Raw genomic sequence first — 57,671 nt, forward strand, 5'->3', positions numbered from 1 at the left:
AGGGCGGGAGTCTTCTCTCACAAAGCGTGTATCGGGGAGCGACTGAGAGAAGACTCCCGCCCTCGCCCCGCAACGGTGCGGTGAGCCGCCCTCTCGGAGTGACGGCTCCAGAAACGGCCGTGGTGAGCATCAAACAGCCCCGGGCGCTGCCGTCAGCCCGGGTTGTCGGGTAAGATAGCGACTCTTTCGAGGGAGGTGATACAGCGGGTGACGGCAAGCGGCGAAAAGAAGTACAAGCGGATACTCCTGAAGCTCAGCGGTGAGGCCCTCTCGGGGCGGGAGAAGTTCGGCATCGACCCCAAGGTGCTGGACCTCATGGCGCTGGAGATCGGCCAGCTGGTCGGCATCGGTGTCCAGGTGGGCCTGGTGGTGGGCGGCGGCAACCTGTTCCGCGGCGCGGCCCTGCAGGCGGCCGGGCTGGACCGGGTGACCGGGGATCACATGGGCATGCTGGCCACGGTCATGAACGCCCTGGCCCTGCGCGATGCCCTGGAGCGCTCCAACATCGCCACCCAGGTGCTCTCCTCCATTCCCATGTCCGGGGTGGTGGACCACTACGACCGGCGCAAGGCGATCCGGGCCCTGTCCAACGGCGACGTGGTCATCTTCTGCGCCGGCACGGGCAACCCGCTTTTCACGACGGACTCCTCCGCCTGCCTGCGCGGCATCGAGGTGGAGGCGGACCTGGTGCTCAAGGCCACGAAGGTCGACGGTGTCTATTCCGCCGACCCCATGAAGGAGCCGGAGGCTATCCGTTACCAGCGCCTCAGCTACGACGAGGTGCTCGACAAGAAACTCGAGGTCATGGACCTGACCGCCATCTGCCTCTGCCGGGACCACCGCATGCCCGTGCGCGTCTTCATGATGGAGAAGCAAGGGGCGCTTCTGAATATCGTCCGCGGCGGCGACGATGGTACGCTCATCGAGTGACAGACAGGGAGTAACAGCGTGATCGACGATATCAAGACCGAGGCCGAGCAGCGTATGAAGAACAGCCTCGATGCCCTCGGCACCCACTTCAACAAGATTCGCACCGGGCGCGCGCACCCGAGCATCCTCGACGGTCTGAAGGTGCCCTATTACGGCGCCGACACGCCCCTGAACCAGGTAGCCAACGTCAATGTCGAGGACGCGCGCACCCTGAGTCTCACGGTCTGGGACAAGTCCATGATCCCGGAGGTGGAGCGCGCGATCATGAAGTCCGACCTCGGTCTCAATCCGGCGACGGCGGGCGAGGTCATCCGCATACCGATGCCCCCGCTGACGGAGGAAACCCGCAAGGGCTACATCAAGCAGGCCCGGGGCGAGGCGGAGGCGGCACGGGTGTCCATCCGCAACGCCCGCCGGGACGCCATGGGCATGCTCAAGGACCTGGTCAAGGAAAAGGAGATCAGCGAGGACGACGAGCGCCGCGGCCAGGACGCGGTGCAGAAACTCACGGACGGCTACATTGCCCGGGTTGACTCGATGCTCGCGGACAAGGAAGCCGACCTGATGGAAATCTGACGGCTGGCGATGACCGCACCGAGTGCCAAACCTCCGGCGGTCGTACCGCGCCATGTGGCCATCATCATGGACGGTAACAACCGCTGGGCCAAGCGCCGGGGCCTGCCGGGTCCCGCCGGGCACCGCGCCGGGGTCGAGGCCGTGCGCAGCGTCATGCAGGCCTGCCGGGACCACGGCGTGGAGGTGCTCACCCTGTTCGCGTTCAGCAGCGAGAACTGGGGCCGGCCCCGGCACGAGGTCCGCGCGCTGCTCGCGCTGCTGTCGCGCTACCTGCGCACGGAGGTCAAGCAGCTGCGCGAGGATGGCGTGCGCCTGCGCTTCATCGGTGAGCGCACCCGTTTCAGCGCGCGGCTGCAGCGGCTCATGGAGCATGCGGAGCGAACCACGGCCGACAACCGCGAGGCGACAGTAGTGATCGCCGTCGACTACGGTGGCCAGTGGGACATCGCCCGCGCGGCCCGGCGCCTGGCCGAGCGTGCCGCCAGCGGCGAGCTGGACCCTGCCGATATCGACAAGTCGGCCCTCGCCGCGGAACTCAGCCTCGCGGAATTGCCGCTCCCGGACCTGTGTATCCGCACGGGGGGCGATGCCCGTATCAGCAACTTCCTGCTCTGGCACTTCGCCTACAGCGAGCTCTATTTCACGTCCACGCTCTGGCCGGACTTCGGCGAACTGGAGTTTGCCCGCGCCCTGGCCGACTATTCCCGGCGCGAACGCCGCTTCGGCCAGCGTGAACCCGACGGGCTCGTCGCCGGCGGCGACCTGGATGCTTAGGCAGCGCGTCATCACGGCCCTTGCCATGGCGGGGCTGTTCCTCGCAGGCATCTTTTTCCTGCCCCTGGCGGCCCTCGCCGCCGCTTTTGCGCTGGTGGTGGCCGCCGGTGCCTGGGAGTGGGCGCCGCTGGCCGGGCTGCGCGGCGCGGCGCTGCAGGCACTCTATGCGCTGCTGGTTCTGGGCGGCTGCGCCGGGGCCTGGTTCCTGCTGCCGCTGGGCGAGGCGCCGCGGCGCGCGGACGTGCAGCCGGTGCTGGGCCTCGCCTGCCTCTGGTGGTGTTTCGCGCTGCTCTGGGTCCGCGCCTTTCCCGGCAGTGCGATGATCTGGAACAACCGTCCCATGCGCATGGTCATGGGGCTGCTTGTCCTCGTGCCGGCCTGGGTGGCGGCCGTGTACCTGCTTACGCTCCCGCTGGGGGGCGCGCTGATGGTCGTGCTGGTGGTGCTGGTGGCCGCTTCGGACATCGGCGCCTACTTCACCGGCAAGCGCTTCGGCCGGCATCACCTGGCACCGGCCGTGAGCCCGGCGAAGACCTGGGAGGGTTTCTGGGGCGGCGTTGCCTGCAGCGTGGCCGTCGCGACGCTGCTCTGGACATCGCTGCCGGCGCGCCTCGATCATCTCGGCCTCGCGGCGGTGGTGGCGGTGGCGCTGGCCACGGCGCTGACCTCCGTCCTCGGTGACCTGACCGTGAGCATGGTCAAGCGGGAGAGCGGGGTGAAGGACTCCAGCTCCCTGCTGCCGGGCCACGGCGGCCTCCTCGACCGCCTCGACAGCCTCTGCGGTGCGGCGCCCACTTTCACCCTTGGTCTTCTGCTCGCGGGGTACTGACCATGAAACAACAGGTCACGGTCCTCGGTTCCACGGGCTCCATCGGCGTCAACACGCTGGACGTGATGGCCCGGCACCCGGACCGCTTTGCCGTCCACGCCCTCACGGCGCGCCGCTCGGTCGCCGCGCTCCGGGACCAGTGCCTGCTTCATGAGCCCCGCTACGCGGTGATGACCGACGAGGCCGCGGCGGAGGAGCTGCAGCGGGAGCTGGCGGCGGCAGGCTCGGCGACCACCGTCCTCGCCGGCAGCGCCGGGCTCGACGAGGTCGCCGCCGACCCGGCCGTGGACGTGGTGATGGCGGCCATCGTCGGCGCCGCCGGCCTGCCGGCCACCCTGGCGGCGGCCCGGGCGGGAAAACGGGTCCTGCTGGCCAACAAGGAGGCACTGGTCATGGCCGGGGCCCTGTTCATGTCCGCCGTGCGCGACGCGGGCGCGCTGCTGCTGCCCATCGACAGCGAGCACAATGCCATATTCCAGTGTCTTCCCGTGGATGATTGTGCCCGCCCGGGCCTCGCCGGTGTCGACCGCATCCTGCTCACGGCTTCCGGCGGCCCGTTCCGCGCCTGGGACACCGCCCGCATCGCCGCGGCCACGCCGGACCAGGCCTGCGCGCACCCGAACTGGTCCATGGGGCGGAAGATCTCCGTCGACTCGGCCACCCTGATGAACAAGGGCCTCGAGCTCGCCGAGGCATGCTGGCTCTTCGGCGTCGGGCCGGCGCAGGTGACCATCGTGGTCCACCCGCAGAGCGTGATCCATTCCCTGGTGCAGTACCGCGATGGCTCGGTGCTGGCCCAGCTGGGCAACCCGGACATGCGCACCCCCATTGCCTACGGCCTCGGCTGGCCCGAGCGCCTCGCCGCCGGCGTCACACCCCTTGACCTGTTCGAAACCGCCCGGCTGGACTTCGAGGCCCCGGACGAGGAGCGCTTTCCCTGCCTGCGCATCGCCCGGGAGGCCATCGCCGCGGGGGGCACCACGATGGCGGCCTGCAATGCCGCCAATGAGATCGCCGTGGCCGGTTTCCTCGAGGGCGCCATCGGCTTCATGGACATCCCGGCGGTCATCGAGGAAACCCTGGCCCGCGTACGGCGTGTTGAACCCGAGAGCCTCGCTGTTGTCGAAGCTGCGGATAGCGAGGCCCGGCAGGTGGCCGGCGAGTTCATGCGCGCCCGCGGCCGGGCTGCGCTGGCATAATCGGAGCGCTGATGGACCTGTTGCAAACCATTCTCATCACCCTCGCGACGCTTGCGATCCTTGTCGCCGTGCACGAGTTCGGGCACTTCTGGGTCGCGCGCCGCTGCGGCGTGAAGGTGCTTCGCTTCTCCATCGGTTTCGGCAAGCCGCTGGCCCGCTGGCACGACCGCCAGGGCACGGAGTACACCCTCGCCGCCGTTCCCCTCGGCGGCTACGTGAAGATGCTCGACGAACGCGAGGGCGAGGTGCCTGCCAGCGAGCTCGACCGCGCCTTCAACCGCAAGCCGGTACTGCAGCGCATCGCAGTTGTTGCCGCGGGGCCGGTCGCGAACTTCCTGCTCGCCATCGTGGCCTACTGGGGGCTGTTTCTCGCGGGCGAGAGCGGTTATGCGCCGGTCATCGGCGAGGTGGAGGCCGGCTCCGTGGCCGACCTCGCGGGGCTGGAGGCCGGCCAGGAGATCGTCGCGGTCGACGGCCGGGAGACGCCGACCTGGCAGGCGCTCAGCTTCCGCCTTCTGGAGCGTATCGGCGATACCGGCGAGATCCGCTTCACGGCCCGCTACCCCGATTCCGACATCCGCTATGAGTCCAACGCCCGCCTCGATGCGTGGCTCGCCGGCGAGGAAGAGCCGGACCTGCTCGGCGGCATCGGTATCGAGCTCTATACCCCGCCCATCGAGCCGAGGGCCGACGAGATCGTCCCCGGGGGCGCGGCCGAGCGGGCCGGTCTTGCGGTGGGTGACCTCGTGCTCAGCGCGGACGGTCAGTCCATGCCGCTCTGGGAGGACTGGGTCGCCTACGTGCGCGAGCGCCCCGGGGAGACGATCAACCTGCGCGTGCGCCGGCAGGACGGCAGCGAATTCGAGACCCGCATCGTCCCCGAGCCGGCGACCACGGACACGGGGGAGACCATCGGCCGCATCGGCATGGCCGTGGCGGTCCCGCCCATGCCCGACGAACTGCGCCGCGAGTTCGAGCGCGGGCCGCTTGCGGCCCTGGGCGCGGGCGTGAAGCGCACCGGGGAACTGGTGGCCTTCACGCTGGAGTCCGTGCGCAAGATGCTGCAGGGGCTGATATCGCCGAAGAACTTGAGCGGCCCGATCACCATTGCTAAAGTGGCGACCACTTCAGCCAAGTCCGGTCTCGAATCCTACGTCGGTTTCCTCGCCCTGCTCAGTGTGAGCCTCGGCGTGCTCAATCTTTTGCCGATTCCGGTGCTCGATGGCGGTCATCTGCTGTATTACACGGTAGAATTGGTGGCTGGACGGCCGGTGCCGGAGCGCATCCAGGTGGTGGGTTACCAGGTCGGCCTCTTCCTGGTGATCAGCCTGATGGCGCTGGCACTGTATAACGATTTTGCGCGTCTCTAGCGGGAGGGCGCCGGCGCCGCGGGCGGCCGGTGCAGCTGGCGCGCTGTGCTGATTGTTGGAAACGCATTGAAAACGCGACAACTGTTTTGCCGCAACTGGATCCTTGCCCTGTGGCTGCTGGCCCCGCTGGCGTGGGCCCAGGGGTTCGTGGTCTCCGACATCCGTGTCGAGGGCCTGCAGCGTATCTCCGCCGGCAGCGTGTTCGCCGCCATGCCGATCGGTGTGGGCGATGTCGCCGATACGGCGAGCATCCGGGCCACGGCACGCAACCTCTTCGCCACCGGTAATTTCGACGACATCCGTATCGGCCGTGACGGCAACGTCCTCGTGGTGGTCGTGGCGGAGCGCCCGAGCATCAGCGAGATCAATATCGAGGGCAACAAGGCCATCGAGACCGAGGCGCTCCTCGGCGGCCTGAAGAGCGCCGGCCTGGCAGTCGGCCAGGTCTTCCAGCGTTCCACCCTCGAGGGCATGCAGCTCGAGCTGCAGCGCCAGTACGTGCAGCAGGGCCGCTACGACGCAAACATCGAGACCGAGGTGCTGCCAGAGCCGCGCAACCGGGTGTCGGTGAATATCGACGTCGACGAGGGTACCGTCGCATCCATCAAGCACGTGAACATTGTCGGCAACACCGTGTTCAGCGACGAGGAACTGCAGGACGTGTTCGAGCTGAAGGAGACCGGCTGGCTGTCCTTCTTCACCAATGACGACAAGTACTCGAAGGAGAAACTCACCGGCGACCTCGAGGCGCTCACCTCCTATTACATGGACCGCGGCTACCTGCAGTTCAGCATCGATTCGACGCAGGTCTCCGTGTCGCCCAACAAGGAAGAGGTGTTCATCACCGCCAATGTGACCGAGGGAGGCAAGTTTTCCGTCGACTCCGTGGGCCTCTCCGGGGACCTCGTGCTCGACGAGAGCGATCTCCGGCGCTTCATCCTGATCACCGAGGGCCAGACCTACTCGCAGCAGCTGGTCACCGCCACGGAGGACTACATCACCCGCCGCCTCGGTAACGAGGGCTACAACTTCGCCAAGGTCACCGGCATCCCGGAGATCAACGAGGAAGAGAGCACTGTCGGCATCAAGTTCTTCATCGACCCCGGCAAGCGGACCTATGTGCGCCGCATCAGCTTCAGGGGCAACATGCGTACCGCCGACGATGTACTGCGCCGTGAGATGCGCCAGATGGAGAGCGCGCCGGCCTCCGCCGCCGCTATCGAGCAGTCCCGCATCCGCCTGCAGCGCCTCGGTTTCTTCAGCAACGCGACGGTGGAGACCCCGGAGGTTCCCGGCCACGATGACCTCATCGACGTGGAGTTCGAGGTCGAGGAACAGTCCTCCGGCAGCATCGGCGCCAGCCTCGGCTATGCCCAGGATGCCGGCGTCATCCTCGGGGTGAACCTGCAGCAGAACAACTTCCTGGGCAGCGGCAAGCGCGTGGGCATCGGCGTCAATTCCTCGCGCTTCCAGGACCAGGTCAACTTCAGCTACACCAATCCGTACTTCACCGAGGACGGTGTGAGTCGTGGCTTCAACGTCTATTACCGGTCGACGGACCTCAATGAGGTGAACGTGGCCAGCTACACGACGGACACCTATGGCGCCGGCCTCAACTTCGGTTACCCGATCAAGGAGACGGAGCGGCTCGGCTTCAGCTTCGGCGTGGAGAACACGGAGATCACCGCGGGCCGCTTCGCCGTGCAGGAGATCCGTTCCAGCCCCCGGCTCATCGAGGGCATCGACAACTTCTACGAGAGCACCCGCCAGCAAGACGGCAGCTTCCTCGCACCGGAGGTGGTCCGCCCGGTCACGGAGCTGCCGGACAGCGCGCTGACCATCCCCGACGAGCCCGGCTTCCTCGATGAGAATGGCGATGCGTTCCTGAACTGGACCGTCACCACGAGCTGGACCCAGTCCACGCTCAACCGCGGCCAGCTGGCCACCCGGGGCGCCTCCCAGTCCGTCGCCCTCGAAGTGTCCATGCCGCTGTCGGACCTCGAGTTCTACAAGGTGACCTACCGCGGGGAGATCTATTTCCCCGTCTACAACGAGTGGGTGCTGCACTTCCGTACCGAGCTGGGCTACGGCGACGGCTACGGGGACACCACGGACCTGCCGTTCTACGAGCATTTCTTCGCCGGCGGTTTCGGCTCCGTGCGCGGCTACGAGGTGAATACGCTCGGGCCGCGGAGTACCCCGCCGGTCATCTACGACGTCAGCCAGCCGACGACGGGCATCGATGCCGATGGCAACCCCACGGAGGTCGGTGGCCCCAACGGCGACCAGTTCGGCTATGTCCTGGACCCGGCAACGGACAAGCTCAGCTTCCAGGAAGTACAGAATTTCCGGCGTCCGCCGCCCTTCGGCGGCAACGCACTCATCGAGGGCTCCGCGGAACTGTTGTTCCCGCTGCCCTTCATCAAGGACCGCAGCCGCCTGCGCTCGGCGTTCTTCTTCGATATCGGCAACGTCTTCGACACCAAGTGCGGGGGCGATCAGCTCAACTGCTTCGATATCGATCCGGATGAACTCCGTTACTCGGCAGGGATCGGCGTGACCTGGATTTCCGGCTTCGGCCCCATGACCTTCAGCCTCGCCAAGCCGCTGAACGCCTCGGATATCGATCGCGAGGAAGTGTTCCAGTTCACGCTCGGCCGCGGCTTCTGACCACCCTACGCAACCCACGGGAGAGCATCGTGACCAGACTCGCCAAACTGACCCTAGCGCTCGCAGCGCTGACCCTGCCGGCCCTCGCCGCCGCCCAGGGCAAGATCGCCGTCGTCAACCTGCAGCAGGCCATCCTGCAATCCGACCGCGCCCAGCAGGAGCTCGAGGAGGTGCGCAGCCAGGAGGACTACCAGGCCGACAAGAAAGAGTTCGACCAGCTGAAGAAGGAGCTCGACGAGCTGGTGCAGGACTTCCAGAAAGACGCGGCCGTCATGAGCCAGGAGCAGCAGCTCGCCGCCCGCAAGAAACTCGCCTCCAAGCAGTCGGACCTCGAGCACGTGGCCGGCAAGCTGCAGGCGGCGGAGCAGCAGACCGGCCAGGCCCTGCTGCAGGAGATGTCGCCCATGGTGCAGGAAGTGCTCCGCGACCTGATCCAGACCGAGGGCATCGGTCTGCTGCTCCAGCGGGAGTCGGTGATCCACGCGGACCCCGGCTACAGCATCACCGCCAAAGTGACCGACAAGCTGAACCAGATGAGCGCCCAGTAAGGGCTTCCGACGGTGCGCCGGCCGCGACGGGTCACCCGGGGCGGCGGCGCAGGGAAGACTGGTTCAAAAACGGTTCATAGAAGAAGAAAGGAGCAACGACATGCTGATGGACATCGACGGAATCCGCGAGCATCTACCGCACCGCTATCCTTTCCTGCTGGTGGACCGGGTTGTCGAGCTGGTACCCGGCGAGTCCATCGTTGCCTACAAGAACCTCAGCATCAACGAGGAATTCTTCCAGGGCCACTTTCCGGGCAAGCCGGTCTTCCCCGGTGTGCTGATCCTCGAGGCCATGGCCCAGGCGGCGGGCATCCTGGGCTTCAAGTCCCAGGACAAGACGCCGGCGGATGGTTCCATCTACTACTTTGTCGGCGCCGACGACCTGCGCTTCAAGCGCCCCTGCGTCCCCGGTGACCAGGTCTACCTGCACGCGAAAGTCCTCGGTGACCGCCGCGGTATCTGGAAGTTCGCGGTGCGCGCGGAAGTGGACGGCGAGCTCTGCGCCTCCGCCACGATCCTCTGCGCTGACCGCAAGGCCTGAGCTGCTGCGCACGCCCGGTGCCTGACCTCCTCGCCAGCCAGCTGGCGGCGCTGCGCGAGCGCGGCGCGCCGGTGGCCGGGGTGGATGAGGTCGGCCGCGGTCCCCTGGCCGGGGATGTCGTAGCGGCTGCCGTGATCCTCCACCCCGCGCGGCCTATTGCCGGGCTGGCCGATTCCAAGCGTCTCACCGCCACGCGCCGCGAGACGCTCGCCGCGGCCGTCCGCGCGCATGCCCTCGCCTGGTCGCTCGGCCGCGCCGGCGTCGAGGAGATCGACCGGCTGAACATTCTCGAGGCCTCCCTGCTCGCGATGCGCCGGGCCGTCGAAGGGCTGGCGACTGTGCCCGAGTACGTGCTCGTGGACGGCAACCGGCTGCCGCGCTGGCCCTACCGCGCGGAGGCGGTGGTCGGGGGGGATGGCCTGCACGGCGAGATCGCCGCGGCGTCCATCCTGGCCAAGGTGACCCGCGACGGCGAACTCGCGGCGCTCGCCGAGCGTTATCCGGGCTACGGCTTCGACCGCCACAAGGGGTATCCTACCCGGGAACACCTTGAGGCCCTGGCGCGGCTGGGTCCGTCGCCGGCGCATCGGCGCAGCTTCGGTCCGGTGCGGCGCCTCCTGGGGCCGGCCTGCTGAGTTCATACACCTGGTGCCTGGAGGAGGCCAACGCGAGCGATGACCGATTTCGTCCACCTGCGGCTGCACAGCGAATACTCCCTGGTCGATGGCCTGGTCCGGGTGGGGCCGCTGGTAAGGCGGGTGGCGGAACTCGGCATGGGCGCCGTAGCGCTCACCGACCTCTGCAATTTCTACGGCCTGGTAAAGTTCAGCAAGGCGGCTTTCGCCGCCGGCATCAAGCCCCTCTTCGGCGCGGACCTGCTGGTCGTGGACCGGGAGGACCAGGACGAATGCTCCGCGCTCTCGTTGCTGGTCATGGACAGCGCCGGCTACCGCAACCTGACCGAGCTCATCTCCCTCGCCTACACGAAGGGCCAGCGCCTCGGCGTGCCGCGGGTGACCCGGGCCTGGCTCGACGAGCACGCCGAGGGACTGATCGCCCTGTCCGCGGGCGCCAGCGGCGACGTGGGCCGGGCCCTGGTCGGCGGGCGCCGGCAACAGGCGGCGGCGCGCCTCGCCGAGTGGATGGCGCGCTACCCGGGCCGGTTCTATCTCGAGGTGCACCGGGCTGGGCGTGAGGGCGACGAAGACCACCTGCACGGCGCAGTGGCGCTCGCAGCGGAGGCCGGTTGCCCGGTCGTTGCCACCAACGATGTCCGCTTTCTCACCGCCGACGAGTTCGAGGCCCACGAGGCCCGCGTCTGCATCGGCGAGGGCCGCACCCTGGACGACAAGCGCCGGGTCCGCCGCTACCGGCCGCAGCAGTACCTGCGCTCGCCGGCAGAGATGGCCGAGCTCTTCTCCGACCTGCCCGAGGCCCTCGAAAACACGGTGGCCATCGCCCGGCGCTGCAACTTTGTCATCGACCTGGGCAAGCCCTGTCTGCCGGACTACCCGGTACCCGAAGGCCTGACCATGGATGCCTTCTTCCGGCAGCTGTCCTTCGAGGGGCTGGACCAGCGCCTGGCCAAGCTGGGCCTCGCCGGCGACGGCGAAGCGGAGGCGCGCTACCGGCAGCGCCTCGAGCACGAGCTCGACACGATCATCCAGATGGGCTTTCCGGGCTACTTCCTCATCGTCATGGACTTCATCCGCTGGGCCAAGGAGCAGGGCATCCCCGTGGGCCCGGGGCGCGGCTCCGGGGCCGGTTCCCTGGTCGCCTACGCGTTGGAGATCACGGACCTGGACCCGCTGGCCTACGACCTGCTCTTCGAGCGCTTCCTCAACCCGGAGCGGGTGTCCATGCCCGACTTCGACGTGGACTTCTGCATGGAGCGCCGCGACGAGGTGATCGACTACGTGGCGCGCAAGTACGGTCGCGAGGCGGTCTCGCAGATCATCACCTTCGGCACCATGGCCGCCAAGGCCGTGGTGCGCGACGTGGCGCGGGTGCAGGGCAAGTCCTACGGGCTCGCCGACAAGCTCTCCAAGATGATTCCCTTCGAGGTGGGCATGACCCTGGAGAAGGCGCTTGAGCAGGAAGAGAGCCTGCGTGAGTTCCTCGCCGAGGACGGCGAGGCGCAGGAAATCTGGGACATGGCCGAGCAGCTCGAAGGCGTCACCCGCAACGTCGGCAAGCATGCGGGCGGCGTGGTGATAGCGCCCTCCAGGATCACCGACTTCTCGCCGCTCTACTGCGACGAGGACGGCGGCAGCCTGGTGACCCAGTATGACAAGGGCGACGTGGAGGACGCCGGCCTGGTCAAGTTCGACTTCCTCGGCCTGCGCACGCTGACCATCATCGACTGGGCCGTGCAGATCATCAACGGCGAGCGGGAGAAGACCGGTGAGGCGCCGCTCGACATCGGCACGCTGCCCCTGGACGACCGCGCCACCTTCGAACTGCTCAAGTCGGCAGAGACCACCGCCGTCTTCCAGCTCGAGTCGCGGGGCATGAAGGAACTGATCGCCCGGCTGCAGCCGGACTGCTTCGAGGACATCATCGCGCTGGTGGCACTGTTCCGTCCCGGGCCCCTGCAGTCCGGGATGGTGGACAACTTCATCAACCGCAAGCACGGCCGCGAGGCCATTGCCTATCCGGATCCGCACTACCAGCATGAGCTGCTGCAGCCGATCCTCGAACCCACCTACGGCATCATCCTCTACCAGGAGCAGGTGATGCAGATCGCCCAGGCGCTGGCCGGTTACACCCTCGGCGGCGCCGACCTCCTGCGCCGCGCCATGGGCAAGAAGAAGCCCGAGGAGATGGCAAAGCAGCGCGCCGTATTCGCCGACGGCGCGGCCAGCCAGGGCGTCGACGCGGAGCTGGCCACGCACATCTTCGACCTGGTGGAGAAGTTCGCCGGCTACGGCTTCAACAAGTCTCACTCCGCCGCCTACGCCCTGGTGTCGTACCAGACCGCCTGGCTGAAGGCGCACCACCCGGCTTCCTTCATGGCGGCGGTGATGAGTTCTGAGCTCACCAACACCGACAAGATCGTGGTGCTGATCGAGGAGGCCCGGCGCATGGGCCTCACGGTCAAGCTGCCGGATGTGAACGAGGGCAGCTACGCCTTCACGGTGAACGGCGAAGGGCAGATCGTCTATGGCCTCGGGGCCATCAAGGGGCTCGGCGAGGGGCCCATCGAGTGTCTCCTCGGTGCCCGTCGCGAGGGCGGCAACTTCCGTGACCTGTTCGATTTCTGCGATCGCACGGACCCGCGGCGGGTGAACCGCCGGGCGATCGAGGCCCTGGTGCGGGCCGGCGCCTTCGACGGCCTCGGCGTCGAGCGCTGGGTCCTCATGAGCGCCATCGATGATGCCCTGCGCGCGGCGGAGCAGAATGCCGCCAACCTCGAGGCGGGCATGGGTGACCTGTTCGGCGACGCGGTGGTCACCGCCGCGGCCGCCTCCGGTGACTGTTACGCGGATCACCGCCGCGTGCGCCCCTGGACGGACCGGGAACGCCTGGCCGGCGAGAAGGAGACCCTCGGCCTCTACGTGACGGGGCATCCCATCGATGAGTACGAAAGCGAGGTGCGGCGCATGGCGCCGAGCCGCATCGCCGACCTGCGCCCGGACGGTAGCGCCACGCAGCGCGTCGCCGGCCTGGTGCTTGCCCTGCGCACCACCAAGACCTCCCGGGGTACCATGGCGATTGCCACCGTGGATGACCGCAGCGCAAGGATCGAGATGACGGTGTACGCCGAGTCCTACGCCGAGTGCCGCGACGTGCTGGTGAAGGATGCCATCGTCGTCGCCGAGGGCCGCGTGGCCCAGGACGACTACAGCGGGGGCCTGGTGCTGCGGGCCCAGGCCGTGCACAGCCTGGACCAGGAGCGCCAGCGGCTGGCCCGGCAGCTGACCATCGAGGTTGATGATGCTGCCGTGGACGAGGCCTTTACGGACTTTCTCGCCCGGGCTCTCGGCGCCGCTCCCGGGGCCTGCCCGGTGCGCCTGGTCTACTGCTCGGGCGGGGTGCGCGCCCCTGTCCGCCTCGGCGAGCGCTGGCAGGTCAACCCGACGGAAGAGCTGTTGCAGGCGTTGCGGGACCGCATCGGCGGCGCTAACGTAAAGCTGGCCTACAGCGGAGATCAATGACCATGGCAGAACAAGACGATACGGCGAGCAGCGGCGGGACCGGTACGGCGATCGAGGCCGCGGTCTTTCGGCGGCTCCTCGAGCACCTCGACAGCCGCAAGGACGTGCAGAACATCGACCTCATGAACCTCGCGGGCTTCTGCCGCAACTGCCTGGCGAAGTGGTATGTGGCGGCGGCCGGGGAGCAGGGCGTGACGCTCAGCTATGACGAGGCCCGCGAACGCGTCTACGGCATGCCCTACGAGGATTGGAAGGCCCGCTACCAGGTGCCGGCCACGGCGGAGCAGCAGGCCGCCTTCGATGCCCGTGGCGGGAACGGCTGAAACCCTGGATGCCAGGCAGTGACTCACGGGCCGGAACGCGGGCTGCCGGCAGCGGCCGGGCACTGGCAAGGCACTGGCAAGGGAATCACAACGTAAACAAACGGCAACGATAAGAAGGATAACACCATGATCAGCAGCACTCTCCGGCGTCTGGGCCTCGTGCTCGCCGCCTCCCTGGCGACCGCCGCTCACGCGGCGGAAAAGCCGAACATCCTGGTCATCTGGGGTGATGACATCGGCATTACCAACATCAGCGCCTACAGTGACGGCATCATGGGCTACGAAACGCCCAACATCGACCGCATCGCCGACGAGGGGATGCGCTTCCTCGATTATTACGGCGACCAGAGCTGCACCGCCGGGCGCTCGAGCTTCATCACCGGCCAGTCGCCGCTGCGCACGGGACTGTCGAAGGTGGGGATGCCCGGCGCGACGCTGGGCATCCAGGACCGGGACATCACCATCGCCGAGGTGCTCAAGGAGCACGGCTACGCCACGGGCCAGTTCGGCAAGAACCACCTCGGTGACCGGGACGAGTTCCTGCCGACGGCGCACGGCTTCGACGAGTTCTTCGGCAACCTCTACCACCTCAATGCCGAGGAGGAGCCGGAGGATGAGGATTACCCGCAGGACCCCCGCTTCCGCAAGATGTTCGGCCCGCGCGGTGTCATCCGCTCCTACGCCGACGGCCGGGTCGAGGATACGGGCCCGCTGACGCGCAAGCGCATGGAAACGGCCGACGAGGAGTTCGTCGTCGCTGCGAAGGACTTCATCGACCGCCAGGTGAAGGCCGACAAGCCGTTCTTCACCTGGGTCAATACCACCGGCATGCACTTCCGCACCCACCGGGCCGACAAGCACAGGGGCAAGTCCGGCCAGGGTTTCTACAATGACGTCATGGTCGCCCACGACGAGCTCGTCGGTGAGCTGCTGGACCAGCTCGATGCCCTCGGCATTGCCGATGACACCATCGTCTTCTATTCCACGGACAACGGGGTGCACTACAACACCTGGCCCGACGCCGGTATCACGCCCTTCCGCAGCGAGAAGAACTCGAACTGGGAGGGGGCCTACCGCGTGCCCGCGATGGTGCGCTGGCCCGGGAAGATTGCGCCGGGGCAGGTGTCGACGGCGATCATGTCGCACCTCGACTGGATGCCCACGCTGGTGGCCGCGGCCGGAGACCCCGCGCTCAAGGCGGAACTGCTCAAGGGCAAGACCGTCGGCAGCAAGAAGGCACGGCTGCATCTCGATGGCTACAACTTCCTTCCCTACCTCACCGGCGAGGTCGAGGACGGGCCGCGCAGGGAGTTCATCTACCTCAATGACCTCGGCGCGCCGGTGGCCGTGCGCTTCGGTGACTGGAAGGCCGTCTACGCCGAGAACCGGGCGAAGACCATGGCCCTCTGGGCCGAGCCCTTCGTGACGCTACGCCTGCCCAAGCTGTTCCACCTGCGCCGCGATCCCTTTGAGCGCGCGGACCACAATTCGAACACCTACTGGGACTGGTACGTGGACAAGGCCGCGCAGATGTACCGCGGCGGCGCGGTCATGACGCAGTTCCTCATGACCTTCCGCGAGTACCCGCCGAGCCAGAAGCCCGATTCCTGGTCCATCGACAAGATGACGGAGATGTTCCTGCCGCAATGAGTACTGCCGGGCCCGCGCCCGCGGCCCCGGCTCAGTTTGCCAGCGCTTCCCGGCCCTTGTCGCTCCCGGCACGCAGTGGCCGCAGCCGGTCCCTTGTCCGGCTCAGCACCCCCCGGCAGTCCTCGCCGACGAGGTACAGCGCCGGGACCAGCAGCAGCGTCACGAACAGCGCGAACAGCACACCGAAGGAGAGGCTGAGCACCGCCGGCTTGAGGAACTGCGCATTCGTGGAGCGCTCCGCCATGATCGGCAGCAGCCCGACGAAGGTGGTCACGGTGGTAAGAAGGATCGGCCGGAAGCGGTTCACCCCGGCGTCCAGGAGCGCTTTTGTCGGTGACAGCCCCTCCCGGCGCAGCCGGCCCACGTAGTCGATGAGCACCAGGTTGTCGTTGACCACGACACCCGTGGCGGCGCCGATGCCGAAGTAGGAGAACAGCGCCAGCGGCGTACTGAAGAGCAGGTGGCCGTAGATGGCGCCCATGAAGCCGAAGGGAATGGCCGTCATCACCAGCAGCGGCAGCCAGTAGGAGCGGAAGGCGACGGCGATGAGTGCGTACATGGCGAAGAGTGCAACCGTGTACAGGGCGGTGATCTCGCCGAGGAAGGCCTGCTCTTCCTCCTGGGAGCCGCCCTTGAGGACCACGAGCCCCGGGAAGCGTTCCTCGAAGGCGGGCAGGAAATTCTCGGCCATGTCACTGGCGATGCGGCTGGTGGCATCCTGGGCCACATCCGCGTTGATCGTGACCACCCGCTCCCCGTCGCGGTGCTGGATGCGCTGCACGCCGCTGCTGATCTCGATATCGACCACGGACAGAAGGGGTACCTCGCGGCCGTCGGCGGTGCGGACCCGGAAGTCGTCGAGGCTGGCGAGGCTCTCGCGCTCGCTGCGCGGGTAGCGGACCATGACACGCACGTCACCGGTGCTCCGCGGCAGCCGCTGCACCTCCTCGCCGTAGTAGGCCTGGCGGACCTGCCGGGAGACCTCCGCGAGGGACAGGCCGAAGCGCTCGGCGCCGGGCTTCATGTGCAGGAGAATCTCGTCCGTGCTGCCGCGCTGGCTGTCGCTCACATCGAAGACGCCCTGGTAGCTGTGCAGCTGCTCGCGCAGCGCGAGGGCGGCCGCCTGCAGCCGGGCGCCGTCGCGGTGCCGGAGCAGGTAGGTGATATCCGCGTCGGAGTCGTTCAGCGTGTAGTTGACGCTGATCTCGTCGGCGTCGGGGATCTCGCCGACTAGCTCGCGGAAGCGTTCCGCGGTTTCCCTTGCCGACAGGTCGCGCACTTCCGGCGGTGCCAGCTTGACGATGGCGATGACGCTGTCGCGTCGGGAGCGAGTGTACCAGCCCTCGACGACCCTGCCGCTGCCCTCACCGGAGGCCTGGGCCGCCGCGTCCACCTCGGCGATGAGCTCGCGCTCTGCCGCCTGCAGCTGGTCGAGGATCTCGAGGGCACGGCTGTAGGGCGTGCCCGGGGGCAGTTCCACGTTGATGTAGATCTGCTCCGCTTCCACCTGCGGCATGAAGTAGAACTTCACCCAGCCGGCGCTGAACAGGCCGATGCTCACGATAAAGGCCGTGGCAAAGACGCTGGCGGTCAGGTAGCGGTGCCGCAGCGCCCGGGCCAGCAGGGGGCGGTAGACGCGCTCGGCAAAGCGGATGATCCCCTGCTCGACGGCACGCTGGCGCCGGGCCACGGGGCCGAGCGTCTCCCGGTGGGAGAGGTCGCGCAGGTGCGAGGGCAGGATGAGGAAGGCCTCGATGAGCGAGATGGCCAGGGCGACGGTGATGACGATGGAGAGCTGGCGGGTCACCTGGGCGCTCTCACCGCTGACGAAGAGCCAGGGCGCGAAGGCGATCATCGTGGTCAGCACGGCGAAGATTACGGGCTTCGCCACCGCGCTGGCGCCGGCCACCGCCGCTTCGCGCCCGCCGCCGAGGGCATGGGCGTGGTGGTGGATGCTCTCCCCGACCACGATCGCGTCGTCCACGACGATGCCGAGGACGAGCAGGAAGGCGAAGGTGGATATGATGTTCAGGGAGACATCGTTCACCGGCAGCAGCGCGAAGGTGCCGAGGAAGGCGACCCCGATACCCGCCGTGACCCACAGGGCGACCCGCGGGCGCAGGCTGAGAATGAGCACGATGAAGACGAGGGCGAGACCCAGGTAGGCCGACTTGCCGATGAGGTCCATGCGCGCGCTGTAGATATCTGCCGTATCAAACCACAGGGTCAGGTTCACGCCCGGCGGCAGCGTGGGTCGTACCTCCTCGATCCAGGCCTTGACCGCCTCGCTGGCCTTGACCACCTGCATGTCGTCGCCGCTCAGCATCTGCAGGAGCACGGCCGGCTCGCCGTTCAGCGTGGCCAGGATCTCCTCGTCCTCGTAACCGTCCGTGACCCTGGCCACGTCGCCGACGCGCACGATGCCGCCGTCGGGCGTCTGCCGGAGCACGATACGCTCGAAATCCGTTTCCGTGTCGGCCAGGTTGCGGGCGCGCAGCTGCACATCCCCGGTGGCCGTGCGCACTTCGCCGGAGGAGAGGTTGATGGAGCTGGCGCGGATCGCATCCGCGACCTCGGCGAAGGTGAGCCCGTAGCGCCGCAGGCTGTCCTCTGCAAGGGCAATGGTGACCTCCTCGCGGCGGGTGCCGAAAAGGTCGATGGTCGAAACCCAGGGCAGGGCGGCGGCCTCCCGGCGCAGTTCTTCCGCGAGGCGCGACAACTCGCGTTCGGAGCGGTCACCGTGCACCGCCACGCGGATCATCTCGTTGCGGAACTGCATGCGCTGGATGCGCGGGTTCTCGATGTCGCGGGGCAGGGTGGGGATGCCGTCGACGGCGTTCTTGACCTCATCCAGGAAGGCGTTGATATCCACCCCCGGGTAGGTACGCACGTCGAGTTCGGCGAGGCCCTCGGTAGCCGTCGCGTAGATGCGGCTCACGCTGTCGAGGTCGTCCAGCGCGTCCTCGATGCGGGTGACGACCTGCTCCTCCACCTCCTGGGGCGCTGCGCCGGGCCAGGTGACCTGCACCTGCACCCGGTTCGGCTTCACCTGCGGGAACGCCTCCCGCTCCATCGTCAGGAAGCCGAGAAAACCCGCGAGAGCGATACCGAGCATGAGCAGGTTGGCGGCGACCGGGTTGTCCACCCACCAGGCGATAAAACGGTGCATGTCAGCGCTCCCCCGCTGCGGCAAAGGCCGGGCGCTGCTCGCCGCGCAGGGCCATGCCCTCGATCGGGTTGTCCAGGGCAGAGGTCACGACGGCTTCGCCGGCGCGGAGGCCGCCGTCGATGTAGGCATACTCCCGTCCCTGGTGCAGAACCCGGACGCTGCGCATCTCGAGACGGTCGCGGGCGTTCACCACGTACACCTCGTTGCCGGGGCGCAGTGCGGCGGCAGGGATGCGCAGGGCGTTCTCCAGTGGCCTGCCGGCTAGCTCGGCGTTCACGAACAGGCCCACGGCCAGCGGCATGCCGGCGGCCGAGCGGCCCTCGCCGTAGGGGGCGTCGACCTCCGCCATGCCGTAGATGAGGCGGGTGGCCGGATCGATCGCTGCGTCGAGACGGACGAGACGGCCGCGCCAGCTGTGCAGCCGGCCGGCGATATCCGCACTGAATAGCACGGGGCGACCCTCGCCGGCAGCGGCGCGGTAGCCGATCGGCAGGTCGAGGGCCGCGAGCTGGCGGTCCGTCAGGGGGAGGCGGACTTCCACCGTGTCCACGGCGAAAACGCTGCCGAGGGGCGTGCCGGCATTCACGTACTGGCCCACGTCCACGCTCCTGGCCTGGACGCGGCCGGCGAAGGGCAGGCTGATGCGCGTGCGGGCGAGATCCAGCCGCGCCCGTTCGAGCCCCGCCTCGGCCGCGGCCTGGCGGGCGCGTGCCTGGGCGATCTGCGGTTTCTTCAGGGCCAGGGCCGAGGGGTTGGGCGTTCCGGCAAGCTGCCGGCGGGCCACGTCCGCGTCGGCCAGGGCCTGCTGTACGGCCAGCTCCGTTTCTGCCAGTGCCGCCTCGGCCTGGCGCAGGGCCAGCTGGTAGTCGCTGTCCTCCAGCTCAATGAGCACCGCGCCGGCGTCGAAGTGGCCGCCCTCGGTGAATTCCGGTGACACGGTGGTGATGCGTCCGCCGACCTGGGCCACCACCTGGAGCGCCGTTCGCGCCCGCACCTCCCCCTGGGTCTCGACCTTGAGCTCGGTGTCCACCGCATCGACGTTTGCCGTGTACACGGTGGTCGGGCGGAGCTCCGGCTCTTCCCGGGCCGGTTCCGGCTTTGTGGCGTGGAGCAGGGTGAAAGCGCCGAGACCGAGGCCGATGACGGCGAGGGGGGCGCTGATGCGAAGCATTGTCCTGAGCATGTCGGTCGTCCGTATCCTGTTCGCTGTGCCGGGTCGGGGCGGTCCCGGTGGATGGGACCAGTATCGGCAGGCGTCCCGTGGCGGACAATTCGCTTCATCCCGCCAGCCGGGCAGCTGGTCGCAGGACAAATAAATTCAATATGAAATAAAAGGGTGCCATAATGAAATAAAATCGGCCTGCGCGCTCGCGGCCAGCGACACCGGCCAGAGGCACCGGTTGGCGAGCGGAGCCTGCGGGAGCCCGCGCCGCGCGACCGGTGAAAACCCGCAGCTGCGCGGTGATCGCCGGTTCGGCACACAGCCGCGCCCGGTCTGCGTCACCCCCGCTCCCGCCGTGCCGGGAGCGACAACGCCGGGTGGCATGCATCGTGCAAACGGGTTCCCACATCACCGACATTGCAGGGAGCAGATCATGGCAAAACCCCTCGCCGGCGTGCGCATCCTGGACCTCACCCACATGCTTTCCGGTCCCTATGGCGCCATGATCCTCGCCGACCTCGGCGCCGAGACCATCAAGGTCGAGCCGTTGAAGGGGGAGGGAACGCGCAAGCTCCTCGCCACGGACCCGGCCAACTCCCTGGAGGGCCAGGGCGCCTACTTCATCACGCTCAACCGCAACAAGCAGAGCGTCGCTGTGGACCTCAAGAGCGAGGAAGGGCTGAAGGTCTTCTACGACCTGGTGAAGGAAGCCGACGTCGTCATCGAGAACTTCAGCGCCGGTGTCGCCGACAAGCTGAAGATCAGCTACCCGTACCTGCGCGAGCACAACCGCGGCATCATCACCTGCTCCATCAGCGGCTTCGGCTCCGCCGGCCCGAACTACCAGCGTCCGGCCTTCGACCAGGTGGTGCAGGCCCTCGGTGGCGGCATGTCCATCACGGGCACCGATGCCGAGCACCCCACCCGCGCCGGCATCCCCATCGGTGATCTCGGCGGCGGCATGTTCGGCGTCATGGGCGTGCTGTCCGCCCTCTACGAGCGCGAGCGCAGCGGCGAGGGCCAGCACGTCGACATCTCCATGCTCGACTGCCAGATCTCCATGCTGAATTACATGGCGACCATGTTTTTCCTGTCGGGCCAGGAGCCGACCCCCATCGGCAACAGCCACTTCGTCCACGTGCCCTACAACAGCTACCGGACGGCGGACGGCCACATCATCATCGCCGTGATCTTCGACAGCTTCTGGGACAACCTGCTCGAAGTCGTCGACTTCGAGCCGTTCCGCGATGAAAAATACAAGACCCAGCCGGGGCGGCTGGCGGACAAGGATTTCATCGACGGCAAGCTCAATGAGCTGCTGGCGACCAATAGCTCGGACTACTGGCTCAAGCGGCTGGAGGAAAAGCGCATTCCCTGCGCCAGGGTCAACCGCTTCGGCGAGGCGCTCTCCGACGAGCAGGTCCTGTCGCGGAACATGGTGGTGGACCTGGAGCACCCGAGCGGCGCGAAGACCCGCGGCCCGGGCAACCCGATCAAGCTTTCCCGCACCAGCGAGGAAAGCTTCTCTCCGGCACCGCTGCTTGGGCAGCACACGGATGCCGTCCTCACGGGTATGCTCGGCTACAGCGCCGAGCAGGTCGCGCAGCTGCGCGAGGAGGGCAAGATTGCATGAGTAAGCCGCAGATCGTGATCAACGAGGTCGGCCTTCGGGACGGCCTGCAGAGCCAGCCAAAGCACTTGACCCTCGATGAGCGCGAGACGATGGCCGACGCGCTCCTCGCCACCGGCATCCGCCATTTCGAGGTCGGCAGCTTCGTCTCGCCGAAGGCGGTGCCGCAGATGGCCGGCACCGGCGAGCTCGTGGCGCGCCTGTCGCCGCCGCCCGGCGTGTCCTTCAGCGCCCTCGTCCCGAATATGAAGGGCTATGAGCTGGCCCGGGCCGCGGGGATCGGTACCGTCGCGGTGGTGGTTTCCGCCACGGAAACCATGAACCGCAAGAACATCAACATGGGCCTCGATGAAACGCTGGCCGTGGCCGAGGCGGTGATCCGCCGCGGCCGTGACGAAGGCGTGCGCGTGCAGGCCTACCTGGCCGTTGCCTGGGAGTGCCCCTTCGAGGGCCCGACGCCGGCGTCCATCGTGCGTGACCAGGCGCAGAAGCTCGCCGCCTTCGGCGCTGACGAGATCGTCATCGCCGATACCATCGGCGCGGCCAACCCGGCGGCCGTGCGTGCGCTCATGGACGACCTGGTGGCCGACCACGGCGGCGAGCGCCTGGCCTGCCACTTCCACGATACACGGGCCCTGGGCCTTGCCAATGTCTACGCGGCGGTGGAGAGCGGCATCCGCCGCTTCGACAGCGCCGTCGGCGGCCTCGGCGGCTGCCCCTTCGCGCCCGGCGCCAAGGGCAACGTGGCGACGGAAGACGTCGTCATGCTGTGTGAGGCCATGGGCTTCGATACGGGCGTCGATATGCCTGCGCTGCTGGCAGCAGTTGCCACGGTCAGTGAACTGATCGGTACGCCGCAGGGCGGCCGCGCCCACTACTGGCTCAGCAAGAACCCCGGCATGAACCCGGGCAAGAACGCGGCCTGACGGCCGGGAAGCGCGGGACCGGCCGGCGGGCCTGCGATGGAGAGGAGATAGCAATGGCATTCAGACTCGGCGTAGACGTCGGCGGCACCTTCACCGACTTCCTGCTCATGAACGAGGAGACGGGCGAGACCCACACCGCGAAGGTGCCGTCCACGCCGGAGGATTCCTCCATCGGCGTGCTCAACGGCGTGGCGCGGGTGTGCGAGGAGTCCGGGATCGAGCCGGGCGACATCAAGCTGGTCATGCACGGCACGACGGTGGCGACGAACGCCGTGCTGACGGGCAAGGGGGCCCGGGTGGGGCTCGTGACCACCGCAGGTTTCGAGGATACATTGCAGGTTGCGCGCTCTTACTGCCCCGGCGGCCTCGGCGGCTGGGTCAGCTATATCAAGAGCCCGCTGCTGGCGCCGCTGGAGCTGACCATCGGTGCGACTGAGCGCATGGCCGCTGACGGCTCAGTGGTCACCCCGCTGGACGAGGACCGGCTCCGGGCCGATCTCGAGGCGCTCTACGCCCGCGGTGAGGTCGAGGCGCTCACCATCTGCTTCGTCAATGCCTACATCAACCACGCCCACGAAGAGCGCGCCCGGGAGATCGCCCGGGAGATCTTCGGCGATACGCCGATCTCGATCTCCAGCGAGGTGGTGCCCGAGATGCAGGAATACGAGCGCACGGAGACCACGGTGGTGAACTCCTACGTGCGCCCGGAAGTCTCCCGCTACGTGAACAACCTGCAGAACGCCCTGGAAGAGCGGCTGGGCGCGGACACGCAGCTGTCCATCCTGCGCTCCGACGGCGGCCTGGCCTCGGCCCGGGCCGCGGCCGATTCGCCGGTGAACCTGCTCATGTCCGGCCCCGCCGGCGGCGTCGCCGGCGCCATCTACTTCTGCAGCCGTGCCGGCTACGACAATATCCTCACCTTCGACATGGGCGGCACCTCCACGGATGTGGCGCTCATCCAGAATTCGAAGGCGCGCGTTCGCCGGGAAACCTACGTCGGCGACGTGAACGTGCGCGCGCCCTCCGTGGACGTGCGCACCGTGGGCGCCGGTGGCGGCTCCATCGCCTTCGTGCCGGAGCTCACGAAAGCGCTGCGCGTGGGCCCCGAGTCCGCCGGGGCCGTGCCCGGACCTGCCTGCTACATGAAAGGCGGCACGGAACCCACGGTCTGCGACGCCAACGTGGTGCTCGGCTACCTGCCCTCGGACGTGCAGCTCGGCGGCAAGATGGAAATCAACTACGACGCTTCCGTGGCGGCGGTGCAGAAGGTGGCCGACGCGATGGGCATCGGCCTGATGGAGGCGGCCGAGGGCATCATCAAGATCGTCAACGAATCCATGTTCGGCGCCCTGCGCCTGGTGTCCGTCGAGCAGGGCTACGATCCGCGCGACTTCGCGCTGGTGGGCTTCGGGGGCGCGGGTCCGCTGCACGCCAACGCGCTCGGTATTCTCACCAACGCCTGGCCGGTGATCGTCCCGCCGGGCCCGGGCGTGCTCTGTGCCTACGGCGATGCGACCACGCAGGTGCAGGACGAGGCGGCGCGAACCTACCTGACCATGGCCGAGGACCTCACCAACGACAAGCTCCTGGCCGACCTCAAGGAGCTGCAGTCGCGGGCCGGGCAGGCGCTGGTTGCCGACGGCATTCCTGCCGAGCAGCACGAAGTCACCTTCCAGGCGGATCTGCGCTACATGGGCCAGGCCTTCCAGATCACCGTCGATTTCACCGAGGACCAGCTGCGCGATAAAGGCGTCGCGATGCTGACCGACGCCTTCGACGAGGAGCATGAGCAGCTGTTCACCTTCAAGCTCGGCGACGGCCACGAGATCCTCATGATCCGCGCCGTGGCCAAGGCCGCCACGCGCACGGTACTCACCCGCGAGGGCGGCGATACGAGTGCGTCCCTCGACGACTGCGTCATCCACGAGAGCCGCTTCTACTACGAGGGCGCCTGGCACGACATCCGCCTCTACGACCGGGGCAGGCTGCACGAGGGACTGACGGTGCCGGGGCCGGCCATCGTCACGGAAATGGACTCCACCACGGTGGTACTGCCGGGCTACGCGGCCGGCGTCGACGCCATCGGCAACCTGCTGATCAACCCGGCAGCCTGAGGAGGGTAGCGAGATGCCTGCACGAATCATCCAGGAAAACAGCGCGCCGCTGAAGACCGTGGACGTTGACGGCGTGACCGTCGACCTCATCGAAAATGCCCTCAAGAACGCGCGCGAGGAAATGGACGCGGTCCTGTTCCGCACCGCGATGTCCCCGGGGATCCGCGAGCAGGGGGACTGTTTTCCCATGATCGCCAACCGCGACGGCAAGATGGTCGTGGGCCAGTTTGGTTCCTTCATCGGCCCGTTCCTGTCGGCCTATGACGCCGATATCGAGGAAGGCGACATCATCCTCACCAACGACCCCTACATGTGTAACGCGGCGGTCTCGCACCTGCCGGACTGGGTCGTGCTCGTGCCCGTGTTCAAGGACGGCCGCCACATCGCCTGGAGCGCGATGTTCGGGCACATGTCCGACAACGGCGGCATGGTGCCGGGCTCCATCCCGATCAGGGCGACGACCATCTACCAGGAAGGGATCCGCATCCCGCCGACCAAGCTGTACAAGAGGGGCGTGCTGCAGGAAGACGTGCTCGAACTGATCCTGCACAACGTGCGCACGCCGCAGTGGAACCGCTTTGACCTCAACGCTCTCGTCGCCGCCTGCAAGACCGCGGCGCGGCGCTGTGTCGAGATCGCCGAGCGCTTCGGCGACGACGTGCTGGCCACCACCATGGACGTCATGCTCCAGCGCAACTACGACGCCATGAAGCACATCATCGAAAACTTCGTGCCCGAGGAGCCGCGGGAGTTCGAGGACTATTTGTGCGACGACGGTATGGGCATGGGCCCGTACCGGATCAAGTGCCGGCTCTGGCGCGAGGGCAGCAAGGCGATCTTCGACTTTGCGGGCACGGACCCGCAGGCGCAGAGCTCGGTGAACTTCTTCCTCAACGAAGACATGTTCAAGATGTTCTTCGGCTCCTTCACGATCAACGTGGTGGACCCGCAGATCGTCTTCAACGACGGCTTCTACGACCTCGTCGACGTGCGCATCCCCGAAGGTACGCTGCTCAAACCGAAGTACCCCGCAGCCCTCTCGGGCCGTACCCATGCCCTGGGCCGCATCTTCGACCTCCTCGGCGCGCTCCTCGGCATGGGCGCGCCGGAACAGATGCTGAACGCTGCGGGCTTTTCCGATTCCCCGCACCTGTTCTACTCCGGCTACCGCGACGACGGCGAGTGGTTCCAGCTGTTCCAGATCGGCTTCGGCGGTATCCCCGGCCGGCCCGTGGGTGACGGCCCCGACGGGCACAGCCTCTGGCCGGGCTTTACCAACGTGCCCAACGAGTTCATCGAGAGCTACTTCCCGCTGCGCATCGAGACCTACGCCACGATCCCGGATTCCGGCGGCGCCGGCCTGCATCGTGGCGGCAACGGTCTCACGGTGGCCTACCGTTTCCTCGCGGACGGTGAGATCGGTATCCACGACGACCGGTGGCTGACGTACCCGTGGGGCGTGCTCGGCGGCGAACCGGGCCTGCGCTCCACCAAGCGGCTGCTGCGCACCGATGGCAGTGAGGAATGGCTGGGCGCCAAGGCCGAGGGCATCAAGGTGAAGAAGGGCGACCTGCTCTACTTCAACACCTGGGGCGGCGGCGGCTGGGGCGACCCCTACGAGCGCGATCCGGAGCTGGTGCGCCAGGACGTCGCCCGCCGCCTCGTCACCGTCGACGGCGCGCGGCGCTACGGCGTGGTCATCGGCGAGGACGGCAGCGTCGACGCCGATGCCACGGCGGCCCTGCGCGACGAGTTGCGCGCGGCGCGTGGCGACGTCGAGCTCTTCAACCGCGGCGGCTCCATCGACGAGCTCAAGGCACGCTGCCTCGAGGAGACCCACCTCGAGCCGCCGGTGGACCCGAGCTTCCAGGGTGTGGCCTGAGGCCCGGGCCGTGGCGGATCTCGAGCGACACAGTGCGCAGCTCGGCCGACGGCCGGCCCTGGTACTCGTGGACATGATCAACGCGTTCACGGACCCGGCCAGCCCGCTGGGCAGTGAAGCGGATGAGGTGGTGGCGGCCAACGCGCGCCTGCTCGCCGCCTTCCGTGAGCGTGGGCTGCCGGTGTTCTTTACCACCGTGGTCTACCACAGCGATGACCAGGCGACGGTGTTCCGCCGGCGCCTGCCGGCGCTCGAAGTTCTGAAGCCCTGTTCGGATGCGATCCGTGTGGACGAGCGGCTGGCACCACGCCCCGGGGAGCGGCTCATCGAGAAATGCTACGCCAGCAGCTTCTTCGGCACGGACCTTGACCAGCGGCTGAAGGCCGCCGGTGTCGACAGCCTCGTGGTCACGGGCCTCACGACGAGCGGCTGTGTGCGCGCCACCGTGGTGGACGGGTTGCAGCATGACTACCCCGTCTTCGTGCCCGCGGACGCGGTGGGCGACCGTAATCCCGAAGCCCACGCGGCCAACCTCCACGACATGCATGCGAAATATGCCGACGTGTCGGACACGCAGGCCATCATCGCCGCCCTGCCCCCGCAGGAGGCCGCCGGATGATGGGCCGCGTCCGCATCCTGGTGGTCGGCTATCGCAAGTTCAGCGAGCTGATCAACGTGCTCCTCCCGGAGTTCGAGCAGGACGTGGAAGTGACCATCGTCGAGTCCATCGCGACGGAAAGCACCGACTATTCGGGCCTGGTCGACAAGCATCGGCCCGACGTCGTTATCAGTGCCGGCTCCAACGCCGCCTACCTGCGCGCCACGCTGTCGGTCCCGGTGCTGTCTCAGCCGATCACGGATACGGACCTGCTCGAGGCCCTCGGCAAGGCGCGGAAGATCTCGCGCCGGATTCACGTTTTCACCTACGCCGAAAAGGCCGGCCCCAGCGAGCGGCTCTTCGCCAGCCTGCCCGAGTTCGCCGACATCGAGCTCCTGCACCACAGCTACAGTACGGCGAGCGAGGCCAGCGAGACGCTGCTCCTCGCCATCGCCGATGAGGACCCGCAGGTGATCGTCGGGCCGAGCTACACCTGCGGCCTCGCCGAACAGCGCGGCATCCCGGCCATCCTCATGTACAGCCGGGAGTCGGCACGGGACATGCTGCGCCGGGCGATCGACACCGGACGTGCCGCGCGCACGGCCCGCGCCACCGAGCGAGGTGCGCCGGATCAGCGTTTCGTGATCCACTCCCGGCAGATGGAGCGGGTTGCGAGCCTCGCGCGGACCTATGCGAGGGGCCAGGCCGCGGTGCTGCTGCAAGGTGAGAGCGGCACCGGCAAGGAGCACATTGCCCGGGAGATCCACCGCCTGAGCGATTTTGCCGACGGTCCCCTGGTCGCCGTCAACTGCGCCAGCATCCCCAACGAGCTGTTCGAGAGCGAGCTGTTCGGTTACGTGGAGGGCGCCTTCACCAGCTCGCGCCGCGGCGGCCGGGTCGGCCTCATGGAGCAGGCGAACGGGGGTGTCCTGTTTCTCGACGAGATCGGCGAACTGCCGCTTCAGCAGCAGGTCAAGCTGCTGCGCGCGCTGCAGGAGCGACGCGTGCGCCCCGTGGGCGGCAATCGTGAGATCGAGGTCGATTTCAAGCTGATCGCTGCGACCAACCAGGACCTGCGCCGCGCCGTCAGCGCCGGCGAGTTCCGGGACGATCTCTACTTCCGTCTCAACGTGTTCACCCTGAAGCTGCCTCCGCTGCGGGAGCGGCCGGAGGACATACCGGCCATTGCCCGCTATTACCTCGGTGAATACGCCCGGCAGTACCGGGTCAGCGTCGATACGGCAGAGCTCCTCGCGCGCGTGGAGCGGGACTTCCAGTGCTATCGCTGGCCTGGAAACGTGCGCGAGCTGCAGAACTTTGCTGAGCGGCTGGTGGTGAACTGCCTCGACCGTCCGCTCGGGGAAATCGACCGGCACGCACTGCGTGAAATTCTTCCGGAACTCTTCATGGACCGGGAAGACCGCGACCAGCGGGGCCTGTTGAAGGCGCAGGAGGAGGAAACCATCCGCGAGGCCATGCAGCGCTTCTCGGGCGATAAACAGAAAGTTGCCGAGTTTCTCGGTATTAGTACCACAACGCTATGGCGGCGCCTGAAACACATGGGTCCCCGGGCAGAGGCCGACGTAGACTCGAGCGTAAGCAAAAGCCGCTAGCAAGAAAAGCAGTTGCTGATAGCAATCAGGAGGAGAGCCATGAACTACAGCAAGCGACCGATGATCGCCGCCCTGGCCCTGGCCAGTGCATCCCTGGCGGGCGGTCCCGCCGCCCTGGCGCAGGACAGCGCCCTGGCCATCGAGGAGGTGGTGGTGACCGCGCGGAAGCGCGCCGAGAACCTGCAGGAGGTGCCGATTGCCATCAGTGCCATCGACGAGAATACGATCCAGCGCGCTGGTATTGAGCGGGCAGGTGACTATGTCGGCCTGATTCCCAATGTGACCCTGGTCGACACGGCCAACGTCGGTGACACCCAGCTGAGCATCCGTGGCATCGTCTCCACCCGTGATGCCGAGTCGACCTTTGCCTACGTCGTCGACGGTATTCTCAGCACCAACCCGAACTCGTTCAACGAAGAACTCTTCGACGTTCAGCAGATCGAGGTACTGAAGGGGCCCCAGGGCGCGCTCTATGGCCGCAACGCAGTGGCCGGCGCGATTCTCGTCACCACGAAGCAGCCGAGCAACGAGTTCGAAGCGCGCATCGGCGGCGGCGTCGGCAACAACGAGAGCACCAAGCTCAACGCCATGGTCAGCGGCCCGATCATCGAGGACAAGCTGCTCGGCCGCCTGGCGGTCAGCACGCGGGAGACGGACGGTTTCTACCGCAACATTTTCACCGGCCAGGACGATGCCGTCGATTTTCTCGACGACACGAGTACCCGCGGCCGGCTGATCTGGAACGCCACCCCGGACTTGACCTTCGACCTGCGGGCGGGCTACTCCGAAGTGAAGGGCGGTGCGATCAACTACAACGCCGCGTTCGCGATTCCCGCCTTCGTCGACGTCTTCGGCCAGCCGAACTATTTCCAGGATCCGAATGACATGGACTTCCGCTTCATCTTCAACGTGCCGGGGGAGAATGAGCAGGAAACCCTTGACCTTGCTCTGAAGATGGACTGGTCCCTCGGCTTCGCCGACCTCATCGCCAGCGTGGCCTACAACGACCTCGAGGAGTACCTGCTCTCCGACGGCACGGCGGCGACGTTCTACGGCTACGAGCTGACCCCGGCCTGCCAGGCGGGCCGGGCCGAGCTCAACAGCTTCACCCGCCCGGATCTGTTCGGTGAACCCTTCAACCCCTTCGGCGTACTGCCGCCTGGAGAGGGGAACGATTTCTCCGGTGTCTATGGCCCGTACACGGCGCTGACCTGTGACGGTTACCAGTACCAGGAGCGGAACCAGACCGACCTCAGCTTCGATGCGCGCCTCGTGTCGCCGCAGGACCAGTCCGTGCGCTGGATAGCCGGTGTCTACGTCGCCGATATCGAGCGCGAGGTGGTGGTGGCATATGGTGCGGACCAGGGCCAGGGTTTCCTGCGCCAGCCCTATGTCGCGCCGAGCGGCCCCAACCCCACGGACCTTTTGTTCTGGGACGATTTCGAAACCACGGTCTACTCCACCTACGGGCAGCTGGAATTCGACCTCGGTGAACGCCAGGAGCTGTCCCTGGCTTTCCGCTATGACCGGGAAGAGCGCGAGGTCATCAACAAGGTGCCCAACGTGCCCAACTCGGGCCTCAACGTGAACCTGCTGGACGGCAACGGGCAGCCCGTGCCGATCAACCCGGCCTTCAACAACAACCCGAACGGTATCCCGGACCGGGACCGCGACTTCAGCCAGTTCCAGCCCAAGGTGACCTGGAGCTGGACGGCGACGGATAACGTCAACGTGTACGCGAGCTACGGTGTCGGCTTCCGCAGCGGCGGTTTCAACTCCGTGGGTACGGAAGACCTGCTGAACTTCTGGTTCAATGCCGGGTTCGGTGGCCCGGGGGAGGCGGTGGATGCCGGCATCACGGTCACGGACGACTACGACAAGGAGGTGTCCGAGGCCTTCGAGCTGGGCTTCAAGTCCGAGTGGATGGACCGTCGCCTGCGCCTCAACGCCTCCGTGTTCCGCACGGACGTCGAGGACAACCAGTTCTTCGAGTTCTTCGCCGGCCCCTTCGGCCTGCTGCGCTCGGTGACGACCATCGACGAGCTCTACATCCAGGGCCTGGAAGCTGACTTCACCTTCCTGGCAGCCGACGGCCTGACGGTCTACGGCGGCTTCGGCCTCATGGACTCGGAGATCGAGGAGAACCGCAACCGGCCGCTCTCCGAGGGTAACGACGTGCCGCAGGCACCGGAGGAAACCGCGAACCTCGGCGTCGAGTGGGTCTTCCCCATTGCGGGGGATATCGAGCTGGTGAGCCGCCTCGACTGGCAGTACACCGGCGAGATGTGGTTCCACACCCTGCAGGGTGAGCAGACGCCGACGATCTGGAATGCCTTCTTCGGGCCGGGCTTCAACCAGGACTTCTCCCTGTCCTCCCGCGATGCCTACAGCACCGTGGATCTGCGCATCGGCCTCGAGGCCATGAACTGGTCTATCACGGCCTGGGGCAAGAACATCACGGACGAGGAGTACCTGCAGGAGATCATCCCGGCGCCGGAGTTCGGCGGGACCTTCAACCACCCCTCCGCCCTGCGCGGCTACGGCGTGGATTTCACCTACCGCTTCTGACCGTGGATGCAGTACCGGAAAACGGCGCCGCGAGGCGCCGTTTTTCGTTGAGGCGACCGGTGTGGCGGAGTGTCGCAGCGCTGCTCGCCACCCATTGCCGCTGTTAAACTGTCGTCCACGTTTTGTGGCGAGGGGTGATGCATGGCGGATTGGTTTTCCGGCCTGATGCAACGGGTGCTCCGTGGCGCCCTGCCGCGTCTCATTTTCCTCGCCGCGATCGTTGCGGGTCTCCTCGCCCTCGAGTTCACTCCCCGCGAGGAAGAGCCGCAGATCGTCGTGCCGATGATCGATGTGCTGGTCGAGGCGCCGGGGCTGAGCGCCGCGCAGACCGAGCGCCAGGTGACGCTGCCCCTGGAGAAGCTGCTGAACCAGCTGCCTGGCGTGGAGCACCTCTACGCCAGCTCCGGCGAGGGCGAGGCGGTGGTCACCCTGCGCTTCCGGGTGGGTGAAGACCGCGAGAAGGCGATCCTCAATACCTACAACAAGCTCTACGCCAACCAGGAGCAGATTCCCCCGGTGGTCAGCAGTTGGCAGCTGAAGCCGGTGGAGGTGGACGATGTGCCCATTCTCGTTGTCGGCCTCTGGAGCGACGATCCCGACCGCTACAGCGACTACGAGCTGCGCCGCGTCGCCGAGGAGTTCACCACGGCGCTCCAGGCGATTCCCGACACCAGCGAGGTGAAGGTGGTCGGGGGCCGGCCGCGCACGGCGCGGGTGCTCCTCGACCCGGAAGCCCTCGCCGCACGGCGGACGACCGCCGCCGATGTAGTCGATGCGCTCGCGGTTTCCAGCGTCCTGACCCGCGCCGGGCACTGGGCCGTCGGCGACCGCGCGATCCGCCTGGAGGGCGGCGACGTGCTGCGCGAGCCGTCGGAACTCGACCAACTGGTGGTGAACGTGATCGATGGCGCGCCGGTCACTCTGGGTGAGGTGGCGAAGATCGATGATGGCCCTGCCGAGGCGGAAAACTACAGCTGGCTCATGCCAGAGGACGAAAAGGGAGACGGTTATCCGCTGGTGGTGCTGTCGGTCGCCAAGCAGCGCGGTGCCAATGCGGTTGCCGTGGCCGAAGAGTCCCTCGCCGTCCTGGAGCGCGTGCGCGCCAATATCCTGCCCCCGGAGCTCAGGCTGACGGTCCTGCGCAACTACGGCGAGACGGCCGATGCGAAGGTCAACGACCTGGTCACGTCGCTGGCCTTCGCCATCTTCACTGTGGTGGTCTTTATCGGGGTCTTCCTCGGTTGGCGCCCGGCGGTTGTCGTCGGCCTGGCGGTGCCCGTGTGCTACGGCATCACCCTGGCCCTGGACCTGGCCCTCGGTTACACCATCAACCGGGTGACGCTCTTTGCGCTCATCCTGTCCCTGGGCCTGCTCGTGGATGATCCGATCACCGGCGTCGACAACATCGCCCGCTTCCTTGCCCGCGGCGGCCGCACCGCCGACCGGGTGATAGGCGCGATGGCGGAGCTGCGAACGCCGCTGATCATGTCCACGGTCACGATCATCCTGGCCTTTCTGCCGCTGGCGTTTATCACCGGCATGATGGGTCCCTACATGGCGCCCATGGCCTTCAATGTGCCCGTGAGCGTGATCAGCAGTACCGTGGTGGCCTTCCTGGTCACGCCCTGGGTGGCGAGCCGGCTGCTGCGTCCGGGAGAGGGCGCGCTTGCCGAGGGCGCCGAGGGCAGCGGCTTCTACTACCGGGCTATCGCCCCTTTCCTCGCCAGCCGGCGGCGCGCGAAGGCGGTGCTCCTGGCCGTGGTCCTGCTGTTCCTGGCGGCAGCGCTGCTGCCGGCCCTGCGCCTGGTGCCGCTCAAGCTCCTGCCCTTCGACAACAAGAACGAGGTGCAGGTGCTCATCGACATGCCGGAGGGAACCAGCCTCGAGCGTACCGCGGCGCTCACCCGCACGGTGGCGGAAGCCGTCGCCCGGGTGCCCGAGGTGGCCGACATCGCCGGTTTTGTGGGCGTGCCTTCGCCGATGGATTTCAACGGCATGGTGCGGCGCTACTATCAGCGCCAGGGTCCGCACCTGGGCGAACTCCGCCTCGTGCTCGTCGACAAGCTGGACCGGGAGCACCAGTCGCACGCCGTGGTCCTGCGCCTGCGGGAACTGCTGGCCCCCTACAGCGGCGACGGCGTGGTGGTGCGGGTTGTTGAGGTTCCCCCGGGGCCGCCGGTGCTGAGCACGCTGGTGGCCGAGATCTACGCCGAGCCCCTCACGCCCTACGATGCCCAGCAGGCGGCAGCGGAAACGCTCATGGCCCGCCTCGAGCGCGAGCCGCACGTGGTCGAGGTCGACTCGAGCCTGGAGGCGCCCTGGCCGCGCCTGCGCTTCGTTACCGACAAGCAGAAAGCCGCGCTGTCGGGCGTGGCGACGGCCGACGTGGCGAACACGCTTGCCATGGCCAATGCGGGGCTGGTCGCGGGCTACCTGCAGCAGCCCGAGGAACTCCACCCGCTGCCCGTGGAGCTCCGCCTGCCGGTGCCTGAGCGCGCATCGCTTGCCGATTTCGAGCGCCTCATCGTCCGCGGCCGCCCGGGCGTGGCCAAGGCCACGACCCCGCAGGGGCTGGAGCTCGCGCCGCAGCCGCTGGTGCCTCTCGGTGAACTCGGCAGCTTCGAGGCAGGCAGCGCGGACCCGACGCTGCACCGCAAGGACCTCCGGCGCGTGATCTACGTGACGGCGGAGCTCAACGGCCGGACACCGGCCGAGGTGGCGGCGGACGTGGCCGCCGATTACCGGGACGATTCCGCCGAGGCGACCGGTCCGGCCGGCGCCCGCCATGATCGCTGGGCGTCGCGCACCTACTTCAATAACGGGGCGGGGGACAGCTGGAGCCTGCCGCCGGGCACCTCGGCGAGCTGGACCGGCGAGGGCGAGCTCAGCATCACCCTCGACGTGTTCCGCGACATGGGGCTGGGCTACCTCTTCGCGCTGCTGGCGATCTTCGCGGTGTTGCGGCTGCAGACCGCCTCGACGGCGCTGTCGCTGATCATCATGGCCGCCATACCCCTCACGATCATCGGCATCATGCCCGGCTTCTGGGCCATGAACGGCTTTGGTGAGCGCGTGGTTGCGGGTGCCCCGGACCCCGTGCTGTTCACGGCGACGGCGATGATCGGCATGATCGCGCTCGCCGGCATCGTGGTGCGCAATTCGCTGATCCTGGTGGAGTTCGTGACTGAGGCACGCCAGGGCGGCGCGAGCGTGCGCGAGGCAGTGCTCAGTGCCGGTGCGGTGCGCATGCGCCCGGTGCTGCTTACGGCCGGCACGACGCTTCTCGGCAACCTCGTCATCACCCTGGACCCGGTCTTCAACGGCCTGGCGCTCGCGATCATCTTCGGCATCATCGCCTCGACCCTGTTCACCCTGCTGGTGGTGCCGGTCGTCTACTGGCTGGTGTTCGAACCGGCCGCCCCGACAGCGACCCCGTCGGCAGAGGAAGGAGAAACCCCATGACAAGCCTGCTGCGAAAGCTGCTTCTGCCCCTCGGCGCCCTGCTGGTGCTCCTGCTGCTGATCTACTGGATGGCCGGTGGCTTCCGCGACCAGGTTGTTCCGGGGCTCGGGCGCGCAGCGCCGGCGGCAGCCGGGGACGCCCTGCCGGTGCGTGCGGAAACGGAGCCGGCCTTCGAGGCCGTTCCCGCCTCGGTGGAGGCGCGCGAGACGACGGTGGTCGCTTCGCGGCTGCTGGCCCGCATCACGGAACTCCCGGTGCGTGCCGGAGATTACGTGGAGGCCGGTCAGCTCCTCGTGCGCCTGGAGCAGGCGGATCTCGAGGCGCGGGCGCGGCAGGCCCAGGAGACGGTGCGCAGCGTTTCCGCGCGGCTGAAGGAGGCGCGGCAGAACCTGGCGCGCGCCGAAGAACTGCATGGCCGCCAGCTCATTGCGGACGCCGACCTCGACGCCGCACGCGCAAACGCCGCCAGCCTGGAGGCGCAGCTCGCCGCCGCCCGGCAGGCGGCCGAGGAGGCGGAAACGGCGCTCAGCTATTCGCGCATCACCTCGCCCCTCGCCGGTCGCATTGTCGACCGCTTTGCTGAGCCCGGCGATACGGTACAGCCCGGACAGAAGATTCTTTCCCTCTACAACCCGTTTTCCCTGCGCGTGGAGGCACGGGTCCGTGAGGGGCTGGCCCTCGCTCTCACGCCGGGGGAGGAACTGGCGGTGGCCGTGCCCGCGGTCAACAAGGCCTTTACCGCGCGTATCGAGGAAATCGTCCCGGCCGCGGACCCGGCCTCGCGGACCTTCGAGGTGAAGGCCACCCTGACGGCGCAGAACGGACTGCTCCCCGGCATGTACGCACGGCTCAGGGTACCCGCCGGGGAACGCGAGCGGCTGCTGGTACCCGCCGACCGGGTCCGCCGCGTCGGCCAGCTCGACGTGCTCTGGGTCGCCGGAGAAAACGGCGTGGAGCGGCGCTTCGTCCGCCTGGGCCCCCCGCGCGATGACGGGCACGTCGAGGTGCTGGCCGGCGCAGCCGCCGGCGAGCAGGTGTTGCCGCCGCCCGGCCAGGGCTGAGTCGGGCGGGGCTGCGCCGGCCTAAACCGGCTCGGGCGTTTCGTCGCGGTAGCTGTCGATGGCCGGGCAGGCGCAGAACAGGTTGCGGTCGCCGTAGACGTTGTCCACCCGGCCTACCGGCGCCCAGTACTTGTCGTTGCGCAGGCTGTCTACCGGATAGGCGGCCTGGCTCCGAGGGTACGGGTGAGGCCAGTGCTCTGCAGTCAGTTCCGCCAGCGTGTGCGGGGCATTCACCAGGGGATTGTTGTCCGCCGGCAGCCGGCCTTCCTCCACGGCGCGGATCTCCTCGCGGATCGTGATCATCGCATCGCAGAAACGGTCCAGCTCGGCGAGGGACTCGGACTCGGTCGGCTCGACCATCAGCGTACCCGCGACCGGGAAGGACATGGTCGGGGCGTGGAAACCGAAATCGATCAGCCGCTTCGCCACGTCTTCCTCGCCGATACCGCTCCTTTCCTTCAAGGGCCGCAGGTCGACGATGCACTCGTGCGCGACACGCCCGTTGCGCCCGGTGTAGAGGATCGGGAAATGCGGCGCCAGCCGGTGGGCGATGTAGTTCGCCGAGAGAATCGCCACTTCGCTGGCGCGGGTGAGGCCCCGGGCGCCCATGAGGGCGATGTAGGTCCAGGAGATCGGCAGGATGGAGGCGCTGCCCCAGGGCGTGGCCGAGACGACGTCGTTGTCCGCGGCGAGTCCGGGTACGGGCACTACCGGGTGCGAGGGCAGGAAGGGCTCGAGGTGCGCGCCGACGCCGATCGGGCCCATCCCCGGTCCGCCGCCGCCGTGCGGGATACAGAAGGTCTTGTGCAGGTTCAGGTGCGAGACGTCGGCGCCGAACTCACCGGGCGCGGCGATGCCCACCAGCGCATTCAGGTTCGCGCCGTCCACGTAGACCTGGCCGCCGTGGGCATGGATCAACTCGCAGAGCTCGACGATGGACTCCTCGAACACGCCGTGCGTTGAGGGGTAGGTGACCATGATCGCAGCGAGCTGCTCGCTGTGCGCCTCGACCTTCGCCTTCAGGTCGTCCATGGCTACGTTGCCCTCGCTGTCGCAGTCGACGATGACGATGCGCATCCCGGCAAGGGCGGCACTCGCCGGGTTGGTGCCGTGAGCCGAGGCGGGGATGAGGCAGAGGTCCCGGTGCCCCTCGCCGCGCGCCTGGTGATAGCGGCGGATGGCCAGGAGCCCGGCGTACTCGCCCTGGGAGCCGGCGTTGGGCTGCAGCGAGATGGCGTCGTAACCGGTGCACTCGCGCAGCATGTGCGAGAGCTCGTCGAGGAGCCGGCGATAGCCCTCGGTCTGCGACGCCGGCGCAAAGGGGTGGATGCGGGCGAACTCCGGCCAGCTCACCGGGAGCATCTCCGTGGTCGCGTTCAGCTTCATGGTGCAGCTACCGAGGGGGATCATGGCCCGGTTGAGCGCGATGTCCCGCCCCTCCAGCCGGTGCAGGTAGCGCAGCATCTCCGTCTCGGACTGGAAGCTGTTGAAGAGCGGGTGCTGCAGGTAGTCGACGGGGCGCTCCAGTGCTTCCGGCAGGCCGCTGGGCACCGCCGGGTCATCGGCCACCTCGGCGCTGTCGCCGAAGACCGCGAGAAGGTCGGCCAGATCCGCGAGGGTGGTGGTCTCGTCCAAGGCGATGCCGAGGCGGTCGTCGCCCACCGGGCGCAGGTTGATGCCGGCGGCCTCGGCGCTCGCCAGCAGTTCTGCCTGCCGGTCACCGACGCGCACGGTCACGGTGTCGAACCAGTGCGTGTTATCGAGGGCGAATCCGGCGGCGGTCAGCCGCGCGGCGAGCAGGTTGGTGAGCCGGTGCACGCGCTCGGCGATGCGGCGCAGCCCGTCGGGGCCGTGGTACATGGCGTAGAAGGCCGCCATGATCGCCAGCAGGGCCTGCGCGGTGCAGATGTTGCTCGTGGCCTTTTCGCGGCGGATGTGCTGCTCGCGGGTCTGCATGGCCATGCGCAGCGCCTGCCGGCCGTGCCGATCGACGGAGACACCGATGATGCGCCCGGGGGTCGAGCGCTTGTAGCTATCCCGGGTGGCAAAGAAGGCGGCGTGCGGGCCTCCGAAACCCATGGGGATGCCGAAGCGCTGGCTGGAGCCGAGGACGACGTCGGCGCCGGCCTCGCCCGGTGCCTTCAGCAGGAGCAGGGCGAGCAGGTCGGCGGCGACGCACACGAGTGTCTGCTGGCCATGGGCCGCCTCGATCATCGGCGCCAGGTCGCGCACCTCGCCGTGGCTGCCAGGGTATTGCAGCAGCAGCCCGAAGGCATCGCCGCCGGCCAGCGGGTCCTCGGGGTCGGCGACGACGACCTCGATATCCAGCGGCTCGGCACGGGTGCGCAGCACGGCCAGGGTCTGCGGATGACAGTCTGACGCCACCAGGAAGCGGTTGCTGCGGTTCTTCTTGTTTACCCGCTGCAGGAGCGTCATGGCCTCGGCGGCGGCCGTGGCCTCGTCGAGGAGTGAGGCGTTGGCGAGGTCCATGCCCGTGAGGTCCATCACCAACTGCTGGTAGGCGAGCAGTGCCTCCAGGCGGCCCTGCGAGATCTCCGGCTGGTAGGGGGTGTAGGCCGTGTACCAGCCAGGGTTCTCAAGCACGTTGCGCTGGATGACCGCCGGGGTGAAGGTGTCGTGGTAGCCCATGCCGATGAAGGAGCGCAGCACCCGGTTGCGGCCGGCGATGTTGCGCAGGCGTTCGAGTACGGCCTCTTCCGTCTCCGGCTCCGCCAGCGCCATGGCCCCCCGCCGACGGATGCTGCCCGGCACCGTGGCGTCGATGAGCGCCGCCAGGCTGTCATAACCGATGGCCCGGGCCATCTCGGCCTGCTCCGCCTCCGTGGGGCCGATATGACGGCGGAGGAAGGCGTCGCGGTCTTCAAGCTGGGCCAGGGGTGTGTCGTTCATGGAGGCTCCCGGTCAGGAAAAGAGCGGGGCCTCGGGGCCCCGGGAAAAGGGGCAGAATGGTAGCAGCAGCCCCCGGGAGCGGCAACGCGACTGCCGCCCCGGGGCCTTGCCGCCGGGCCCCGCAGGGGCCCGGGTCAGAGGTCGATGGCGAGGGTCAGGCGGGCATTCAGTGGCCGCCCGGTGGTGATGTTGGTGTTGCTGTGGGCGTCGGGGAAGTAATCCTCGTCGAGAAGATTCTCCACGTTCAGCTGCAGCCGCATGCTATCGCTCAGGCGGTAGTAGGCCGCGGCATCCAGCCGCGTGTAGGAGGGCACCTCGACGGAGTTGTCTTCCTGGATGAAGAAGCTGTCCTGGTAGGTGGCACCGAGGCCGAGCCGGAGCCGGTCTGTCACCTGGTAGGAGTTCCAGATGGAGAACATGTGTTCCGGCGTCTGCCGGGTGCGGTTGCCGTCGTTACCGGTGCCGTCCGCGCGCTGCACCTCGCCATCGAGGTAGGAGTAGCCCGTGGTGATCGCCCAGCGCTCTGTCAGGGCGCCGGTCAGCTGCAGCTCCACGCCGCGGGTCTCGGAACCCTCGACGAGGATGACCTGCTCGGGGTTCTGCGGGTCCACCGAGGTGAAGCTCTCGCGCTCCAGCTCGAAGACGGCGGCGGTGAGCGCCAGCGAGGGCTTGAGGTCCCACTTCAGGCCCAGCTCACGGTTCTCGAAGAACTGCGGCTTCGTGCTCTCGCTGGTGAGGTCGAGGGTCAGGAACTGCTCGCCGGACAGCGGCAGGAACGTCTCGCTGTAGCTGGCGTAAAGGGATACGTTGTCCGCCGGCTTGTAGATCAGGCCGAAGCGCGGCGTGACTTCCTCGTCCACCCGGTTGAAGTCGCCATCGACGGCGTCGCCGTCGGCCTGTTCGATACGGTCGAGGACGTCGATGTCGAAACGGTCGTAGCGCAGGCCCAGCAGTACCTTGAACTGTTCGGTGACGGCGAGCTGGTCCTGCAGGTAGACCGAGGTAAACCGGACCCGGGAGTCCCGGTCACGGACCGTGTTGGCGTAGTCGAAAGCCGGGATGACGAGCGGATCGCTGAAGGGGATCAACAGCTGGTCGTCGCCATTGTCGGCAAAGACGTTGTCCTGGCGCGCGTTGCTGGTCTCCTGGTCCCCGGCCTCAATGCCGAAAAGTACCGTGTGGCCCAGGCGGCCGGTGTCGAACTCGCCGACCAGGTTGGCCTGGGCGATGAGGTTCTCGCGCTGGGTGGTGTCCCGGTACCCGTCGAGCTCCACCGCAGCGAAGCTGCTGCCGGTCACGGTGACCGCCTCGCTGGGGTAGAGATTCTGGTAGGCCTTGTCATAGTCGGCGTACTGCACGGTGAGATTGCCGCGCAGCTGCTCGGAGAAGGTGTGGTCGAGGCGGCCGCGGAGCAGGTGCGCCTCCAGCGTGGTGCTGTTGCGGTCCGCGGAGCCGAAGAAGGTGTCGTCGTAGCCCTCGAGGGGACGGTCCGGCCGCCCCTCGACGACCTGCGAGGGCACGCCGCGGTCGACCACCCGGTCGTCGTCGATGTATTCGTAGGAGAGGAAGGCACTGGTCGCCTCGCCGAGAACGAGGCGGGCGGTCGGGTTCACCGCGTAGCTGTCACCATCGTAGACATCGCGGTGGTTCTCGAGGCCCTGGGCGTAGGCGTTCAAGCGCAGCGCCACGTTTTCGCCGGCATCGGCGTTCAGGTCGACTGTGCCGGTCCAGGCGCCGAAGGTGTCGACGCCGAGGTCCATGGTGCCGAAGCGCTCGCCGATCAGCGGCTTTTTCTGCACCCGGTTGATCACACCGCCACCGCCGCCGCGGCCGAAGAGCAGGGCGTTGGAGCCACGGAGAATCTCCACCTGCTCGACGTTGTAGAGCGGCCGGTAGTACTGCACGTCGTCGCGCAGCCCGTCCACGAAGAAGTCGGCGGTGCTCTGGATGCCGCGGATGATCATGGCATCGCGGTGGCCTTCTCCCTGGCTGATGGCGATACCCGGCGTGTAGCGGAGCACGTCGCCGAGGCCCTGGAAGGCCTGGTCCTCGATCTGGCGCTCGCCGAGGATGGTCAGGCTTTGCGGCACGTCGATGATGGGCGTGGGCGTTTTGACGGCGTTCAGCTTGTCGAGGGACAGGTAGCGGCCCTGGACGAGGATTTCCTCCATCGCGCCGGCGGCGTCGTCTGCCCGGGCGGTGGTGGCGATGGGCAGGCAGCAGGCGAGGGCGAGAGCGCCTGCTGCAGCCGTTGATCGGCGGTGCATGGCCATGGTGATGAATACTCCGGCTAGTTGTAAGGGAATAGAGCGAGAGTATATGGCTAGTGATTATGATTCGCAATTGCGGCCGCGGTCGTTTGTCATGACATGCGGCGCGGGCTTGTGCCGCCCGCCCGCCTGCGGCACGCTGGCTGCGAGAGCCTAGGAATCCCGCGTATGCAGCTGACTGACCCCGGCGATGTCGCCATGGACGCGTCGCGCCTTGCGCGCATCGGCGACCACCTCCAGCAACGCTACCTCGAGCCAGGCAAGATCCCGGGCTACCTGGCGCTCGTCAGCCGCCGCGACCGGGTCTGCTACCTCGACAGCGGTGGCTTTGCGGACCGGGAGCGGGCGACGCCCGTGACCGAGGACACCCTCTTTCGCATCTATTCCATGACCAAGCCCGTGGTTTCGCTGGCGCTGATGATGCTCTGGGAGCGCGGGCTCTTTGCCCTCGACGACCCCGTGGCCCGCTACCTGCCCCCGTTCCGGGACCTGCGGGTCCGCAGCGGCGGTGCCTGGCCGCTCTTCGAGACGCGCCCCTGCGAGCGGCCCATGCGTGTGCGTGACCTGCTGATGCATACCTCCGGCCTCACCTACGATTTCCTGCGCGAGAGCAACGTCGACTACGCCTACCGCAAGCTCCAGGTGGGTAACCCGCGGCCCGGCTACACACTCGAGGACATGATCTCGCAACTCGCCGAACTGCCGCTGGAATTCTCACCCGGCGAGCGCTGGAACTACTCCCTGGCTACGGACGTGGCCGGTCATCTCGTCGAGGTGCTGAGCGGGCAGCCGCTGCCTGACTTCCTGCAGCGGGAGGTTTTCGACCCGCTGGGCATGGTCGATACCAACTTCAACGTGCGCGACGACCAGCTGCCCCGCTTTGCCAGCTGCTACCGGCGCGAGCCGGACAAGACCGTGGTCCTGCACGATGATGGACAGGCGTCGGCCTTCCGCGACCGCAGCTTTTTCTCGGGTGGTGGCGGGCTGTTGTCCACGGCCGGCGATTACCTGCGCTTCTGCCGCATGCTGCTGGCCGGCGGCGTGCTCGACGGACGGCGTATCATCGGTTCACGCACCCTGGCGTTCATGACCCGCAACCACCTGCCGGACGGGGGGGACCTCGCACAATGGGCGAGCGGGGGTTTCAGCGAGACCAGCTACGCGGGCGTCGGCTTTGGCCTCGGCTTTGCCTGCAAGGTGGACCCGGTGGCGAACGGCTACCCGGCCCCGGGGGGCACCTTCTACTGGGGCGGGCTCGCCAGCACGCTGTTCTGGGTTGATCCGGCTGAAGAACTGGCCGTGCTTTTCTTCACCCAGCTCATCCCCTCGAGCACCTTCAACTTCCGGGGGCAGCTGGAGCAGCTGGTTTATGCCGCGCTCGAGTAAGCGGGTCGTGACGGGCTAGGAAACGTCCACATCCCCGTAGCGTATGCTGGTCACCCGGTAGCGCTGCCGTCCTCCCGGTGCCTGCACAATCACGTCTTCGTCGATCCGCCGGCCGAGGAGAGCGCGGGCCATCGGCGCGTCGATGGAAATCGCCCGGCGGGCGAGGTCGAACTCGTCCGGTCCGACGATGCGCCAGGTGCTCTCCTCGCCGGCCTCGTCCTCGAGGGTGACCCAGGCGCCGAAGTAGACCTTCCCGGTGTCGGCGGGCGGCTGGTCCACCACGGTGACCTCCTCGAGGCGCTTGTTGAGGAAGCGCACCCGGCTGTCGATTTCCCGCAGCCGCCGCTTGCCGTAGATGTAATCGCCGTTTTCCGAGCGGTCACCGTTCTTGGCCGCCTCGTGCACCGCCTGCGTCACCTGCGGCCGTTCCTCTTTCCACAGGCGCACAAGCTCCGCGCGCAAGGCTGCCTCCCCCGCGGGGGTGATCAGCGGTGTGCCGCGGCGGCGGGGTGGGCGGTAGCGGGCCATGGGGCCGCATGCTAGCAGGTACAGTGGGGGCGCGGGAGCCGGGACTGGACGGCCCGTGGTGACGTTGCTAGAAAGGCAGGTCCTTACCCGGTAGGAGAAGCCCATGCTCCGGCGACTGTTCGGCGCGCTGCTCGCCCTGGCCCCGCACCTTGCTGCAGGGGCCGCCGGTGCCGCCTGTGACGACCTCGGTGGCGAGCTGCGGCAGGGCGGTCTGCTCTGGGGCCGGGCGGCGCCGGGAAGCACCGTGACCCTGGATGGCGAGGCGCTGCCGGTACTGCCGGATGGCTGGTTCCTCGCCGGCTTCGGCCGCGATGCGCCGGCGACGGCAGAGCTGGTGGTCAGCGGCCCCGAACCGTGCCGGCGGACACTCGCGGTCGCCGCGCGGGCCTACCAGATCCAGCGCGTCGACGGTGTCCCCCAGCACACGGTGACCCCGCCGCCGGAACAGCTCGAGCGCATCCGCCGTGAGCGGGCGCTGGTCGCCGCCGCCAAGGGGCGTCGCATCGAGGAGCCCGCATGGCTCAGGCAGGTGGCAGGGGCCTTTGCCTGGCCGGCCACGGGACCGATCTCCGGCGTCTACGGCAGCCAGCGGGTCTACAACGGCACGCCGGGCACCCCGCATTACGGTGTGGACGTGGCCGCACCGGCCGGAACCCCCGTGCACGCCCCGGCGGACGGGCTCGTCACCCTGGCCGAGCCGGATCTCTTCTACTCCGGCGGCACCATTATCATCGACCACGGCTACGGCCTCTCCTCGTCCTTCCTGCACCTGAGCGAGGTGGGTGTCGCCGTAGGGGATGAAATCCGCCGGGGCGAGGTGATCGGCGCCATTGGCGCCAGCGGCCGTGCCACCGGCCCGCACCTCGACTGGCGCATGGCCTTCCACGGCCGGCGCATCGACCCCCAGCGCCTTGTCCCGCCCATGCCCCGAAACCTGAACAAGCCCTGAAAAAGTCCGTATAATACGTAGCTTCAATCCATGGACGCTGGAGGCGCAGTTGCCCGTGCTCGACAAGAAGCTACTCAGCATCCTGGTCTGCCCCGTGAGCAAGGCGCCGCTGGACTACGACGAGGAAAACGAGGAGCTGGTATGCCGCGCCAGCGGGCTTGCCTATCCCGTGCGCGACGGTATCCCCGTCATGCTGGAGAGCGAGGCCCGCCAGCTCACCGCCGACGAAAAACTGGGCTAGCGCATGAGTGACACCGTATTCGGCAAGATCGTTGCCGGCGAAATCCCCGCGGAGTTCATCTACGAAGATGAGCACTGCGTCGCCATCCACGACATCAATCCCCAGGCCCCGGTGCACGTACTGGTCATTCCCCGCAAGGCGATCGCGAAGCTTTCGGATGCCGAGGAAGAGGACGGCGAACTCCTCGGCCAGCTGATGCTCGCGGCCGGCAGGGTCGCCCGTCAGCTCGGCGTGGCCGACGGCTTCCGGCTCATCGTCAACAACGGGGAAAGCGCCGGGCAGACCGTTTTCCACCTCCACCTGCACATCATCGCGGGGCGCAGCTTCACCGAGGGCCGCATGGTCAGCTGAGCGCGCGCCGCTAGCACCGAGAGCACCTATGAAAACCGGAGAGATTCGCGAGGCCTTCCTGGCCTTCTTCGAGCAGCACGGCCATACCCGTGTGCCCAGCAGTTCCCTGGTGCCCGCCAACGATCCGACGCTGCTGTTCACCAACGCCGGGATGAACCAGTTCAAGGACACCTTCCTCGGCACGGACCCGCGCCCCTACACCCGGGCGGCGTCCAGCCAGCGCTGCGTGCGCGCCGGTGGCAAGCACAACGACCTCGAGAATGTGGGTTACACGGCGCGGCACCACACCTTCTTCGAGATGCTGGGCAACTTCAGCTTCGGCGATTACTTCAAGCGCGAGGCGATCCGCTTTGCCTGGACGTTCCTCACGGAGAACCTCGGTCTGCCGTCGGAGCGGCTCTGGGTGACCGTGCACGTCTCCGACGACGAGGCCGCGAAGATCTGGACCGACGAGATCGGCTTCCCGGCCGAGCGCCTGTCCCGCCTCGACGAGGACAATTTCTGGCAGATGGGCGATACGGGCCCCTGCGGCCCGTGCTCGGAGGTCTTCTACGACCACGGCCCGGAGGTCCCCGGCGGGCCGCCCGGCAGCGAGGATGACGACCTCGACCGCTACATCGAGATCTGGAACCTCGTGTTCATGCAGTACAACCGGGATGCCTCCGGCGAGATGGCGCCGCTGCCCAAGCCGTCCGTGGACACGGGCATGGGCCTCGAGCGCATCGCCGCGGTGCTCCAGGGCGTGCACAGCAACTACGAGATCGACCTGTTCCAGGCGCTGATCGATGCCGCGGCGGAGATCATCGGTGTGGAGGACCGCACGGCCTCCTCGCTGCGGGTGATCGCCGACCATATCCGCTCCTGCGCCTTCCTGGTGGCCGACGGCGTGCTGCCCGGTAACGAGGGCCGCGGCTACGTGCTGCGCCGCATCCTGCGCCGGGCCATCCGCCACGGCAACAAGCTGGGTGCGACCGAGCCCTTCTTCTACCGCCTGGTCGCGCCGCTGGTGGCGCAGATGGGCGAGGCCTACCCGGAGCTCGCGAAGCAGCAGTCCGCTATCGAACGCGCCCTGCTGGCCGAGGAAGAGCAGTTCGCCAAGACCCTGGACCACGGCATGGCGATCCTCGAGGAGGCCCTGGAAGGCCTCGACGGCTCGGAGATCCCCGGCGAGGTGGTGTTCAAGCTCTACGACACCTACGGCTTCCCCACGGATCTGACCAACGACATCGCCCGCGAGCGTGGCCTCACCCTGGACCTCGACGGCTACGAGCGCGCCATGGCGGCGCAGCGCGAGCGCTCCAAGGAGGGCGGGAGTTTCAAGGTCGATTACAACGCGACGCTGCAGCTCGACGGCGAAACGGCCTTCACTGGCTACGAGAGCCTGAGCGGCGAGGGCCGGGTGCTGGCGCTGCTGCGCGACGGCGAGCCGGTGAGCGCCCTCGGCATGGACGACAACGGCGTCCTCGTGCTCGATGCGACCCCGTTCTACGCCGAGTCCGGCGGCCAGGTGGGCGACACCGGCTACCTCGCCGGGGAGGGCGTGCGCCTCGAGGTCACCGATACTACCAAGGCCGGCAGCCATCACCTGCACCACGTGCGCGTCCTCGAGGGCGAGGTGCGCGAGGGCAGCGAACTCGCGGCCACCGTCGACCGCGCAGTGCGCCAGCGCACGCGCCTGAACCACTCGGCGACGCACCTGCTGCACGCCGCGCTGCGGCGGGTGCTCGGCGAGCACGTCACCCAGAAAGGCTCGCTGGTGGACTCCGAGCGGCTGCGTTTCGACTTCTCCCACGGCCAGCCGATCAGCGCTGATGAGCTGGCCGAGATCAGCGCGCTGGTCAACGCCCAGGTGCGCGCCAATACGCCCGTGGTCACCCGCCACATGTCCATGGACGAGGCCATGGCGGCCGGCGCCATGGCCCTCTTCGGCGAGAAGTACGGTGACGAGGTGCGCGTGCTGAGCATGGGGGCCGACGATTTCTCCGTGGAGCTCTGCGGCGGCACCCACGTGGACCGCACCGGTGACATCGGCCTCTTCCGCATTGTCGCCGAGGCCGGCGTGGCGGCCGGTGTGCGCCGTATCGAGGCGGTCACGGGGGAGGGTGCGTTGGCGGCGGTCGCCGCGGTCGATGCCACGGTCGCCGAGGCCTGCGAAGTGCTCAAGGCCTCGCCGGCCAACCTCGCCGAGCGCGCCGCGGCCCTGCGCGGCGAGGCGCGTGAACTCGAGAAGAGCGTCGCCCGGCTCAAGCAGAAGCTGGCCAGTGCGGCGGGCGGCGACCTCACCGGCAATGCGGTCGAGGTGGACGGCGTGAAGGTGCTCGCGGCCAACGTCGACGGCGCCGACGCGAAATCGCTGCGCGACACCCTCGACCAGTGCAAGAACAAGCTGGGCTCCGCCGTGATCCTGCTCGCCGCCGTGAACGACGGCAAGATCGCCCTCGCCGCCGGCGTAACGGCGGATCTCACGGACCGGGTAAAGGCCGGCGACCTCATGCGCGAATTCGCGGGCCGCCTCGGCGGCAAGGGCGGCGGCCGGCCGGACATGGCCCAGGGTGGCGGCAGCGACGTCGATGCTCTCGACAGCACGCTGAAGGCCGTGCCGGCCTGGGTCGGGGAACGCGTCGCCGCTTCATGAGCCTGATCGTCCAGAAGTTCGGCGGGACCTCCGTCGGCACCATCGAGCGCATCGAGCAGGTGGCCGACAAGGTTGCCCGCTTCCGCGCGGACGGCCACGACGTGGTCGTCGTGGTCTCCGCCATGAGCGGCGAGACCAACCGTCTGCTCGGCCTCGCCCACGCCGTCCAGGCGCACCCGGTGCCCCGGGAACTCGATGCGCTGCTCGCCACCGGCGAGCAGGTCACGACGGCGCTGCTCGCCATGGCCCTGCACAAGCGCGGCCTGCCGGCACGTTCCTATACTGGCCACCAGGTGCGCATCCTCACGGACGACGCCCACACCAAGGCGCGCATCCGGGAGATCGACGATGCCCGGCTCCACGCGGACCTTTCCGCCGGCCGCGTGGTGGTCGTCGCCGGTTTCCAGGGCGTGGACGAGCAGGGCAATATCACCACCCTCGGCCGGGGCGGTTCCGACACCACTGCCGTTGCCCTCGCCGCGGCCCTGAAGGCCGACGAGTGCCAGATCTACACCGATGTCGACGGTGTCTACACCACGGACCCGCGGGTCGTGGACGGTGCCCGGCGCCTGGAGCGCATTACCTTCGAGGAAATGCTGGAAATGGCCAGCATGGGTTCCAAGGTGCTGCAGATCCGCGCCGTGGAATTCGCCGGCAAGTACCAGGTACCCCTGCGCGTGCTGCACAGCTTCCAGGAGGGCCCGGGCACGCTGATTACCCTTGAGGAGGACGACCAGATGGAGACGCCCACCATTGCGGGCATCGCCTTCAATCGCGACGAGGCGAAGTTGACGATCCTCGGCGTGCCCGACATGCCCGGGGTAGCCCATCGCATCCTGGGCCCCGTCGGCGACGCCAACATCGAGGTGGATGTCATCGTCCAGAACGTGGCCGACGACAACAGCACCGACTTCACCTTCACCGTGGGCCGCGGCGATCTCGCGCGTGCCGAGGCCATCCTGAAGGAAACCGCTGCCGATCTCGGCGCCCGGGAAGTGCGCAGTGACAGCCGTATCGCCAAGGTCTCGGTGGTCGGCGTCGGCATGCGCTCCCACGCGGGGGTGGCCAGCCAGATGTTCTCCGCGCTCGCCGAAGTGGGCATCAACATCCAGATGATCACGACCTCCGAGATCAAGATCTCGGTGATCATCGAGGAGAAATTCCTCGAGCTGGCCGTGCGGGCCCTGCACTCCTCTTTCGGCCTTGAAGGGGAACCCGGCGAGGAAGGCACTGCCTAAGCCCCCGGGCGGGCCCTTGGCCTTTCCCCGTAAACCCGCTAAAACTGACAGGGAAACGAGCGGCGCGGCGCCGGCCGCGCGGTGTTCAGGGACGACACGAGGCGTAAGCCATGCTCATACTGACACGCAAGGTCAACGAGTCGCTCATCGTCGGCGACGACATCACCATCACCGTGCTCGGGGTCAAGGGCAACCAGGTCCGCCTCGGGGTGACCGCCCCCCGCGATGTCGCCGTGCACCGCGAGGAGATCTACCAGCGCATCAGCGACGAGCCCCCGGCCGATGACGGCGAGAGCTGAGCGTTCCTTTGCGTTAGCGCGCGGGCCGGTGCTATCATCGCGGCCCCGCGAAGGGGTAAAACCCTGTATCTGCGGAGAGGTGGCCGAGTGGCTGAAGGCGCTCCCCTGCTAAGGGAGTATGGGGTTTATAGCTCCATCGAGGGTTCGAATCCCTCTCTCTCCGCCACTTCCAAGAAAAAACGGGCTCTAGGCTCTACCCCATTAACGGGGGATGACCGGTTCTCACCAAACCCGATTGATAATGCCGGCCGCCCACGACAGAGTTTACGGGTTTGGTACGGAGGAGTTGGGCCCATCGCCGCTGTGGTGAGTCGAAACTGAAGGCGACTCGCTCAGGCGGTCAGGCCAAGCTCCCTGGCATAGGCCGGCTCGTATTGAACCAGGATTGCTTCATTGCCTTCAGTGTCGGCAAAGCGCGTCAATGAGCCTACGGTCGGGATGCTCACCTCTCCGCCCCGCAATGCGCCGCCGGCACGCTCCACTCGGGTCCGAGCGTCGGCGAGGCTGCTGACAGCGTAAGACACCTCAATACCGCCGCGACCGTACGCTGCCGCCTGGCTGCGCTTTTGCAGGGCGCCGTGGACGCCAGCGCCCTTGATCAGGTAAAAATCGGGGGGGCCCCAGGGCTCAAAGGACCAACCGAAGACCTGCTCGTAGAACTTCCGGGCACGATCAACATCGTCTGCTTCGATGGCGAAGTGGGCAAGCTTATTAGGCATGGTTCTCTCACCGTTTTTTTCAAGTATTGCAATACAATCACATGGCGTAAATCATTGTTAACGATATCCATGTATTTCTATGCGTCAATCCTTAACAGTCCAGGACGAGGCCCATCTTGCAGTCCGGACGCTGGCAGTCGACTACGTCAGCGGTGCAGTCGAGCCCATCCACACTCACCGGTGGCCGCAGCTTCTCTACGCGGCGCGGGGCGCCGTTACAGTGAACGTGCCGAAGGCTTATTGGATCCTGGCTTCCGGCCAGGCGCTCTGGATACCCAGCGGCGTGCCGCACCAGTTGAAGATGTCCTCGAGCGTAGCGCTGCGTACGCTTTATTTTTGTGATGACCTGCTGGTGGCCCGGCAGGGTCCGGTTGGGCTCCGTGTCAGCCCGCTACTGCATGAGAGCATTGTTCGGGCGTGTCTGGAGGGCCACCTCGATGAGCGCTCACCTTTTCACGCCGCCTTGGTCGCGGTGATCAGACATGAACTTGTTCGCGCCCCGCCCGAAAGCTGGCAACTCCTTTACCCGGTGGACCGCAGAGCCCTGCGGTTGTCAGAGCGTTTTCTGGCCGCGGATGCAGTGGATGTCCCCCTTGAACAGCTGATTGCTGAGGCTTCCTTGAGCAGAAGGACTGCGGAGCGCGTATTTCGCCGGGAGACTGGCCTGTCCCCCGCACGATGGCGACGCCAGGCAGTCATGGCACGTTCGCTGATTGCGATAGCGAACGGCGATCCCATTGAGGTCGTCGCGCGGCAGAGTGGCTACGCGAGCAGGACCGCGTTCCACGCCGCCTTTCGAACTATCTTCGGCTTCCCTCCCGGGGAACTGCTCCGGGGTTGAGCTCGCCTTGTTCACCGTAAGGTCCTTTGAGGTGAGGGCGGGCGTATTCATCGCGATAGAACTGTGAAGCATCGCAGGATTGCGCCCGGCGCCAGGGAGCAACAATCAGCAGTATAAGCCGCCTGATTGTCAGCGGGCGTTGTCTGGAAAGACCCGGCCTGCCATTTGCCTACACGTAGCTGGGATCGGCATCTCCCAGGTTCATCGCGATCCACAGCAGTGCCGGTTCGGTCAGCTCCTGGTCATAGCTATCCCGCAGTTCGACGATCCCCCGCTCATCGGCTTGCACCTCCACCGACACGGGTGCGGTGGTGGCGCCGGTCGCGTTTCGTCCATAGCCACTGATCAGCTCGGCTCTTATACGACCGGGGCCCAGTCGCGTCATCGACTGGATTTCGAGCAGGCGAAAATCCATCGTCGCGTCGAAGGCAGCAGTGGATTTTCTGAATGCGCGCAGGATCGCCGCTCTTCCCTCGACTTCGCACGCAAAGGGCACCCCGGTGACGGTGTAGCGGGCATTCTCTGCCAGGCAGGAACCGACGAGATCCCAGTCACCGGAGTGCAATGCCGCTTCAAAGCTTTCGAAATAGTTCAGGAACCTGGCCATCGTATCTATTGACATAGTCGTCACTCTCCTGGCGTGCGAAAGTAGTAATTGCTACCTTGCGGAGAGTAGCAAAAACTACCTATGATGCAAGGCTGTTTTCCTGTTTTTTGTCAGCGATGAACAGCGCCAGTGACACCCGTGAACGATTGCTCGATGCCGCGGCTGACATCCTCGAGTCAGAGGGGCTTGCGCATTTGAACACCAACGCCCTGGCCGAACGAGCCGGCGTGACGCCCCCCACGGTCTATCGGAATTTCAAGAACAAGGAAGAGGCCGTCGAATGCCTGGCGCGGCGTTTCATACAGGCGGAGAAGACCTGGCTGTCAACCGTTGATGCATCATTCGGGAGAGCGCGCACGCTCGACGAGACGGTGACCGCGATCATTGACCTTTACTGGGAGTCCGCTCGCCAGCATAGGGGTATCGTGGCTCTCCGCAGCGCCATGCGTGTATGGCCCGTACTGCGGCAGGTAGAGGAAGAGTCCCTGAAAAGCGCAACGAACCTGTTGGCGGATGTGCTGGCCCCACACTTTCCCGGAACAGCGCATGCGCGACTGGCCCGCACAGCGCGCCATACCGTGGAAACCGTGTGCGCGACGATTGACCGGTGCTACGGACTGGCGGCGGACGAACAAGCCTGGCGGATTCAGCAACTGAAGCTGACCATAAGCGCCTATCTTGCAGCCCGGCAGCAAGATGGCCGTGCGTAAGCTTCACCGGTAGCTGAAGATTCCGAGCTGGCCGATCGCCAACGCTCGCAATGGTCATGGAGAACCCGGCGAGTCGTGTTGCGCTCGCCGCGGTGCGGTTTCGGGTGCTCCCCTGTCAGATCATCACGCAGGAGCCGGTGTAATGGCTCCGGCCATACCCGTGATTCGGAAGCGGCAAGAAAACCCGCCGAAGCGGGATCCGTTGGCCTCGACGCCGGCTCACCGCGCTTCACAGGTGTGACGGCGGCGCGTGAACCCGAGAGCGACGAGGCCCAGGCCGAAGAGGGCGAGGGTCGCGGGCAGTGGTACGGGGTTGCCGATCGGTTCTTCCGACGTGACGAGGATCGCGAAGGTGTTCAGGATTTCATGGGGCTATCGCCGTGCAGGGCTCGCTGGCCCGTGGGGCGTAAACATGCCTGACAGTTCCCCGGATCTCGCAGGCGTCCCGTTCAGGGCCCGGGGCGCAGAAGGCGCAGCAGTCCTCGTTCTCTACTAGGCTTAGGGAAAGCGGGGCACATCCTGCTGCAAGGGACGAGGAAGCACAGGTATGCGCGCCATGGTCCTTGAGGACATGGGTGAGCCGCTCCGGGCCAGGGAGCGGGAGATTCCCGCGCCGGGCGCGGGGCAGCTCCTGCTGCGCGTGAGCGCCTGCGGCGTCTGCCGGACAGACCTCCACCTGGTCGACGGCGAACTGCCGGACGTCCATACGCCCGTCGTCCCAGGCCACGAGATCATCGGCCGGGTGGTCGCGGTGGGCGAGGGCGCCGAGGCCGCTATCGGTGACCGCCTCGGGGTGCCCTGGCTCGGCTACAGCTGCGGCGAGTGCGCCTACTGCCGGCGCGGCGAGGAGAACCTCTGCGACGCCGCGCGTTTCACCGGCTACCAGCTCGACGGCGGCTATGCCGATCACGTGCTCGTGGATCACCGTTACGCTTTCCCTATTGATCCGTTCTACGATGACGCCGAAGCCGCGCCGCTGCTTTGCGCGGGACTCATCGGCTACCGTTCGCTGGTCATGTGCGGCGAGGCCGAGCATCTCGGCATCTACGGTTTCGGTGCCGCGGCTCATATCGTCGCCCAGGTGGCGGCGTACCAGGGCCGCAAGGTCTACGCGTTCACCCGGCCCGGGGATAGCGCGGCGCAGCAGTTTGCCGAGAGTCTCGGCGCCGTCTGGACCGGTGGTTCCGATGAGTGCCCCGACCGGGGGCTTGATGCCGCGATTATTTTTGCCCCGGTGGGCGCGCTCGTCCCCGCCGCCCTCGCGGCCGTGCGCAAGGGCGGGACGGTGGTCTGCGGTGGCATCCACATGAGCGACATCCCTACCTTTCCCTACGCCCTGCTCTGGGAGGAGCGCGTGCTGCGCTCCGTGGCGAACCTCACCCGCCGTGACGCCATTGAGTTCCTGGCCCTGGCGCCGCAGGTACCCGTGCGCACGCGGGTCGAGTGTTTTCCGCTCGAGGAGGCCAACGCCGCGCTCGCGTGCCTGCGTGAGGGGAGGCTCACCGGCGCGGCGGTGCTGGTAACGGGAGCTTAGCGCGCCGGCGCGTATTGCGACCGCCTTTTGTCCTGTGCCCATCGCCGGCACCACCACTCATTGCTACGCATCGAGGGCCCATGCTGCTAAGCTCCGCCGCATCTGTCCTGAGCGGGGCCGCCCTTACGGTGTCTGCCATCTTCCGTATCTTTCTCTGTGCCCTGCTGGTAAAGGCTGCCATCGCCGGGGCCCAGCCCGGGTTCCTGCCCGCCTCGCTTGCCGGCAGCGATGCCAGTGAGTTGCGGGGCCTGGAGCCGCTCGTCTGGTCCGACCCCTGGTCGGCCCGCGAGCGACTCATGGCGCTGCGTGATACGGACGCGCCGCCGGCCTACGAGGCGGCCCGTAACCTGCTGCTCGCCCAGTCCCTGATCTACCTGCACCGCAACGATGAACTCGCCGAAGCGGTTGCCGCCGGCAATGCCGCGCTCGATGACGACAGCCCGGCCAGGCTGCATCACTACCTGGCCGTGCTGGACGGGGTGAGCGCCGCGCGCCAGGGCGACCTCGATGGTGCCCTCGAGCGGCTGGCCACGGCCGCGGCCGAGGCCCGCGAGGCGGACCTCGGCGGCATTGCCGTGCTGGCCACCGCCGAACTCGGCTACGCCCATACGCACGCCGGCAACTACGAGCAGGCCGAATTGGTACTGCAGGAAGCCGCGGAGGAAGCGCTGTCGCGCGGTGACCCGTTCCTGGTGGCGGTCGTCGATGAAATCTATGGCGTACTCTACGCCTACCTCGACGAATACGACCGCGCCATCCGCTATTTCCGCCAGGCCCTGGCGGCCTACGAGGCGCTGTCTTACCCGGTGTATGTCGCGGAAGCCGTCTACGGCCTGGCCACTGCCCACCGTTATGGCGGTGACCCGGAGGCGGCGCTGGCGGCGTTCCGCCGCTACCGGGACATCATGACGGCCCACGGCGATGCCGGCGGGCGCTTCTCCGCGCTCTACGGCCTGGGCATGACCCACGCCGAGATGGGTAATTGCGAAGCGGCCCTGCCGGTGATCGCGGAGGCCCTGGGCGCCGGCGGTCCCGCGGACTACGACGCCGAACTGCTCAAGCGGGCCGCCGTCTGCCATGCGCGGCAGGGCGACGCCGCTGCGGCCATGGCCGCGCTCGATCGCGCGCAGGACATCATCGGCGGCATGCCGGAACTGACGGGAACCCGCTGGGACATCGGCCTCGACAAGGCGGAAGCAGACATGTACGCGGCGCTCGGTGTTTACGACAAGGCCTATCGCGCGCTGGACCGCTACCAGGCGCGGCAGTCGGCGCTGCAGCGGGAGAATGCCTCGGAGCGCCGCCTGTCACAGCGCGCCGCCCTGGAAAACGCGCGCCAGGCGCTGCAGATTGAGCTGCTGCAGGAGCAGGCCCGGGTCCGCTCCCTGGAGATCGAGCAACAGCAGCGGGAGCTGCGCAGCGAGCGCCTTGGCTTCATCCTGCTGGCGGCCGGGCTGGTCCTGGTCGTTGCCATTGTACTCTGGCGCCTTCGCGACCTGCGTCGTTACCGGGCTCTGTCCACCCGCGACAGCCTGACCGGCATCGCCAACCGGCGTCATAGCTTCGAGCGCCTGGAGAACCTGCTGGAGGGCCTGGCGCCTGGCCGCGGTAACCTGTCCGTCGTGCTCCTCGACGTGGACGACTTCAAGGCGATCAACGACCGCCACGGGCACCCGGTGGGTGACCGGGTCTTGCAGGCCCTGGCTGCTGCCCTGGCGGGGATGCTGCGCCCCGGGGACGAAGTCGCCCGCGTCGGCGGTGAGGAGTTTCTGCTGGTGCTGCCGCGCACGGACCGCGACGGCGCCGTGCAGGTCGCGGCGCGGCTGCGCGAGCTGCTGCGGGAGCTGCGGGTGCCCGCCGGCGGCGGGGCGCTGATCTCGGTGACAGCCAGTATCGGCGTGGCCACGGCGGGCCCGGGTCGCGACACCCCCGACGCCCTCTACGCCGCCGCGGACGAGGCCCTCTACCGGGCCAAGGCCAGTGGCAAGAATCGCTTCGAGCTCGCTGCCGCAGTCTGCTGAGCGGTCAGGCCAGGGCGCGGTAGAGCCGAGTCACCAGCTCCTCACCGGCCAGCATGGCCAGGACCACGGCAATGAAAGCGCCCGCGCCGTGCATGGGTCCGGCGAAGTGGATGGCATCGCCGAAGGCGAGGTCCAGGGCGCCCAGCATGACGAACTTGGAGCCGAAGAGAACCAGCCAGGCGCTGAAGAAGCGACCGAAGGTCCAGGCCGCTCCCATGCGCCCCCGGAACCAGCCTGCAACCCTGTGCTCGATGACCAGGGTCAGCTGCAGCAGCAGCTGGAGGAGCAATGCCACTGCGAGGGAGAGCGTGAAGCCGTCGATGGCGACCCGGTCCCAGTGTTCGGCGAAGAGGTTGAGGACCACCAGGTCCGCGAGGATCGCGATGAGGTAGCGTGCAAACAGGCGCTGCCGGGTGGTGGGCGTCTCGGCCGCGGCGGCGACCACATGGTGGTGGGGTTTCACACGCGAGCTCCGGCGGTGGCTGGACGTTCGTTATAGCATGTACCCGGCGCGTCGTCCGCGTTCTCCGCTACAATGGCGCCGTTCTGGCGAAAAGCGGCGAGGGGGCCTCCCGTAGCGTGCGCAAGACCCTGAAGTTCCTGCATACGGTCGGTGCCATTGGCTATGCCGGCGCGGCGGCGGCGCTCCTCGTGCTGCATTCGCAGCTCCCGGCGCCGGAGGACCTGGAGCGCTTCGCCACGCTGCGGATGGCCATGGGGGCTGTGGCCGAGCACATCCTCCTGCCTTCGATCGCCCTGGTGCTGGTCAGCGGCCTGCTCGCCATGGCTTTCAACCGCGCCTTCCATAACGCCGGCTGGGTGTGGCTGAAGCTCATCTTCGGGGTGTTGGTCTTCGAGGGGACGCTGGTGTCGGTGCAGGCCCCAATGCAGCGCGCGGCGCTGCAGGCCGAGGCGGCCCTCGCCGGTGACGTGCCGGCGGCGGAGCTGGCCGCGCCGCTGGGGCCCGAGTGGGGCTCGCTTTGGGTCGTCCTGCTGCTGGCGATTTTCAACGTGGTGCTCGGCGTCTGGCGCCCCCGGGGGCGGCGCGAGGCTGCGGCCAGGGCGGCGGACTGATGCGGCAGTTTCCCTTCCGGCAGGTGGATGTGTTCACCGCCGAGCCGCACCGGGGCAACCCGCTGGCCGTCGTGCACGAGGCCACCGGTCTCGACGATGACGCCATGGCAGCCTTCGCCCGCTGGACCAATCTCTCCGAAACCGTCTTCCTGCTGCCGCCCGGCGATCCCGCTGCCGACTACCGCCTGCGCATCTTCACGCCCGGCGGGGAGCTGCCCTTCGCCGGGCACCCCACGCTGGGCGCCTGCTACAGCTGGCTCGCCGCCGGTGGCCGGCCGCGGCAGGCGGGGTATGTGGTCCAGGAATGCGGAGCGGGGCTGGTGCGGGTGCGGGCGCAGGGCGACATGCTGGCGTTTGCCGCGCCGCCGCTCCTGCGCACGGGCCCGGTCGCGGACGATGAGCTGGCGCTGTTGCTGCCCGCGCTCGGCCTGGCCCCGGGCGCCGTGGAGGCGCACCAGTGGGTCGACAACGGCCCCGGCTGGTGCGCCCTGCTGCTGCGCTCGGTGGACGCGCTTCGTGCGCTGGCGCTGGACTGGGCCGCGCTCGGCGACTACCGCGTGGGGGTCGCGGCGCTGCTGCCGGTTGATGAGCCGGGCGATCTCGAGGTGCGCGCCTTCGTGCCGGGTGTCGGCGTACCCGAGGACCCGGTCACCGGCAGCCTCAACGCGGGTCTCGCCCAGTGGCTGATCGGCGAGGAGCGGCTACCGCCGGTCTACTGGGCGCGCCAGGGCAGGTTGCTCGGGCGTGACGGGTGGGTTGCGCTTGCCCGCGAGGACGACGCGCTCTGGGTCGGCGGGCAGGTGGTCGAGGTCGTGGCGGGCAGCGTGGCGTTCCCGCCCTGAGCTACTGCAGGTTCAGCCGCGCGCGCTGCTCGTAGGTTTTCACCAGGGTCCACAGCTGCTTGTCCTCGCAGCCCGCGTTTTCGGCGAGGGCATCGACCTCGGCGCGGCGCTCGGCGGCCCGCGCGGCGACCTTGGCCGCCGCGGCCTCCTCGTTGCTGTAGTCACCGCTTTCGAGGAGCTCGGCGATGGCGCGCCGTTCCATGACCGCGAGGTTGTGATCGAACTGCTTCCGGATGCCGGGCCCCGCTTCACCGCAGCGGAGCATGGCCTGCTCCGCGGCGGCGTACTGGGCGTGAATGTAGCCCGGCTCCATGAGATGCCGCTGCGTGTGCACGCCGTAGGCTTCGAAGGCGATATAGCCGATCACGAAGACCACGACGAGAAAAGTGCTCTTGTCCATGGGCCGAGGGCCTCCTTCCGAACCCGCTGCGCCCCAGTGTAGCGCGTTGCGCAGCGGGACGGCGCGCACCGTTCAGGCAGCGCCGCTGCGGGCGCCGCCATCTGCAGCTTCCGCGCCCCGGGCTGTGAGGAACCAGCGGTCGCTCTCCAGTTCTGCGGGCAGCGGCGGTTCGGCCGCAGCGGCGCGCCGGTGTGCCGCCGGGGCACCGGCTTCGAGCAGCTCCTCCGCTTCCGCGAGCAGTTGCGCATGGGGCACTGCCGCCGGCGCTTCGGCCGGCTCCGGCGCCCGGTGAAAGTCCACGGTCGCGAGGGAGCTCGGCAGTGCCGGCGTTCCGTCCCGGTGCCTCCAGAGCCCGGCGTGAAGG

At 67.7% G+C, this 57,671-nt stretch carries 46 protein-coding genes and 1 tRNA gene (1 of these 47 running past the window's edge); 36 read left to right on the forward strand and 11 right to left on the reverse strand.

What is annotated here, in order from left to right:
• The first annotated feature begins 207 nt into the window (after positions 1 to 207).
• The 13 genes from pyrH (at position 208) to ACX93N_RS07370 (ending at position 15,567) form a co-directional block, all read left to right on the forward strand.
• The gene (gene pyrH, locus ACX93N_RS07310) at positions 208 to 930 is read left to right on the forward strand and encodes a UMP kinase (RefSeq protein WP_459427748.1); all 723 of its coding nucleotides are present in this window, start codon (positions 208 to 210) and stop codon (positions 928 to 930) included.
• Between the two features lie 18 nt (positions 931 to 948).
• Complete coding sequence (gene frr, locus ACX93N_RS07315; protein ID WP_459427749.1) at positions 949 to 1,506, forward strand: ribosome recycling factor; 558 nt, start codon at positions 949 to 951, stop codon at positions 1,504 to 1,506.
• Positions 1,507 to 1,515: 9 nt separating this feature from the next.
• Entirely contained in the window at positions 1,516 to 2,280 is a 765-nt protein-coding gene (gene uppS, locus ACX93N_RS07320) for a polyprenyl diphosphate synthase (RefSeq protein ID WP_459427750.1), read from the forward strand.
• Positions 2,273 to 3,109, forward strand: a complete 837-nt coding sequence (locus tag ACX93N_RS07325; RefSeq protein WP_459427751.1) for a phosphatidate cytidylyltransferase — start codon at positions 2,273 to 2,275, stop codon at positions 3,107 to 3,109. Before uppS ends, ACX93N_RS07325 begins: the two co-directional genes overlap by 8 nt.
• A gap of 2 nt (positions 3,110 to 3,111) precedes the next feature.
• A complete protein-coding gene (gene ispC / locus ACX93N_RS07330; protein ID WP_459427752.1) occupies positions 3,112 to 4,308 on the forward strand; it encodes a 1-deoxy-D-xylulose-5-phosphate reductoisomerase in 1,197 nt (398 codons plus the stop codon).
• Between the two features lie 11 nt (positions 4,309 to 4,319).
• Positions 4,320 to 5,678, forward strand: coding sequence for an RIP metalloprotease RseP (gene rseP, locus ACX93N_RS07335; RefSeq protein ID WP_459427753.1), 1,359 nt, complete (start codon positions 4,320 to 4,322; stop codon positions 5,676 to 5,678).
• Positions 5,679 to 5,777: 99 nt separating this feature from the next.
• Positions 5,778 to 8,348, forward strand: coding sequence for an outer membrane protein assembly factor BamA (gene bamA / locus ACX93N_RS07340; RefSeq protein WP_459427825.1), 2,571 nt, complete (start codon positions 5,778 to 5,780; stop codon positions 8,346 to 8,348).
• A 29-nt stretch (positions 8,349 to 8,377) separates the two neighbouring features.
• Complete coding sequence (locus ACX93N_RS07345) at positions 8,378 to 8,896, forward strand: OmpH/Skp family outer membrane protein (protein WP_459427754.1); 519 nt, start codon at positions 8,378 to 8,380, stop codon at positions 8,894 to 8,896.
• Positions 8,897 to 8,999: 103 nt separating this feature from the next.
• Positions 9,000 to 9,437: a 3-hydroxyacyl-ACP dehydratase FabZ gene (fabZ, locus tag ACX93N_RS07350; RefSeq protein ID WP_459427826.1), complete on the forward strand. Its 438-nt coding sequence runs from the start codon at positions 9,000 to 9,002 to the stop codon at positions 9,435 to 9,437.
• A gap of 17 nt (positions 9,438 to 9,454) precedes the next feature.
• The gene (gene rnhB / locus ACX93N_RS07355) at positions 9,455 to 10,072 is read left to right on the forward strand and encodes a ribonuclease HII (protein WP_459427755.1); all 618 of its coding nucleotides are present in this window, start codon (positions 9,455 to 9,457) and stop codon (positions 10,070 to 10,072) included.
• Positions 10,073 to 10,111: 39 nt separating this feature from the next.
• The gene (dnaE, locus tag ACX93N_RS07360; RefSeq protein WP_459427756.1) at positions 10,112 to 13,594 is read left to right on the forward strand and encodes a DNA polymerase III subunit alpha; all 3,483 of its coding nucleotides are present in this window, start codon (positions 10,112 to 10,114) and stop codon (positions 13,592 to 13,594) included.
• 2 nt (positions 13,595 to 13,596) lie between these two features.
• Entirely contained in the window at positions 13,597 to 13,917 is a 321-nt protein-coding gene (locus tag ACX93N_RS07365) for a DUF1244 domain-containing protein (protein ID WP_459427757.1), read from the forward strand.
• Between the two features lie 126 nt (positions 13,918 to 14,043).
• Positions 14,044 to 15,567 (forward strand): arylsulfatase, encoded by a 1,524-nt coding sequence (locus ACX93N_RS07370; RefSeq protein ID WP_459427758.1) that lies wholly within the window; start codon positions 14,044 to 14,046, stop codon positions 15,565 to 15,567.
• Positions 15,568 to 15,598: 31 nt separating this feature from the next.
• On the opposite strand, the gene ACX93N_RS07375 is transcribed toward ACX93N_RS07370, so the two are convergent.
• Together ACX93N_RS07375 and ACX93N_RS07380 are read right to left on the reverse strand one after the other, a co-directional pair.
• Positions 15,599 to 18,736: an efflux RND transporter permease subunit gene (locus tag ACX93N_RS07375; protein ID WP_459427759.1), complete on the reverse strand. Its 3,138-nt coding sequence runs from the start codon at positions 18,734 to 18,736 to the stop codon at positions 15,599 to 15,601.
• Between the two features lies 1 nt (position 18,737).
• Complete coding sequence (locus tag ACX93N_RS07380) at positions 18,738 to 19,919, reverse strand: efflux RND transporter periplasmic adaptor subunit (RefSeq protein WP_459427760.1); 1,182 nt, start codon at positions 19,917 to 19,919, stop codon at positions 18,738 to 18,740.
• 412 nt (positions 19,920 to 20,331) lie between these two features.
• On the opposite strand from ACX93N_RS07380, the gene ACX93N_RS07385 reads away from it, so the two are divergent.
• The 9 genes from ACX93N_RS07385 (at position 20,332) to ACX93N_RS07425 (ending at position 35,752) form a co-directional block, all read left to right on the forward strand.
• Positions 20,332 to 21,531 (forward strand): CaiB/BaiF CoA transferase family protein, encoded by a 1,200-nt coding sequence (locus ACX93N_RS07385; RefSeq protein ID WP_459427761.1) that lies wholly within the window; start codon positions 20,332 to 20,334, stop codon positions 21,529 to 21,531.
• Complete coding sequence (locus ACX93N_RS07390) at positions 21,528 to 22,454, forward strand: hydroxymethylglutaryl-CoA lyase (protein ID WP_459427762.1); 927 nt, start codon at positions 21,528 to 21,530, stop codon at positions 22,452 to 22,454. Before ACX93N_RS07385 ends, ACX93N_RS07390 begins: the two co-directional genes overlap by 4 nt.
• A 53-nt stretch (positions 22,455 to 22,507) precedes the next feature.
• On the forward strand, positions 22,508 to 24,568 hold the full coding sequence (locus ACX93N_RS07395) for a hydantoinase/oxoprolinase family protein (RefSeq protein WP_459427763.1): 2,061 nt from the start codon (positions 22,508 to 22,510) through the stop codon (positions 24,566 to 24,568).
• 13 nt (positions 24,569 to 24,581) lie between these two features.
• Positions 24,582 to 26,450, forward strand: coding sequence for a hydantoinase B/oxoprolinase family protein (locus ACX93N_RS07400; protein WP_459427764.1), 1,869 nt, complete (start codon positions 24,582 to 24,584; stop codon positions 26,448 to 26,450).
• Between the two features lie 10 nt (positions 26,451 to 26,460).
• Positions 26,461 to 27,069 carry an isochorismatase family protein gene (locus ACX93N_RS07405; protein ID WP_459427765.1) on the forward strand — a complete coding sequence of 203 codons (609 nt, stop codon included), beginning with the start codon at positions 26,461 to 26,463 and terminating at the stop codon, positions 27,067 to 27,069.
• Positions 27,066 to 28,661, forward strand: a complete 1,596-nt coding sequence (locus tag ACX93N_RS07410; RefSeq protein ID WP_459427766.1) for a sigma 54-interacting transcriptional regulator — start codon at positions 27,066 to 27,068, stop codon at positions 28,659 to 28,661. The genes ACX93N_RS07405 and ACX93N_RS07410 overlap by 4 nt, the downstream gene beginning before the upstream one ends.
• Before the next feature lie 39 nt (positions 28,662 to 28,700).
• Complete coding sequence (locus ACX93N_RS07415) at positions 28,701 to 31,229, forward strand: TonB-dependent receptor (protein ID WP_459427767.1); 2,529 nt, start codon at positions 28,701 to 28,703, stop codon at positions 31,227 to 31,229.
• Positions 31,230 to 31,370: 141 nt separating this feature from the next.
• Positions 31,371 to 34,691: an efflux RND transporter permease subunit gene (locus tag ACX93N_RS07420; RefSeq protein WP_459427768.1), complete on the forward strand. Its 3,321-nt coding sequence runs from the start codon at positions 31,371 to 31,373 to the stop codon at positions 34,689 to 34,691.
• The gene (locus tag ACX93N_RS07425; protein ID WP_459427769.1) at positions 34,688 to 35,752 is read left to right on the forward strand and encodes an efflux RND transporter periplasmic adaptor subunit; all 1,065 of its coding nucleotides are present in this window, start codon (positions 34,688 to 34,690) and stop codon (positions 35,750 to 35,752) included. The genes ACX93N_RS07420 and ACX93N_RS07425 overlap by 4 nt, the downstream gene beginning before the upstream one ends.
• 21 nt (positions 35,753 to 35,773) lie before the next feature.
• On the opposite strand, the gene gcvP is transcribed toward ACX93N_RS07425, so the two are convergent.
• Both gcvP and ACX93N_RS07435 read right to left on the reverse strand, forming a co-directional pair.
• Positions 35,774 to 38,662 (reverse strand): aminomethyl-transferring glycine dehydrogenase, encoded by a 2,889-nt coding sequence (gene gcvP / locus ACX93N_RS07430; RefSeq protein WP_459427770.1) that lies wholly within the window; start codon positions 38,660 to 38,662, stop codon positions 35,774 to 35,776.
• A gap of 134 nt (positions 38,663 to 38,796) precedes the next feature.
• Positions 38,797 to 40,935, reverse strand: a complete 2,139-nt coding sequence (locus ACX93N_RS07435; protein WP_459427771.1) for a TonB-dependent receptor — start codon at positions 40,933 to 40,935, stop codon at positions 38,797 to 38,799.
• A gap of 165 nt (positions 40,936 to 41,100) precedes the next feature.
• Between ACX93N_RS07435 and ACX93N_RS07440 the strand changes: the two genes are divergently transcribed.
• The gene (locus tag ACX93N_RS07440; RefSeq protein WP_459427772.1) at positions 41,101 to 42,318 is read left to right on the forward strand and encodes a serine hydrolase domain-containing protein; all 1,218 of its coding nucleotides are present in this window, start codon (positions 41,101 to 41,103) and stop codon (positions 42,316 to 42,318) included.
• Positions 42,319 to 42,333: 15 nt separating this feature from the next.
• Here the strand turns inward: ACX93N_RS07440 and greB are convergent, their stop codons facing one another.
• Positions 42,334 to 42,846 carry a transcription elongation factor GreB gene (greB, locus tag ACX93N_RS07445; protein WP_459427773.1) on the reverse strand — a complete coding sequence of 171 codons (513 nt, stop codon included), beginning with the start codon at positions 42,844 to 42,846 and terminating at the stop codon, positions 42,334 to 42,336.
• 103 nt (positions 42,847 to 42,949) lie between these two features.
• Between greB and ACX93N_RS07450 the strand changes: the two genes are divergently transcribed.
• The 7 genes from ACX93N_RS07450 (at position 42,950) to ACX93N_RS07480 (ending at position 48,725) form a co-directional block, all read left to right on the forward strand.
• Entirely contained in the window at positions 42,950 to 43,795 is an 846-nt protein-coding gene (locus ACX93N_RS07450; RefSeq protein WP_459427774.1) for a M23 family metallopeptidase, read from the forward strand.
• Positions 43,796 to 43,850: 55 nt separating this feature from the next.
• Positions 43,851 to 44,036, forward strand: a complete 186-nt coding sequence (locus ACX93N_RS07455) for a Trm112 family protein (protein WP_459427775.1) — start codon at positions 43,851 to 43,853, stop codon at positions 44,034 to 44,036.
• Between the two features lie 3 nt (positions 44,037 to 44,039).
• Complete coding sequence (locus tag ACX93N_RS07460) at positions 44,040 to 44,387, forward strand: histidine triad nucleotide-binding protein (protein WP_459427776.1); 348 nt, start codon at positions 44,040 to 44,042, stop codon at positions 44,385 to 44,387.
• 28 nt (positions 44,388 to 44,415) lie between these two features.
• A complete protein-coding gene (gene alaS, locus ACX93N_RS07465) occupies positions 44,416 to 47,022 on the forward strand; it encodes an alanine--tRNA ligase (protein WP_459427777.1) in 2,607 nt (868 codons plus the stop codon).
• Entirely contained in the window at positions 47,019 to 48,260 is a 1,242-nt protein-coding gene (locus tag ACX93N_RS07470; protein ID WP_459427778.1) for an aspartate kinase, read from the forward strand. Before alaS ends, ACX93N_RS07470 begins: the two co-directional genes overlap by 4 nt.
• 110 nt (positions 48,261 to 48,370) lie before the next feature.
• Complete coding sequence (gene csrA, locus ACX93N_RS07475; RefSeq protein WP_459427779.1) at positions 48,371 to 48,559, forward strand: carbon storage regulator CsrA; 189 nt, start codon at positions 48,371 to 48,373, stop codon at positions 48,557 to 48,559.
• A 73-nt stretch (positions 48,560 to 48,632) separates the two neighbouring features.
• A tRNA-Ser gene (locus ACX93N_RS07480) sits at positions 48,633 to 48,725 on the forward strand.
• A 166-nt stretch (positions 48,726 to 48,891) separates the two neighbouring features.
• Here ACX93N_RS07480 and ACX93N_RS07485 read toward each other — a convergent pair.
• Positions 48,892 to 49,278 (reverse strand): VOC family protein, encoded by a 387-nt coding sequence (locus tag ACX93N_RS07485; protein WP_459427780.1) that lies wholly within the window; start codon positions 49,276 to 49,278, stop codon positions 48,892 to 48,894.
• Positions 49,279 to 49,357: 79 nt separating this feature from the next.
• Here ACX93N_RS07485 and ACX93N_RS07490 point away from each other — a divergent pair, with 79 nt between their 5' ends.
• Positions 49,358 to 50,119 (forward strand): AraC family transcriptional regulator, encoded by a 762-nt coding sequence (locus ACX93N_RS07490; protein WP_459427781.1) that lies wholly within the window; start codon positions 49,358 to 49,360, stop codon positions 50,117 to 50,119.
• A gap of 169 nt (positions 50,120 to 50,288) precedes the next feature.
• Here ACX93N_RS07490 and ACX93N_RS07495 read toward each other — a convergent pair whose 3' ends face one another.
• Positions 50,289 to 50,726: a nuclear transport factor 2 family protein gene (locus ACX93N_RS07495; protein ID WP_459427782.1), complete on the reverse strand. Its 438-nt coding sequence runs from the start codon at positions 50,724 to 50,726 to the stop codon at positions 50,289 to 50,291.
• Between the two features lie 116 nt (positions 50,727 to 50,842).
• Between ACX93N_RS07495 and ACX93N_RS07500 the strand changes: the two genes are divergently transcribed.
• The gene (locus ACX93N_RS07500) at positions 50,843 to 51,436 is read left to right on the forward strand and encodes a TetR/AcrR family transcriptional regulator (protein ID WP_459427783.1); all 594 of its coding nucleotides are present in this window, start codon (positions 50,843 to 50,845) and stop codon (positions 51,434 to 51,436) included.
• A gap of 219 nt (positions 51,437 to 51,655) precedes the next feature.
• Here ACX93N_RS07500 and ACX93N_RS07505 read toward each other — a convergent pair whose 3' ends face one another.
• Positions 51,656 to 51,799: a PEP-CTERM sorting domain-containing protein gene (locus ACX93N_RS07505; protein WP_459427827.1), complete on the reverse strand. Its 144-nt coding sequence runs from the start codon at positions 51,797 to 51,799 to the stop codon at positions 51,656 to 51,658.
• Positions 51,800 to 51,983: 184 nt separating this feature from the next.
• On the opposite strand from ACX93N_RS07505, the gene ACX93N_RS07510 reads away from it, so the two are divergent.
• A complete protein-coding gene (locus ACX93N_RS07510; RefSeq protein WP_459427784.1) occupies positions 51,984 to 52,970 on the forward strand; it encodes a zinc-dependent alcohol dehydrogenase family protein in 987 nt (328 codons plus the stop codon).
• Between the two features lie 128 nt (positions 52,971 to 53,098).
• Positions 53,099 to 54,991: a tetratricopeptide repeat-containing diguanylate cyclase gene (locus ACX93N_RS07515; protein WP_459427785.1), complete on the forward strand. Its 1,893-nt coding sequence runs from the start codon at positions 53,099 to 53,101 to the stop codon at positions 54,989 to 54,991.
• A gap of 4 nt (positions 54,992 to 54,995) precedes the next feature.
• On the opposite strand, the gene ACX93N_RS07520 is transcribed toward ACX93N_RS07515, so the two are convergent.
• Entirely contained in the window at positions 54,996 to 55,454 is a 459-nt protein-coding gene (locus ACX93N_RS07520) for a hypothetical protein (protein WP_459427786.1), read from the reverse strand.
• Positions 55,455 to 55,570: 116 nt separating this feature from the next.
• Between ACX93N_RS07520 and ACX93N_RS07525 the strand changes: the two genes are divergently transcribed.
• Together ACX93N_RS07525 and ACX93N_RS07530 are read left to right on the forward strand one after the other, a co-directional pair.
• Positions 55,571 to 56,065: a hypothetical protein gene (locus ACX93N_RS07525; RefSeq protein WP_459427787.1), complete on the forward strand. Its 495-nt coding sequence runs from the start codon at positions 55,571 to 55,573 to the stop codon at positions 56,063 to 56,065.
• Positions 56,065 to 56,907: a PhzF family phenazine biosynthesis protein gene (locus ACX93N_RS07530; protein WP_459427788.1), complete on the forward strand. Its 843-nt coding sequence runs from the start codon at positions 56,065 to 56,067 to the stop codon at positions 56,905 to 56,907. Before ACX93N_RS07525 ends, ACX93N_RS07530 begins: the two co-directional genes overlap by 1 nt.
• A 1-nt stretch (position 56,908) precedes the next feature.
• On the opposite strand, the gene ACX93N_RS07535 is transcribed toward ACX93N_RS07530, so the two are convergent.
• Together ACX93N_RS07535 and ACX93N_RS07540 are read right to left on the reverse strand one after the other, a co-directional pair.
• The gene (locus tag ACX93N_RS07535; RefSeq protein WP_459427789.1) at positions 56,909 to 57,307 is read right to left on the reverse strand and encodes a hypothetical protein; all 399 of its coding nucleotides are present in this window, start codon (positions 57,305 to 57,307) and stop codon (positions 56,909 to 56,911) included.
• A gap of 72 nt (positions 57,308 to 57,379) precedes the next feature.
• Positions 57,380 to 57,671: the 3' portion of an aminotransferase class V-fold PLP-dependent enzyme gene (locus tag ACX93N_RS07540; RefSeq protein ID WP_459427790.1), read on the reverse strand. Its footprint extends 1,409 nt past the window's final position; the window shows 292 of its 1,701 coding nt (coding positions 1,410-1,701); the start codon falls outside the window, past its right edge — the gene reads right to left on this strand; the stop codon is at positions 57,380 to 57,382.

The sequence above is a fragment of the Pseudohaliea sp. genome, from assembly GCF_054552115.1.

Bases quoted from the DNA above. Each gene is read 5' to 3' on its own strand.
- uppS (WP_459427750.1), top strand. From the start codon at position 1,516: ATGACCGCACCGAGTGCCAAACCTCCGGCGGTCGTACCGCGCCATGTG.
- ACX93N_RS07325 (WP_459427751.1), top strand. From the start codon at position 2,273: ATGCTTAGGCAGCGCGTCATCACGGCCCTTGCCATGGCGGGGCTGTTC.
- ispC (WP_459427752.1), top strand. From the start codon at position 3,112: ATGAAACAACAGGTCACGGTCCTCGGTTCCACGGGCTCCATCGGCGTC.
- rseP (WP_459427753.1), top strand. From the start codon at position 4,320: ATGGACCTGTTGCAAACCATTCTCATCACCCTCGCGACGCTTGCGATC.
- dnaE (WP_459427756.1), top strand. From the start codon at position 10,112: ATGACCGATTTCGTCCACCTGCGGCTGCACAGCGAATACTCCCTGGTC.
- ACX93N_RS07365 (WP_459427757.1), top strand. From the start codon at position 13,597: ATGGCAGAACAAGACGATACGGCGAGCAGCGGCGGGACCGGTACGGCG.
- ACX93N_RS07370 (WP_459427758.1), top strand. From the start codon at position 14,044: ATGATCAGCAGCACTCTCCGGCGTCTGGGCCTCGTGCTCGCCGCCTCC.
- ACX93N_RS07375 (WP_459427759.1), bottom strand. From the start codon at position 18,736: ATGCACCGTTTTATCGCCTGGTGGGTGGACAACCCGGTCGCCGCCAAC.
- ACX93N_RS07380 (WP_459427760.1), bottom strand. From the start codon at position 19,919: ATGCTCAGGACAATGCTTCGCATCAGCGCCCCCCTCGCCGTCATCGGC.
- ACX93N_RS07385 (WP_459427761.1), top strand. From the start codon at position 20,332: ATGGCAAAACCCCTCGCCGGCGTGCGCATCCTGGACCTCACCCACATG.
- ACX93N_RS07390 (WP_459427762.1), top strand. From the start codon at position 21,528: ATGAGTAAGCCGCAGATCGTGATCAACGAGGTCGGCCTTCGGGACGGC.
- ACX93N_RS07395 (WP_459427763.1), top strand. From the start codon at position 22,508: ATGGCATTCAGACTCGGCGTAGACGTCGGCGGCACCTTCACCGACTTC.
- ACX93N_RS07400 (WP_459427764.1), top strand. From the start codon at position 24,582: ATGCCTGCACGAATCATCCAGGAAAACAGCGCGCCGCTGAAGACCGTG.
- ACX93N_RS07410 (WP_459427766.1), top strand. From the start codon at position 27,066: ATGATGGGCCGCGTCCGCATCCTGGTGGTCGGCTATCGCAAGTTCAGC.
- ACX93N_RS07415 (WP_459427767.1), top strand. From the start codon at position 28,701: ATGAACTACAGCAAGCGACCGATGATCGCCGCCCTGGCCCTGGCCAGT.
- ACX93N_RS07420 (WP_459427768.1), top strand. From the start codon at position 31,371: ATGGCGGATTGGTTTTCCGGCCTGATGCAACGGGTGCTCCGTGGCGCC.
- ACX93N_RS07425 (WP_459427769.1), top strand. From the start codon at position 34,688: ATGACAAGCCTGCTGCGAAAGCTGCTTCTGCCCCTCGGCGCCCTGCTG.
- gcvP (WP_459427770.1), bottom strand. From the start codon at position 38,662: ATGAACGACACACCCCTGGCCCAGCTTGAAGACCGCGACGCCTTCCTC.
- ACX93N_RS07435 (WP_459427771.1), bottom strand. From the start codon at position 40,935: ATGGCCATGCACCGCCGATCAACGGCTGCAGCAGGCGCTCTCGCCCTC.
- ACX93N_RS07440 (WP_459427772.1), top strand. From the start codon at position 41,101: ATGCAGCTGACTGACCCCGGCGATGTCGCCATGGACGCGTCGCGCCTT.
- greB (WP_459427773.1), bottom strand. From the start codon at position 42,846: ATGGCCCGCTACCGCCCACCCCGCCGCCGCGGCACACCGCTGATCACC.
- ACX93N_RS07450 (WP_459427774.1), top strand. From the start codon at position 42,950: ATGCTCCGGCGACTGTTCGGCGCGCTGCTCGCCCTGGCCCCGCACCTT.
- ACX93N_RS07460 (WP_459427776.1), top strand. From the start codon at position 44,040: ATGAGTGACACCGTATTCGGCAAGATCGTTGCCGGCGAAATCCCCGCG.
- alaS (WP_459427777.1), top strand. From the start codon at position 44,416: ATGAAAACCGGAGAGATTCGCGAGGCCTTCCTGGCCTTCTTCGAGCAG.
- ACX93N_RS07470 (WP_459427778.1), top strand. From the start codon at position 47,019: ATGAGCCTGATCGTCCAGAAGTTCGGCGGGACCTCCGTCGGCACCATC.
- csrA (WP_459427779.1), top strand. From the start codon at position 48,371: ATGCTCATACTGACACGCAAGGTCAACGAGTCGCTCATCGTCGGCGAC.
- ACX93N_RS07485 (WP_459427780.1), bottom strand. From the start codon at position 49,278: ATGCCTAATAAGCTTGCCCACTTCGCCATCGAAGCAGACGATGTTGAT.
- ACX93N_RS07490 (WP_459427781.1), top strand. From the start codon at position 49,358: ATGCGTCAATCCTTAACAGTCCAGGACGAGGCCCATCTTGCAGTCCGG.
- ACX93N_RS07495 (WP_459427782.1), bottom strand. From the start codon at position 50,726: ATGGCCAGGTTCCTGAACTATTTCGAAAGCTTTGAAGCGGCATTGCAC.
- ACX93N_RS07500 (WP_459427783.1), top strand. From the start codon at position 50,843: ATGAACAGCGCCAGTGACACCCGTGAACGATTGCTCGATGCCGCGGCT.
- ACX93N_RS07510 (WP_459427784.1), top strand. From the start codon at position 51,984: ATGCGCGCCATGGTCCTTGAGGACATGGGTGAGCCGCTCCGGGCCAGG.
- ACX93N_RS07530 (WP_459427788.1), top strand. From the start codon at position 56,065: ATGCGGCAGTTTCCCTTCCGGCAGGTGGATGTGTTCACCGCCGAGCCG.
- ACX93N_RS07535 (WP_459427789.1), bottom strand. From the start codon at position 57,307: ATGGACAAGAGCACTTTTCTCGTCGTGGTCTTCGTGATCGGCTATATC.